We start from the raw sequence: 57,671 nt of genomic DNA, 5'->3' as shown, positions 1-57,671 counted from the left end.
ATCGTGGGGTCGATCACCAAGGCCACCGGTACGTCGACGCCGTACAGTTCGCCGAGCTGTTTCGACAGAGCTACAGCTGTGAGCGAATCACCGCCCATCTCCACGAAGCGGACGTCTCCTCGCAATGTTGCGGCCGGCGATCCGAGCAGAGCAGACGCGACACGACCGACGATCTCACGCACCGGCCGAAAACGGACTTGCGCTTGTATCGAACGCAAAGCTTGCCGCTCGGCGTGCTCGAGGTCGGCGTACATCTGCTGGAGCGAGGCGCCGTAGCGCCGAACCAGTTCGGGACGCAGTAATTTCCCCAGTCCAGACAGCAGTGCGTTGGCTACTGCGAACGGTTCGGTTTCGATCAAGACATCGCGTGGGATCTCGTACGGACGCAGGTCGGCGACGGCCGCGGCGGTACGCAACGACTTCGTCACGGCCTCCTTCAACTCGGCCGGATCGCAATATTCGCGCAGCGCCGACCCGGTCGGCACCACGACGGCGAGCAGGTAGGCACGCTCACTACTGCCGTATACGAAGATCTGCCGGACCCACCGCGCGGTCGCGAGTACCGCCTCGACCCGAGCGATCGTGACGAATTCCCCCTGAGACAGTTTCACCACATTGCTGCGCCGGTCGATGTAGGTCAACCGGTCCGGCCCGATCTGCGCCATCACATCGCCGGTGTGGTAATAGCCGTCGGAATCGATCATTGTGGCGCTGAGGTCCGGCCGCTTGAAGTACCCGGGGATCTGCGTGCTCGACTTCACCAGGAGCTCGCCACGTGGATAGGGCCGATCGGTCGAGAAGTAGCCGAGCTCCGGGACGTCCGCCAACATGTAATCGATCACCGGCGGGCGCTGAACCTGGTTGTCGAGCACGATCCCCCCACCCGCTTCGGTCGACCCGTAGCCGTCTCGCAGCGGTACCTCCAGGACGGATTCGATGAACGTGCGCATCTGTCCGGCCAGCGGCGCGCTGCCGAATCCAGCGATGAGCAATCTGCCGCCGAAGAACTTGTCGCGCAGGTTCTCACGGACTTCCGCTTCCAGGCGGGATACGTCGATCTCCTCGGCTGAACGGCGGTTCAGTTCGTTGTGATAGGTCTGTAGCGCCATATCGCACAGCCTCGGTACCAGAGTCAGCTCGGTGGGTCTCACCAGCGCGATGTCGTCGAAGATCTGTGACAGATCGCTCGCCGCAGTGAAGTAATTGGTCCCGCCCCGTGCCAGCACTCCGAACAGCGTCATCCGGCCGCCGATATGGCTCAGCGGCATGTAGTTCACCGTGATGGCCGCCCCGGCACCGGGCCCGACGAGCCAGGCACGTAAGCACAGCCGCTCCGTGTACAGCGCACCCTTGGGGCTCCCGGTGCTGCCCGAAGTGTAGATGAGCAATGCCAGCGGGTCGTCGCTGTCGGAGTGGGAAAACATCGCAGGCACCGGGTATCGGGCCCCACGTTCGACCACATCTTCAAGCGTGTCTAGGATTTTTCCGTTGTCCAGCATCGAGGCGGCGGATTCGATCCGCTCTCGCTCAGCATCGTCACCGGGACAGCGATCGAATACGATGAGCCGTACCGACTTCGAGAGCCCGTCGCCGATTGCCGCCACCGCTGTTTCCAGCAAGTCGGGTGTTACCGCCAGAATTCGCGGCTCTATCTCGGCGAGATAACCGCGAAGTTCTTCAGCTCCCGCGGTCGCCGGCAGCGGCGCCACGACGGCGCCCAGATAGATGCACGCCAGGTCCAAGGCCACGTAGTCACTGCTGGTAAAGCCGACGATCGCGACGAAATCGCCCGGCACCAATGCTATTTCCGGGTCGTGATGCCATGCGCCGGCGATCGCGCGGACGCGTTCCCAGAGTTCGCCGTAGGTAATGGTGTCGAAGCGAGGTAGTAAGTGTGCCGCACACCGGCCTGTCGCCGGGTCCACGGTGTACTCGAACGCCCGGCGACCGAGCGCAGGTCGCTCGGCGTAGCTGGACATCACCGTCTCTACGACCTCGGCCAGATGCAGCCCGGGCCGGCGGATCTCGGCACTGACCGACTCGACAGCCATCGCGGCCCGCACCTCGGGATCACCGGAGTAGACCTCCATCATCCGCCTCGCTACCGCATCTTCCCGAGGGTCGCTCGACATCAATCAATCTCCTACTTCACGTTTCGACTGTGTAGGCACGAGGCGCCGACTCTTATCCATACTCACGATTCCGATCCGAATTTCGACACCCGCTTCCGCTCTGCGGAATCGACCCTGGCCGACCGGATCCGGCGGCCTCTACCGTGAAAAAGCTTGACCCCCGAGGTGATCGGTGGACAGATCCGAAATGCATCTGATACACAAGAGCGAATTACTGGCAACAGCACTGGAAGCGGTCGATCTATCGCAGGTTCGCATGGTCGACACACGACGGTACAAGGCAACCTATCCGACATCTGAAGAGGCGAATACCGCAACGTGGCCGAAGCTGATGAAACTACTTCCGGTTCTTGCCACCACTCGAATTCCAGCGACCGAAATCAGCGCCGCAGTGGTCGCAAAATCCATTACGTGGAGCGATCAGGATGTCAATATCTACATCGGGGCAGAGGGGCGCACGCTCCGCTCATTTCTCGACCTCGACACAGCCGATTTCGAATCCGTATTCGATTGGCATATTCGCGTCGCGAGATCACTGGCCGACTCGAAAGGAGTGACGGTCCACGTATCCCACGGTTTCAACCCGTTCGACTCGATGCCGGGCCTCCACTCCATCCGGGATCAGCTGCACACCCACATCCACATACCGTGCGACGCGACCCGCCGCACGGTACCCCTGGACCAAATGACCTGCTACGAGCAGCTGGAATTGATCGAGCCATTCACAAAGGTGTTCGATGACCGAGCGCGGTACTACGCCACGGCCGGGCACCTGATCGGCCCGGTCGAGGCACGCACGGGTCACTTGCGCCTCCGGGGAGGGCCGGGCTCGCTCATCGGGATCCACGGGTTGCTCAGCGACCTGTACCAGGTGTACGAATCAGCGTCCCGTACCCTGACCGCCGGTGACACGGAGGCCGCCACCGGACATTCCCGATACATTCCACGTCCGCAGCCGGAACGCCTTGCGCGAATGGCTGCCTTCATCGACCGGAACTCGGCCTGGATTTCGACAGAATCGGTCGATCTATTGCGATATCTCGCGATCAACGTGGTCGATGCGGCACCGCGCACCGATCCGCGTTCCGCAGATTTCCGAAGCCCCGCGCAAGCCTGGCTGGCCAAAGGCCCCTGCGGTGCTTTCAACTTTGTTGTCGAGCCCGGATCGGATGATTTCTGGTTCGATTTCGCGCCCCGGGTGATAACCACCTCGCCAGCCACCAAGATATTGGGGCGAGGTCCGACTCTGATCACCAAGAACCAGGGTCTCGCCACCCCCAACGAAGAAGGCGTTATGGACACTTTTCAACACCAAGTAGTGTGCGCCGTCCACTCCGTCGCCCACCTTCGAGCCTACAAATTGTCGTAACTGCGAATAATTCGCACATCGAGAGCAGGGCCCACATCTATGACATCGATAACATTTCCGAGTTCGGACAACCGATCCCTCGATATCGACCCGGCATTCACGGGGTTGACCGGCGACCGGAAGATCGCCAAGGCTCAGTTCCCGTTCGGAAAGTCTTGCTGGGTCGTCGCCGACCATGCGGAGATCCGAAGGATCTATTCCAGTGACGCGTTCACTAGAAATATCCCGATCCCCGACGACGCACCACGCGTCACCCGTGCGGTCATCGCCCGGCCCGGATCGATCGGAGGTTCCGAGGGAGCAGCACACGGTCACGCTCGCCGCATCCTACGAAGAGTTCTGTCCCGAGAATTCAATGCCGCGATGGAGCCTGTGATCACCGGGCTGGTGTCCCAGGCCCTCGACGATATCGAGGCTGCCCCGCCTCCACATTTCGACTTCGTTTCGGCGCTCGGCGACCGGATTCCGATGGCCGTGCTGTGTCACATGCTCGGCGTACCCGGATCCGACGGCGAAACGCTACGGACGTCGGTGGCGAATGTATTCGCCGACTCCGGCGGGGTCGACGTGGCAGCCACGGAACGGGCCCTGGTCACGCTGGTGCGGTACGTGGCCGAGTTGATCGAAACCCGCCGGCGCGAGCCTGGCACCGACCTGATCTCACAATTGATCGCTATCTCCCAGGACGAGAACACCCCGCTCTCGGATTCCGATCTGTTGGTCCTCGGCATGAGCCTGGTCTTCGCGGGCTACGAGACCACTGCGGTCATATTGCCCAAAGTCGTTCTCTACTTGCTCGAATCACCGGAGCGACTGACGGGGGCTTACCTGGACGATGACCGCTACCTGGACGAACTACTCAGACTGATCTCACTCGGCGGAGGTGAGACGCTCCCCTGGCTGGTCCGCAGCGAGGTATCGGTCTGCGGACAAGTCCTGCAACCGGGTGAGTTCATCGTGCCGATCATCGGTGCGGCAAACCTGGACGACGACATCTTCGACGACCCCACCCGGTTCGACCCGAATCGCAAGAAATGCCCGCATCTTTCATTCGGCTATGCCGAACACTACTGCCTCGGATCGGATCTGGCCCGGATGGAGATCACCGCCGTCCTTTCCGGATTGCGCTCCAGATTTCCGGAAGTACGGATATCCGATGCCGAGAACGCGGTCGTGTGGCGTACCGGTCACGCGCTCTGGGGTCTGCAATCCCTACTGCTCACCACATCGTGATCACATCCGGCCGATCAATCAGACAAGCCTGCTATTAGGGGAAAAGAAGTGATCGACAAGGGAATCGGGGCCGGAAAGCGGCTCCACGAACTCAGAGGAGACATGCTCCTCCTGATCAAATGGGCGCTACGACACGGTGTCGCGCACCTGTATCTGCGACCGAAAGCCACCGAGGGCGACGCCCACGCCCAGCTGTGGTTCGATCCGCTCAGCGCGAAAGACCTTCCGGCTCTTCAGGAAGATATCCGGGCCAGGGGTGAGATCGTCCGGGGCCGCGGCGGCATCGTGATCACCTCACATGGCCTCGCCCGTCAGATCTTCGGTCGGCCGAGAGAATTCACCAGCCCCAATGCAGGTTTACTGATGCCCCCGTGGATGCAGCGGATCTACTCGTATGTGAACACCCATTCGTTCGCCGACCCTTTCGAACCACCGTCACTGGTCGGTTTCAACGGCCCCGAACTCACCCACGCGCGAGCGCTACTGCGAAACCGCCTGTCCCGCCAGGCAGCCGACGTTCTGAGGCCTGAGATCGAGGCGCGCGCCGAGACCTTCAGTGCAGAACTGGCCCACCGGCATGTCGACGGCCGGGTCGATATCGTGCAGCATTACGCCCGAAGACTCTCCCAGGAAATTCTGGCGCTCGCCTTCGAGATCGACTCCAGTGAGTTGTCGGAGGTTTGCGTCCATGCGGAGAAGGTCTCGCACCTGATCGACCTCGGCTTGACGCGTCGGAAATTCTTCGAGCTCGCTCGGTCGAGCGCGCACCTCGATCAATGGACCGATCGACACATCGAGCAGGTACGGCCGGGATCCGGGTCCGTGATCGCTTCCTCGGTCGAGGCCATGCGGGCCGGGACGATCAGCCGGGACCAGCTTCGCCGAACGGTCAATCTGCTGCTCGTCGCCGGATATTCGACGACGATTTCCACCCTGGTCTCCGGAATCAGCCTGTTGATCGAGAATCCGGATCAACTCGAAATACTCACGCACCAACCGGAATTGTGGCCGAATGCGACAGAGGAGGTGCTGCGGCTGGCGGGGCCGGTCATGCTGGTGCCGCGGTACTGCGAAGCCGGTGCCGAGGTGGAGGGCTTCCGGATCAAACCGCAACGACCGTTGTACATGACGGCGATGAACCGGGACCCCGAGCAGTACCGATGCCCCGATCGGATGGACGTTACGCGAGCGAACGCGTCCACCCACTTCGCATTCGGCGGCGGTCCGCATCGCTGTCTCGGCTCGGCCCTGGCACGGGTGGAAATCGAGATCGGGCTCCGAAGCTTCTTCTCCCGATGGGCCGGCGCGTCGATAACCGATGCCGAGCGCGGCACCGCGGTACTCGTGCGGAACTGGGACGAACTGACCGTCCAACTGCCCCACGCGGAGGTGTGACCGGCATGCATCCGAACCGTGAAATGCAGGTTCTGGTCGTGAGCCCGCCGAACTCCAACACGGTCCTGGACGGCGCCACCTGCACTGTGACCAAGCCGGAGGAGCACACAGACTGGTCCGATTTTCCGAATCTGGGGATTCTCACCCTGGCCTCCGCGATCCGTGACGTTCCGGGCGTGCGGCCGGTCTACCTCGATGCCACGGTGATGCCGTGGGACGAAGTGCTCGCATATCTCGAAGAGCATGCAGCGCAGGTACTCGCCCTGTGCATCAGCGCGCTCACCGCGACCTACGAGGCGGGTCTCGACCTGTGCGCGGCGGCCAAGCGGATCGACAGCCGGATCATCACCATCGTCGGCAATGATCACATGACCGCACTGAGCCACGAATGTATGTCCCGAAGGGCGGGCGTCATCGACTACGGCTTCGTCGGCAACGAAGTGATCGGCAGCTTCACCGCTCTGATCTCCGCACTGCGCCGCGGCGAATCCGTCCGGCCGGAGAGGTACCCCGGACTCGCCACACGTGCCGACGGTCGCGTAGCGATTCAACCGCAGGCGACGGAGCCGATTTTCACCGCACTGGACTACAGCCTCCTCGACGCCGCATTCGACCATACGAGCCGCTACGACCTCAACTTCCGCAAGCGCGTCGTACCCACGTTCGCGCGATTGACCGGGCGGCAGGTACGAGCCGGTATGCCGGTCGAAATCGGCCGCGGCTGCATCAAGTTCGCTCGAAACGACGCCTGCTCGTTCTGCTCCATCCAATTCGGCGGGATGTGGCGCAATGCCGTTCCCGATGCCGCCGCAGCGTGGCATCTGCTGCACACCGCGTACTCGGAAAACTACGACTATCTGTATCTCACCGCAGACGAGCTGCCACTGACGTTCGGCAGATTATTGCGCGAGATGCTGGATTCACCGCCGCGGTGGTGGCGTGATCTCGCTGACGACGAACGACCGGTGCTGGTGGGTTACGCACGCGCCGACGGCCTCTCCGACGAACGGCACACGACGATGCTCCGCTCGCTCGGGGTCCGGCAGCTGATGGTCGGCCTCGATGCCGGCACCGCGGCGTCGTTGCATGCCATGAACAAGCCACTCACGCCGGTCCGCGACCGCGACTCGGCGTTTCGCGCCGAGAAGATGTTCGATCACAATGTGCGGGCTCTGCGCGCTGCCGGTAACGCCGGGCTGCTGCTCAAGGTTGGTTTCGTGGTCGGTCACCTCGGGATGAACGAACACCTGCTGCAAGAGAATGTCGATTCGATGAAAGCCCTGCTCGACTCCGGCGCCGGGGCCATCGCATCGCTGGATGTCGAGGTGCTCTCGCCCGAGCCCGGGTCCGCGGACTTCACCATGCTGCTCGATCCGGCCCGGGCCCGGACTCGTGGCGAAGAGCTCGGCTTGCCGCTGCCGGAGATGCGGCTGCACGAGAGGCACGCTCGGAAGTGGCGCGGAATGGATGTCATCGACCGAGAGCAGGCCATGGCGGACTACGTCGAATCGGTGATGCCCGGACTCACACTGAATGATCTCGCGCAGGCGCGCAACGAAGTGCGCAAGTACGGCGAGAGCATCGGGTTGACGATCGGAGGCTGAGCGGAGAGGAGGCGAATCCTGCCGCTCAGCTCCAGGTGTCCTCGAGCATGCGGGGCTTGCACGCCTGCCAGGCGCCCACCAGCAGTACCAGCACCGCGACCGACAGCAGTGCGAAGGGAGCGCCCCAGCCCCCGAACGCGCTGTGCAGTACGCCGAACAGCAGCGGACCCACGCAGGCCACGGTGTAGCCGATGCCCTGGGTGAATCCGGACAGTGCCGCCGAACCGGCCTGGGTGCGGGTCCGCAGATTGATCAGCGTCAGCGCCATCGGGAAGGTACTCGGCCCGAAGCCCAGCAGCAGTACCCACAACCACGGCGCGCTCATCGGCGCCAGCAGCAGCCCGGCGAAGGCCACGAAGAACGACACCGCACAGACCACCACCACCGGGAACGGATTGCGGATCCGCGCGGTGAACGAGGGTGCGGTGAGCGCGGAGACCAGGCCGATCGCGGAGAAGAAGGCCACCATGGTGCCACCGAAGGCGGCATCGGCTCCGGCATCGGCGAGGATCTTGGGCAGCCAGGTGAACATCGCGTAGGTGTTGAGCGAGGTCATTCCGAACATCGCCGCCATCCCCCAGGCCAGCGGAGACCGGGTGATCCGGCCGGCGCGTGCCGGGATCTCGCCCGGAACGTCGGCCACCGCGGTGGTATCCACCCGGTCGCGGCCCTTGCGGCCGCGCAGTACACCGAACCACGGCACCGCGGCCGCGAAGCCGATCAGCGCCCACAGCCCGATCGACACCCGCCATCCGGCCGCATCGGCAACCGGCACCGCGATCAGCGCGGGAACGACGGTGCCGATCTGCACCATGGTGATGTACACCGAACTGAGCACCGCCAGGTGATCGGCGAAGTACCGTTTGACCAGCGGTGGAATAACAACGTTGCCGATGCCCATACCCGCCAGCGCCAGACCCGAGAAGCCCAGCAGTTCCCAGGTGTCGGGCACCACGGCGCGTACGAGCTGCCCCAGGCCGGCCATCAGCATCGCGACCAGTGCGGTGCGTTCCAGCCCGAGCCGGCGCACGAAGATCGGGGTGATCAGACCGGCCAGCGCGAACATGGCGGTCGGGATCATGCCGAAGACGCCGACGACCGCGGTCGAGTAACCGACATCGGCACCGATCCGCTCCGCCAGCGGCGTGAAGGCGGTGACGGCCACACGCAGGGTGAGCGCCGAGACCACGATGGCGGCCAGCACCAGGACCCGTCCTTCGGTCAGGGAACGGCGCTGGCGGCGCGCGGTACTCGTTTGCTGCTCGTTGGTGACAGTCACTCGGAAAATCATAGGATGATTGGATGAAAGTGGGCAACCAAATGTGAGGCGGAGTACTGTGTCGTCCGTGCAACCAGTCCGGCGCACCAGCCTCATCGCCCAGGTCACCGACCAGCTGCGCACTGAAATTCGTTCGGGGCGCTGGCCGATCGGCTCCCGCATCCCCACCGAACCGGAATTGACCGAATTAACGGGCACCGGTCGCAACACCGTACGCGAAGCGGTCCAAGCGCTGGTACACGCGGGGATGCTGGAGCGACGGCAGGGCTCGGGCACATATGTCATCGCCACCTCGGATCTGGGTGGCACGCTGACCAAATACTTCGCCGACGCCGTCGAACGCGATGTCCTGGAACTGCGGCAGGCCCTCGACGTGCAGGCCGCCCGGCTGGCCGCGTTACGCCGCGACGACGGCGATGTGCAGACCTTGCGCCAACTGCTCGAGCAACGGCGACAGGACTGGGACGACGGCAACCCGACGGCTATCGACACCGACGTGGCACTGCACCGGGCCATCGTGGCGGCCAGCCACAACGCGGTGTATCTCGAGTTCTACGATTCGCTGCTGCCGGTGATCGAGGATGTGATCCGCGCCCGCAACACCCGCTTCGGCGGCGACTACCACGACGAACACACCGAACTGGTGCAGGCGATCATCGACGGCGACGGTGACCGTGCCGCCCGCGCCGCACGGTGCTTCCTGAGCGCGTTGATCGCCGAGTACCCCGTACAGCCACACTGAGGTCCGCCGGCAGCCGAGCCGCGCAACTAGAGCATCAAACGGATCATATCCGCGGTATGCGCCAGTCCGGGGAACGCCTCGGCCGTCGACCGTGGATGCAGCGCATGCACGGCCAGCCGGAACATCACCGCACGCAGCAACATCTGTGGCCAGTCCGGCAGATCCGACCACCGGTCCAGCAGTCCCGGGTCCGCCCCGCCCCACGACAGCGCATCGACCACGATCACCCCGGCCGCCCAGGACGCCGGGCGCCAGTACGGGGTGATGTCGGTCAGGCCCGGAGACCGGCCGTCGGTGAACAACACGGTGCCGAACAAGTCACCGTGTACCAGCTGCGGGGGAACCTGCATCGGCTTACGCAGGGTGGCCAGCTGCGCGAGCATGTCGATGCTGCGACGGCCGTCGGGCGCGGCACCCGCGAGCATCCCGCCGGCCTTCAGCGTGCGCAGCGGGACCGACTCCCAGGCCGCGCGGTCGGCCGCGACGAAAACATCGACATCGACCCACGGCGCGATGGGCTGCTGGATCAGGAACCGCGGCCGCTCCAGGCTCGCGGTGGCGTGATGCAGCCGCATCGACACCGACACCACCTCGTCGTGGCGAGGCTCCGGGGTGCCGTCCAGATAGGTGTCGGCGCGCCAGCCGGAAACGACGTAGCGCCCGTCGGTGGCTCGTACCGGCCGCGCCAACCGCACCCCGTCCACCTGCAATGTCTCTCGCACCTTGGCCGACCACGCGGCGCGGGCATGATCGGCCACCGGGCTGAGCACCACATCTCCGCAACGCCATCCGCCGTCCCAGTCACCGAGGGCGACCGGCACCACTTCGCGCAGTCCGAAAGTGGAGCGCACATGCTCGGGAGGTTCGACAGATGTCACGGCCGTACCGTAACCCCACGAACTTGTCCACTCGAGTAACCACGCCGAGAACGACGCCGAGGTGAGACGGGGTCCCGATCAGTAGACAGGCAGACTCGGATCGACCTGATTGGCCCAGGCGACGATCCCGCCCTGCAGGTGGGTGGCATCGGCGAAGCCGGCACGCTTGACCGCGGCCAGCGCCTCCGCCGAGCGGATACCCGTCTTGCAGTGCAGCACGATCGGAGTGTTCTGCGGCAACTCGGCCAGCGCCTCACCGGACAGGATCCGATCCTTCGGAATCAGGGTCGCGCCCTCGATGCGGACGATATCCCACTCCACCGGCTCACGGACATCGATGATTGCGACGTCCTTACCCGCGTCGAGCATGTCCTTGAGCTCACGGGCGGTCACCGTCGAGCCGACTGCCGCGGTCTGCCCCTCCTCGGACACCACACCGCAGAACTCCTCGTAGTCGATGAGTTCGGTGATGGGCTCCCGCTCGGGATCGCGGCGCAGCTTGATGGTGCGGTAGTTCATGTCCAGTGCGTCGTAGATCATCAACCGGCCCAGCAGGGTTTCGCCGATACCGGTGATCAGCTTGATCGCCTCGGTAACCATGACCGAACCGATCGATGCGCACAGCACACCGAGCACGCCGCCCTCCGCGCAGGAGGGAACCATTCCCGGCGGTGGGGCCTCGGGGTACAGATCGCGGTAGTTCAGGCCGCGACCGTCGGGAGCGTCCTCCCAGAACACCGAGACCTGCCCCTCGAAGCGGTAGATCGAGCCCCAGACGTAGGGCTTGTGCGCCAGCACCGCCGCATCGTTGACCAGATAGCGGGTCGCGAAGTTGTCGGTGCCGTCGAGGATCAGGTCGTACTGTGAGAACAACTCGACGGCGTTCTCCGGCTCCAGCCGGAACTTGTGCAGCACCACCTCGACCCCGGAATTGATCTCCAGAATCGAGTCGCGCGCACTGTCGGCCTTGCTCCGGCCGATATCGGATTGGCCGTGGATCACCTGGCGTTGCAGGTTCGACGCGTCGACCTCGTCGAACTCCACGATGCCGAGTGTTCCGACACCGGCCGCCGCCAGATACAGCAGCGCCGGCGAGCCCAGGCCGCCCGCGCCGATCACGAGCACCTTGGCATTCTTCAAGCGTTTCTGACCGTCCATCCCGACGTCGGGAATGATCAGATGCCGGCTGTAGCGGGCGACCTCATCCCTGGTCAGCTCCGCGGCCGGTTCGACCAATGGCGGCAGGGACTGTGGTGATGACACGTCGCAGACTCCTCGAATCGAATTCGCCGTTAGGGCTGACGGGTGCAACGCCGCCGGCCGGGTCGTTCTTCCCGGGCCCGACTCTCAGGATGCCCCTGCTGCTCCACTCGGCACCACGGTGTCATCCGCGCGGGTAGGGCCAAGGATTGAAGCGGCACTTCTTGCCGTCCATGGGCACCACACCCTGCGGATCCAGCGTCGCGATGTCGTTGTTCCGGATACCGAAGGTCTGTTGCATCATGATCGGCGCCAGTCCCCCGTCGTTCTCGCACGGTTGATGTTCGTGGTAGCCGATGGCGTGGCCGACCTCGTGGTTGATCTGGTACTGCCGGTATGAGCCGATATCCCCCTCGAAGGCGGTGGCCCCGCGCACCCAGCGAACCTCCGAGAGCACCACCCGGCCCAGGTCGGAGTTGTAGCAGGAGGAATCGATCGGGATCTCGAATCCACACGAGGATTTCGTGGTCCGGCGCGAGGTCAGTGAAATGCGAAAATCCGGTTCACCCCGATCGACCCGGCGGAATCCGAACCGGTCGTCGTGGGTCCAGCTCTTGGGATTGGACAGGGTGGATTGGACCATGGTGGCGAGGGCCTTGTCACCACCGAACGAGGAGGTGTCGACCCCGTCCTCGACCTCGACGGTGTAGGTGAACAGGTGTTCGTGCGCGGCACCGATCTGTGGGGTCGTGCCCGCGACGACATGCCAGGTCCCGGCGCCGGCCTCGGTGAACGGGCCACCCTCGGGCAGTGCCCCCGACGACGGGTCACCCGCGAATTTGCCGTCCCCCTTGGGCGGTGCGCCGATGATGCCGGCCTTGTCGTTGTGCTGGCTCAGCCTTCCCATGGCCGGGATGTTGCTGCCGGAATTGTCGCCACCCCCCTTGACCGCGTCCACGAGCACCAGGACCGTGATGATCACCAGTATCGGAAGCGCGTAGGCGCGCCATCCGTAGGTCGAGACGAATCGGCCGATCGCGCTCTGTTTTTTGGTGTCCCGTTCCGGGCGGGGGCGATTACGGGAATCACCTCCGGTGGGATCCCATTTCGCTCGCAGCGGTTGATGCGAACCGGCCGGGGCCTCGTTCCGGGCCGGATCCGATTCGTTTCGACCGTTGCCGGAATACAAACCCAACGGGTCGTAGACGCCGGCGGGGCGGCGCGAATCAGGTCCGCCGGTCGATCTGCCCCGTTGGTCGCTCACCGGAACAGAGTCTCACAGCCCGCTCGAGCGCACCTACATCCCTGTCGTCGTGCCGTCCGGGTTGCGATGAATCTCACCACTGTGCGAGATTTCTCACGACGACCGGTTACTGACAGGTTGCCAATAAGTATGGGAAGTTGATCGAATATCACAAATGCAGGAACGGGATCGACTCGTATCCAAGTACACCGACCCGCAGCGCGGTGCATCACGAACGAGTATCGTTCGATGGATACCTCTGTACGTCCACGTTCCCTCCGGGAATCGATTGGGAGAACCGAAATGACTGAGCTCGTGGACCGGACGACGTCACGATCGTCGTCCGCGGCCATGGCACCGAGCAAGCGCGGAACCCGCCTACCCCGCGAGGCCCGCCGTGCCCAGCTGCTTGCCGCCGCCGGGGAGGTCTTCGTGCTACGCGGCTACCACGCGTCCGGCATGGACGAGATCTCGCAGTGCGCCGGCGTCTCCAAACCCGTTCTGTACCAGCACTTCTCGAGTAAGCTGGAGCTGTATCTCGCGGTGCTGCAGAACTACATCGACGCACTGGTCTCCAGTGTTCGCCAAGCGCTGCGGTCGACTACCGACAACCGGCAGCGCGTGCGCGCCGCCGTCGCCGCGTACTTCGACTTCGTGGATCACGAAACCCAGGGTTTCCGGCTGGTTTTCGAATCCGATCTCACCAGCGAACCGCAGGTCCAGCGTCGCGTCGAACAGGCCACCGAGGCGTGTGTGGACGCCGTATTCGATCTGGTCGCACACGACTCCGGCCTGGACCCCTACCGGGCTCGCATCCTCGCGGTCGGGCTGGTCGGCGCCAGCCAGATCACCGCGCGCTACTGGCTCGAGGCCGACCGGCCGATTCCGAAGGAGGAGGCCGTCGATACCACCGTCCAGCTGTGCTGGGGTGGCCTCTCGCGCATTCCGCTGTCCTCTTTCCGCTGACCCTCGGTCCGCGGGAAGCACGACGGTCCTGCACGACGAACGAAAGGCCCGGATCCGCAGTTGCGGATCCGGGCCTTTCACTGTCTGCTCGGCCGGGCGGCGAACCTGTGTTCCGGTCGGCGAACGGTGTCCTAGACCGCGGCGAAACCCACGCGGCCGCCGGAGGCGGTGCCGATCTCGACATAGGCGACCTTGTTCGCCTGGACCAGGTACTTGCGCCCCTTCTCGTCCTCCAGCGACAGCACACCACCCGAACCGTTCAGCGCGCCGGATACCAGCGCCTCGACCTCCTCCGGGGTCTGCGAGCTGGCGATGACCAGTTCCCGCGGGCTATCCGAAATGCCGATCTTGACCTCCACGGCCAACCTCCTAGAGTCCAGATGCTGTCGTGCTCAGGCTAATGCAGCGCACGCGATCGCGACGATGTGCCCGCCTGTGCTGTCAGCGAACATGCCACGGTCCGCAACGGGTGCCACGACCTAGCCCAGGCCGATCACGCGCATGCGCTCCGCGTGCGAATCCTGCATCCGTTCGAACAGGGCCGCAACGCCGTTCAGGTCGCCGGTCGCGGTGAGAACCAGTTCGGTCAGCTCGTCCCGCTGTGCCATCACATGCTGTGCCTGGGTGATCGCCTCGCCGAGCAGCCGGCGCCCCCACAGGGTGAGCCGGTCCCGCTCGGAACGGCTGTCGGTCACCGCCCGGCGCACCTCCTCGACGACGAACTCCGAATGGCGGGTCTCGGCGAGCACATCGCGCACCACCGCCGCCACCTCCGGCACCAGCGCATCGGAGAGAACGACGTAGAAGTCGGCGGCGAGCCCGTCACCTACGTAGAACTTCACCATCGATTCGAGCCAGGTCGAAGGATCGGTCGAGGCGTGATAGGCGTCCAGTGCCCGCACGAACGGGGCCATCGCATCGAATACGTCGACCCCGCGTTCCTGCAATGCCTGCTGCAGAGTTTCGAAATGTCCTATTTCGGCGGCGGCCATTTTGGCGGCCGCAACCTTTCCGCGCAGCGTCGGCGATAATTTCGCCTCCTCTGCCAACCGGTAGTACGCGGAGATCTCACCGTAGGCGAGGACCGCGAACAGATCGGTGACACCGAGATGGTCGGCGGGAATTCGAAGATCTGATTCGGTCGAAACACCCAGCGCGCCAGATGTGCTTGCACCCATGATCTCCAGACTAGTACCGACTCCCCGAACCGGTACCAGTGCGTCGACGTCTCACCGCGTCCGGCGACACCGCATCGGTGGTCGCGACCCGGGTGATTTCATCCCTGATCGGCGAGGAACTTCTCGATCTGCGCCCACGTGGTGTCGCGCGCGGTCAGGATCCCCAGGTGACTGCCCGGCGCGGTTTCGTAGCGCACCGCACGGGCACCGGTCAGGGTCCGCAACCCGTGCTGCACCGCCGCGGCCGGAGTGATCACGTCGGCGGTGCCACCGACGAGCAGCACCGGCGCAGTGACCTCGGCCAGTTCGACCGGCCGCGCCCCGATGTGCACGACGCCCTTGCCGATGTCGTTGGCCAGCACGAACCTGCTCCAGAGCTGGTTGTAGAAGCGGCCGGGATAGCCGGGCAGCGTCGCCTGGAACCGATCGACGGTCTCCATCCGCGCCAGCGTCGCCGCGTCGGTCAGATTGCTCGCCACGAACAGCGGGCGGCGTAGTTCACGTTCCCAAGCGGTGGCGCGGTAGGCGATGCGGGTCAGTGGGGCGGGGATACCGCCGCTCGCCCGGATCAGCGCCGAGACGGCACGTCCGCCGTCCAGCCGCGCCAGCGCCCGGGCCTGGGGCGCACCGTTGACCCGGCTGTAGTCCAGCGGAGCGCCGACCGCGGTGATCGAGCGAATCGGCAGTGCCGCGTCGGCGGCCGCGGTCAGCAGCGACAACACACCCCCGAGCGACCAGCCGATCAGATCCACCGGCGCCCCGTCACGATCGGCCGACACCCGCCGGACGGCCTCGGGCAGGATGTCGTCGAACCAGGTCTCGAAGCCCATGGCCCGGTCGGCGAAGCCGATCTCGCCGTAGTCGACCAGATACGGCCGACGCCCGATACCGAGCAGGAAGCGCGCCAGGCTCAGCTCGGGCCGCAGATCGAAGCAGCTCGCGGGGGCGGCCAGCGGTGGCACCAGCAGCACAGCGGCATCGTCGGCCGGTGCCGGCCCGGCGGGATCGACGTCGTAGCGCCGCAGCAGCCGGTGCGGTTCGTCCCACAGCACCGTCGACGGGGTGGTGACGGGAGCCTCGATTCCTGCACCGAAGGTCAGCGCCCATGCGTTGCGGGCCGCGATGCCCACGGTCTGTGCCAAGCTCACGCCGATCAACTTAACCTGTGACGACCGGTCTCAGATATGTGGGCCGAATAACTGTGGGCTGAATTACGCTGCGCCACAGCGCAGGACACGCGGGCGCGACGCGCCATACGACTGCGGGAATGAAGCGAAAAAGGTATCACGCTACAATATCCAGGAGCAACGGAAATTTTGGCTCGCACCGTCATATCGTGACCGGCATTTTCGACCGGCCGATCGAGGGCACGCGACAGGGGTTAACCGAAGCTCACAGAAAATGTGCGCGCACCGGATCCGCGACACCTTTTGCACCGCATCGGCAGCGTCTGCGATGACGAGAGTGCAGGTGGAACCCGCTGGATTTGCGACGGCCCGGAATTGCGGGGCCGATCACCCCTCGTGCGCGCGGGATGCGATTCACACGAGGAAGGCACGACGCTGAGTAAGCTCACCGTAGAACAAGAACCGGGATTGTCCGACACGCTGGTCACAGCGGAACTCGACGACACCCACACTCCCCCGACTTTCGCCGAATTGGGAGTGCGCGAGGAAATCGTGCGCGCATTGGGCGAGATGGGAATCGAACGTACATTCGCCATCCAGGAACTCACCCTTCCGCTCGCGCTGGCCGGCGACGACCTGATCGGCCAGGCCCGCACCGGCATGGGCAAGACCTTCGGATTCGGCGTTCCACTGCTGCATCGAATTTCCACCACCGATTCCGGCACCACCGCGCTGGACGGCACGCCGCGCGCATTGGTCATCGTGCCGACGCGCGAACTGTGCGTACAGGTCACCAAGGACCTCGAGAACGCCGGAAAGTATCTGAAGAACCAGCAGGGCCCGCTGCGCGTCACCTCGATCTACGGCGGCCGCCCCTACGACTCCCAGATCGCGGCGCTGCGCGAAGGCGTCGACGTGGTCGTCGGCACGCCGGGACGACTGCTCGACCTGGCCGAACAACAGCACCTGATCCTGGGCAAGGTGGGTGTGCTGGTACTCGACGAGGCCGATGAAATGCTCGATCTGGGCTTCCTGCCCGATATCGAGCGAGTGCTGGCAATGGTGCCGGAGAAGCGTCAGACCATGCTGTTCTCGGCGACCATGCCGGGGCCGATCATCACCCTGGCACGGACCTTCCTGCACAAGCCCACCCACATCCGGGCCGAAGAGCCGCACGATTCGGCGGTGCACGACCGCACTGCCCAGTTCGTCTATCGAGCCCACGCGCTGGACAAGAGCGAGATGGTGGCGCGGGTGCTGCAAGCCGAGGGGCGCGGCGCGACCATGATCTTCACTCGCACCAAGCGCACCGCACAGAAGGTGGCCGACGATCTGGCCGAGCGCGGTTTCGCGGTCGGCGCGGTGCACGGCGACCTGGGGCAGATCGCGCGCGAGAAGGCACTCGACAGGTTCCGCAAGGGCAAGATCGACGTACTGGTCGCCACCGATGTCGCCGCACGCGGTATCGATATCGACGATGTCACCCACGTCATCAACTACCAGTGCCCCGAGGACGAGAAGACCTATGTGCACCGGATCGGCCGCACCGGCCGCGCCGGACGCACGGGCGTCGCGGTCACTCTGGTCGACTGGGACGAGATGCACCGGTGGGCTTCCATCAACGCCGCCCTCGGTCTCGGCCTCGTGGAACCGGTGGAGACCTATTCCCGCTCCGAACACCTGCGTACCGATCTCGGTATTCCGGAGAACGCCACCGGCACCGTGCGGCGTACCCCTGCCGCGCGGGATGCCGACGCGGTCGTGGTCGAGCGCGAGCCGCGTGCACCGCGCAAACGCAACCGGCGGCGCACCCGCGGCGGCAAGGCGGTCGACGGTGACACCGCGGCGACGTCGGCCGATCCGGCCGCGACCGGCACCTCCGCCGACGACAAGGCAGAAACCGGTGCGGCACAGCATGTCGCAGCCGATCAGCCCGACGACGACAAGCCGGCCCGCCGGCGTCGGCGGCGGCGCCGCAAGCCCACCACCGAATCCGGCAACGATTCCGGTACCGCTGCCGCCGAGACGGATCGGACTGCCGCAACGGCCTGATCGGCCCATCGGTTAGTCTCGCTGACGTGCTCGCACCCGAGCGGCGGACGCGCGCCGACCTCTATGCCGCAGTCGCGATTGCCGTCGTCGTGGCGATCGTGGCTGCTGTCGTGTGGGTGAAAAGTGCTGCCCGCGGCACCGAGTCGCAACCGGCCGCCCACCCGGCCTCGGCCGTGTCCGCGGCCGACCGGCTACCGGACTCGCTCACCGAACGCTGGCATGCGCCCGACGGTGCCGCACTACGCGCGCTCACCGCGAGCGGTGTCGCGATCACCGGCGACGGCGGTACCGTGCGCGGGCTCGACCCGGTGGACGGGCACCAGCTGTGGCAGTACCGCCGAGATATTCCGCTGTGCGGTGTGGAGAGCCAGTTCGGCACCGTCGTCGCCACCTACCGCGACGATCGGGGCTGCAGTCAGACCACCATGCTCGGAGCCGGCGACGGCGCCCGGCGCACGGCCCGCAGCAGCTACATGGATTCGGAGCTGAGGCTGTCCACCGACGGCACCTACGTGCTGGCGCAGGGGCCGAAACGCCTGGAGATGTGGCGCTCGGATCTGGTGCGCACGCTCGAGTACGGCTACGTGGACGCACCGGTCAATCCGCACACCCAGCCCCGCACCGGCTGCGATCTGCTGTCCGCGACGGCGGGCGGCGGCAGGCTCGCGGTGCTGGAACGCTGCCCCGAGGAGACTGCCGCCCGATTGACGGTGCTGAATCCGGCACCCAAGGACGCCTCCACACCGGAGGAATACGGCTCGCACGTACTGACCGAGCCCGGTGCTACCGGCGCCGGTGCCCGTGTCATCGCGGTATCGGACAACCGGGTCGTGCTCTACCTTCCCGGAACCGGCGGCACGCCACCGGAATTCGCGGTCTACGACGCGTCGGCCAATCTGCTCACCACCCATCGGCTCACCGCGCCGATCGCCGACAACGCCATGGTGGTCCGGCTCGGATCGGCGTATTTCGTCTTCACCGGAAACAGCGTGATCGCGTTGAACGCCACCACTTTCGAACCGCAGTGGACAGCCGCGGACGCACTGGGCGCACCGGCGCTGGCGGCCGGAAGCATTCTGTTGCCGGTCGCCGACGGTATCGCAGCACTGGACCCCGCCACCGGAGCGGAGACGCGCCGAATCCCGCTGCAGCGCAGCGACTATAACGGTGAACCGATCTCGCTGGCAATGAGCGGCGACACCGTGCTGGAGCTGCGCGGCGGCCGCCTCTACGGCCTCGGCTGACCCGCCGCCCGGGCGTCGCGAGGCCGTTGCCGCACGCGCACGCCGCCCTGGCCGCAGACTGCCGTAGCGCAGCCGCCACAGCGCACGAGGGTGTCGCGCTGCCACAGCCGGAGCGGGCAGTGCCTGTCGGTGCGGCATGATCGAGAGCATGAGCGCATCCGACACCGACCACCGGCTGATCCTGCTACGGCACGGTGAGACCGAGTGGTCAGCGGCGCACAAGCACACCGGACGTACCGATATCGCACTCACCGAGGCCGGTGAGCGCCAAGCGTGCGCCGCCGCGGCGGTCCTGACGGGGCTCGATCTGCACGATCCGCTGGTCTGCACCAGCCCGCGTACCCGCGCCGTGCGGACCGCGGCCCTGGCCGGACTCCACGATCCGCGAATCGACGACGATCTGGCGGAGTGGGATTACGGCGACTACGAGGGACTGACCACACCACAGATCCGCGAGACGGCGCCGCAGTGGACCGTGTTCACCGGTGCGGTGCCCGGCGGCGAATCGCTCGCCCAGGTCGGCGCCCGAGCCGACCGGGTACTGGAGTCGGTGGCCGCACCGCTGCGTTCGCGCGACGTGGTGCTGGTCGGGCACGGGCATTTCTCGCGGGTACTGATCGCACGATGGGCCGGCTTCCCGGCCCGCGAAGGCCGGCGCTTCTTTCTGTCCACCGCGGCGATCAGTGTGCTCGGCCACGACCACCAGGACCACACCGTGCTGGCGCACAATATCGTCGCCGCGGACGTTGTCCCCGACCCCGCCGGAGCCACCCGATGATTCGCCGCGCCACCCCCGACGATCTCCCTGCCCTGGTCGAACTCGTCTACGGTCTGGCCGAATACGAGCGCGCCCCCGACCAGTGCGCGCTCACCGAGCACGATCTGCGCACCGCACTGTTCGGCCCGGCACCGGCGGTGTTCGCCCATGTGGCGACCACCGGCGACCGGGTCGCCGGATGTGCGATCTGGTTCCTGAACTACTCGACCTGGATCGGTAAGCACGGGATCCACCTCGAGGATCTGTTCGTCGCGCCCCGGGCGCGTGGGCGCGGGCTGGGCAAGGCCCTGCTGACCGCGTTGGCACAAGAGGCCGTCGCCCGTGGATACACCCGGGTGGAATGGTCGGTGCTGGACTGGAACACCCCCGCTATCGAGTTCTACCGTGCGCTGGGCGCCGTCGCCCAGGACGAATGGACCGGGTTCCGGCTGGACGGCACCGCTCTGACGCGACTGGGAACACCACCGCCGGACGTAGGCTGAGCCGATGGAGATCACCGTGCGCCCGGTCGTGGAATCGGCGGTACCGGAGCTGTCGCGGGTGCTGGCACGGGCCTTCGACGACGATCCGATGATCCAGTGGTGCATACCGAGCGAACGGGGCCGGCCCCGACGCGCGGCGCTGATGTTCGAGGCGCTGATCAACCATCTGTATCTGCCGCACGGCGCCGTGGACGCGGCATTCGACGAGTCCGGGCGGATCGTGGGCGGCGCGGTCTGGCTACCACCCGGCACCTGGGATCCGGGCGCCGGCGACTCACCGCGCATGCTGTGGTCGCTGGCCCGGGCGTTCCGGCTACGGCTGGTCGCCGCGGGCCGGATGTCGGTGCGGATGAACCAGGCGCATCCCGCCGAACCGCACTGGTATCTCGCCATTGTCGGCACCGAACCCGCGGTGCGCGGTCAGGGGTACGGACAGGCGCTCCTCCGGCCGCGGCTCGCGCATTGCGACGCCACCGGGGCACCGGCCTATCTGGAGTCCAGCAAGTTCAGCAATATCGCCTACTACGAACGCTATGGATTCGAGCGGCGCGGCGAACTCGACGCTACCGCCGGCGGGCCGCTGCTGTGGCCGATGTGGCGTCAGTCCGAGACATCGTCGTAGGCCTCGGCCATCCAGCGTACGGAGGGCGGGGAGAAGATCAGCCCGAGTGTGACCAGCGCCGCCAGACCCACGGGGATCGCCAGTTCCAGCCGATGTGAGCTGAGCATGTACCACGCGGCGGGCAACAGCAGGATCTGGGCGATCACGACGATGGCGCGACCCCAGCGCCGTCCGCGCAGCAGACCGATACCGGCCGCCAGCACCGCACCGGCCAGGATCACGAACCAGGCAGCGGTGCCGTAGGCCGTCTTGTCGTCGCCCTGCACGGCCAGCACGATCGCGATGATCACACCGATCAGTCCCTCGACCGTGGCCAGCGCACCCGCGGCGCGCACCGTGCCCGGAGTCGTATCGCCCGTACCGCCGCCGATACCGCCCGTGCTCTTGCTGTCCGCGTTCTGTTTCGCCACGCGTTCAGCCTAGAACCATCGCTCAGTAGGCTGCTCAGGGTGCGGACGCTGCTGATCGTGAACCCGAATGCCACCTCGACCACTCCGGCCACTCGGGACCTGCTCGCCCATGCGCTGGAGAGCCGCACCCAGCTCATCGTTGCGCATACCCAGCATCGCGGGCACGCCGCCGAACTGGCGCAGTGGGCGACCGAGGCCGAGATGGATCTCATCGTCGTGCACGGCGGCGACGGCACGGTCAACGAAACGATCAACGGGTTCCTCCCGTTGCCGGGCACCGGTGCCGAATCCGCTGCGGCGCAGGGGCCGCGGAACTGGAACCCGCGCCTCGGGGTCATCCCGGGTGGTTCGGCGAACGTGTTCGCGCGTTCGCTGGGAATCGAACCCGATCCGGTGGCCGCGACCAATCAGCTCATCGATCTGCTGTCACTCGACGCGGCACATGCGGGCGATCGCCGCATCGGCCTGATGGTGGCCGACGGGCGGTGGTGTGCGTTCAGCGCCGGGGTCGGGTTGGATGCCGATGTGTGCGAGGCCATCGACCGCAGCCGGGCCGCAGGTCGTGCCGCCACTCCCGCGCGCTATCTGCGCACAACGGTCCGGCAGTTCTTCCGGGCCAAACGTCGCGATCCCGTGATCACGCTCCGAGTGCCGGGCGGCGATCCGGTAGCGGGGGTCCATTACGCATTCATCACGAACACCAGTCCGTGGACCTATCTGGACAGCACTCCGGTGCGGACCAATCCGGGTACCACCTTCGAGGCGGGGCTCGGCGTGTTCGCGATGCGTAGCATGGGTGTCGTCTCGACGCTGTCGGTTGCCCGGCAACTTTTGGCGGCCAACGGGGACCCCAAGGGCCGCAATCTGTTTCGCGAGGACGACGTGCCGTCGGTGCGCATCGAGGCCGCCGCGGAGGTCGGGCTGCAAATCGATGGCGATTTTGTCGGCCGGCGCAACGTGGTGGATTTCACCTCCGTGCCCGATGTGCTCGAAGTAGTCGCGCCGGAGCCCGGATCCCGCCGACACAGCTGAGAAAACATCGCGGTTGTGCTGCGAAGACCGGTACAAGCGAGTACAAAGGACTCCGCGGGCCCGGCTTTTCAGGGCTTTAAAGCGTGAGCTTCCCCACGGTGCATCCGAAGGCTATTGACATCTACGGTGTTCGTGAAAGCATTCACAAGCAACCGTGCGGAAACATTCGAGTCGCACAAGTGAACTGACCACAAACCAGCGGCGCCTTCGGTGCGCCCATGCAAAGGAGCAGAGGAATGGACTGGCGCCACAAGGCCATCTGTCGCGACGAGGATCCCGAACTGTTCTTCCCGGTGGGTAACAGTGGTCCTGCGCTCGCACAGATTGCCGATGCCAAGCTGGTCTGCGCCCGCTGCCCCGTCACTGCCGACTGCCTGTCCTGGGCCCTGTCCTCCGGGCAGGATGCCGGCGTGTGGGGTGGTATGAGCGAAGATGAGCGTCGGGCGCTGAAGCGGCGTAACGCTCGCACCCGTACGCGTAGCGTCGTCTGACACGTCGCTACCCGCGTTACCGGCACGCATCACCCGCACAGCCCGCCGGTAACGCATTCGGACCCGGCACCTTTTACGGTGCCGGGTTTCACTGTTTCTGTGGCCGTACCGATATTTGCGCGGCATTTAGCAGGACGTATTTTCGGCATTTCCGATTACCGCGAGTGACGTTTTGCACGAGTTGTGATGTTCGACGCGTTTCAGCGCGCGGTACGCCTGCCGAGCGGGACTCGCAGTACCGCATCGGTACCGATATCCGGGCCGGGATGTATTCCGATCGATCCGCCGAGTTCCGCGGTCACCAGGGTGCGCACGATCTGCAGGCCGAGCCGGTCGGACCCCTCCAGACTGAAACCTTCCGGCAAGCCGCGCCCGTCATCGGAAATGATGACATCCAGCCACCGTGCCGACCGTTCGGAACGTATTGTGACAGTGCCGTTTTCACCGGCATCGAAGGCATGCTCGATCGCGTTCTGCACCAGTTCGGTGAGCACCATCACCAAGGGAGTCGCCCGTTCGGCGGAGAAGACGCCCAGCGATCCGTCGCGCCGGACCTTGATCCGCGCGGTGTGCACCGTGGCCACGTCGGCCATGATCGGCAGCAGCCGGTCCACCACCTCGTCGAGGTCGACCTCCTCGTCCACCGACATCGACAACATCTCGTGCACGGAGGCGATGGAGGTGACCCGGCGCACCGATTCGGTCAGTGCGACCCGCGCCTCCTCGTTCTCGGTGCGACGGGCCTGTAACCGCAGCAGGGCGGCCACGGTCTGCAGGTTGTTCTTGACCCGATGATGGATCTCCCGGATGGTCGCATCCTTGGAGAGCAGTGCGCGATCGCGGCGTTTGACTTCGGTGACGTCGCGCACCAGTACCGCGACCCCGGCCAGCTCGCCGTGCGGGCGCAGCACCAGCGTGCGCAGCAGCACCGTCGCGCCGCGTGCCTCCACCTCCATCCGGCGCCCCGACTTCCCCGCCAGGGCAGCCTGGATATCGGTGACGACTTCCTGCGCGTCGAACGGATCGGTGATCAGCGAACGAGTGGACTGCGCCAGATCCTGACCGGCCAGCTCGCTCTGCAACCCCATCCGGTGATAGGCCGACAGCGCGTTCGGGCTGGCATAGACGACCAGTCCCTCGGTGTCGAGGCGGATGAAACCGTCGCCGGCACGCGGGCTGGAATGCGACCCGGTGCGGTCCTCGAGGGTCGGGAAGGAGCCGTCGGCGATCATCTGGCACAGGTCGTCGGCACAGCTCATGTAGGCGTGCTCGAGACTGCCCCGCACCTTGGTGCGTTGCATGTCGGTATCGCGGACCAGCACGGCGATCACATCGTCGCCGCACCGCACCGGGATACCTTCCCGGACGACCCCGGGGGGCGCGGGGTGATAGCCCCCCAGCGATTCGCCGTCGCCGTCGACACGGACGATATGTCCCGACTCCAGGGCCTGGAAGATATGCGGATGGTCCTGCCGCGACGCGAGCGTCCCGACCAGATCGTCGGGCTGCACCGTCGGTGCGGTAGTGGGCCGGCATTGCGCCACGCAGACCACATCGGCCCCCTCCGGCACCGGGCCGGCTCCGACCCACAGCTGCAAATCACCGAAGGACAGATCGGCGAGTAACTGCCAGTCCCCCACCACCCGCTGCAGATGGTCGACGGCCGCACCGGGCAGGTCGGTGTGCTCGGCCAGCAGATCGCTGAGCGTCGACATCAGGAAATGACCGCGATCAAATCGCCCTTCTGCAACACATCGCCGGGCTTCACATTGATCGATGCGACGGTGCCGTCCCCCTCGGCCACCACCGGAATCTCCATCTTCATCGATTCCAGCAGCACCAGGGTGTCACCTTCATGCACCGCCGCACCTTCCTGCGCGACGATCTCGAAGACGGTCGAAACCATCTCCGCGAGCACTTCCTCCGCCATGACACCCTTCCCGATCGATCGGCGCGTAAACGCTGACGCTACAGCCAACCACATCCGGTATCGGATCAGCTGGTGAAGGGCTCGAATCCGAAACGTCCCCACGCCACGTGTGCCACAGGTTCGGTCCAGTCCCTACGCGCGAGGCGCTTACATCGATGCCGCCGGCGAGGGCGCGCACCTTCGCGACGGTGAGTCCGCGGTATCCCCGGCGCAGCCTGCTGCTGCTTCTCACTACCCGCGATCACCGATCTCGTAGAGCAGGGTGCGCCCGTCGCGCACGACCGTACGGACCGTTTGGCGATAGGTCAGATGTTGTCCACCCGGCCGGTATTCGTCGATGTCCACCTCGAACAACTCGGGTCCCGCGGGCCGGATGTGTACACAGTGCGTGGTACCGGGCGGGATCACGGTGTCGATGGCCTGCTGCAACCCTCGAGCCCCGGCCACATTCACCGTGTCCGGGGCCACGAACTCCTGCGCGCGCAGGCCGTCACGTTCGGTGTAGTACGCGTACTCGAAGCCCAGGACGGCGTTCGGCCCGGTATCGGTACCACCGGGCCCGTTGCCCACGATCACGTCCCCGGCCGCCGGCTCGCACGACACATCCGAGGGAGAATGCCCGGGGACCGGGACCACGGGGACGCCCGGCGGTTCCGGCGTACCGGGCGACACCGCACCCGACGAGACGGTCGTCGCCGCGGCAATCGCCGTCCCCGGCTCGCCGCGGGAACCCGCCGTGACCGCGACGGTGATACCGGCTCCGGCGGAGCCCGCGACCAGCACTGCGAACAGCACCGTCATCCACCGCCTGCGAGTTCCGCTGCGCGGTGCCACCGTGCGCCGGGTGGCGGTGCCGAGCGTGCGCTGAATGGCGTCGGGGTCGATCGCCCAGCCCGGCCCGCCGGGGCGCGCCGGACCGTGCCCGACAGGCAGGTGCGATGGGGGCCCCACCGGCGGCCCGAAGGGTTGCGGCGCAGCAACTCCCGGCCCCCGATCGAATTCGGAGCCGGTCGGATGCCGGCCGGTGTCAGATCCCATCACGTCCCTCGTGCCGCAGCTGTCCCGCGGGGGACGACACTGCCAGCGCGCCCTCCGACGAACAACACCCGCCACCCCCCAACGATGGGGAGTGCGCGAGTTGCGCCCCGCCGGTTACTCCCGCGTAGACATGCGACGGGCAATCGATCGGGGCCACTCCTCTTAATTCCGAGCCGAAATGTCATTAATAGTCGAAGCGCATTACCGATCGGCTATCCGTCATCGATGCATGATCCGTCTGCACGCCCGTCTGCACGCCGGGCTCCGCGGCCACTACTCCCCGGACAGCATTGCGGCAATTACCGAAAGACCTCATTTTCCGGGGCACAAATCCTCTTTCCAGGAGAACTGCCGCGGAACCATTCCTCCTTGTACACTCCGCCGCAGGAAATAATTGCCCGGGCAGGAGCAACCATGGCAACGAAAACGGCCCGCGGCGCGGGCAGCGGACTACACGTCACCGCGGAACAACTCACCGCGCGCGATGCGGTATTCGTCTACGACGAATTCGAGCGGCATCCGTCCAATATCGTCGCGGCCTATGTATTCGACGCTGCAGCCGCAGCGGCGGGCCCGGCCGACCCGGCCGACGTACGAGCCTGGATGCAGGCGCGACTGGGCCACTCCGCCCTGTTCCAGCGGCGCCTCGCCCGCGTACCGGGCGATGCCGATCTGCCGTACTGGGTGCCGGATGCGGGTTTCGACATCGACGAGCATGTGACGACCGAGGGGCCGCAGTCATGGCCGCAGGTCCGGGGGCGGATCTCCGAAATCGCCTCGGTACAGCTGGATCTCACCCGACCACCCTGGGAGCTACACGTCTTCACCGAGGTCGCGGGGTTCCCCGGAGCCGCGGCGCCGGTCACCATCGCGCTGCTGAAGTTCCATCACAGTGTGGGCGACGGGATGGCGACCCGGGAGCTGGAACTGAAGCTGTTCGCGCCCGACGCTGCTCCGGCACCGATTCCGGTCGCCACCGGCTCGTGGTCGGCACCCATCGCACTGCTGCGCGCGGCCGCCGTCGCCCCGTACCGGCTCGCCCGCTTCCTCTCCGGCCTGGCCCGCACCCGGGCGGCCGCGGCCACGGTCGCCGACCGCGTCGCGGAAGGCGGTCTGTGCGAACCGATTCCGCTGCGCCCGGCCACCCGGTTCAATCGGCGGATCACCCCCGATCTCACCTTCGACCTGGTCACCATTCCGATGGCCGAGGTGCGCGCGGCGAAACACGCCTGCCCGGACCGCACCACCCTCAACGACCTGATGCTGGCGGTCGTCTCCGGCGCATTGGCGGACTATCTCGCCGAATGCGGCGAGACCGCGCCCGGCGCGCTGGCCGCGATGGTGCCGATCTCGATGCGCGGTATCGCCCGATGGGATTCGGCGAATCAGCTGTGCCAGATGTCGGTCGACCTGCATACCGACCAGACCGATCCGCTCGAGCGGCTACGCGCGATCAGCCGGTCGGCCCGGCTGGAGAAACAACGCTGGTCCGACCCCGCGGTCATCGCCCGCGAGGCGCGCGTGCAGACCTCGCCCGCCTGGCTGCTGCGACTGGCCGGATGGGCCAGGGCCCAACGGGTATTCGACGATGTCGACACGGTCCCGCTGATGAACACCACGATCAGCAACGTGCCACCGGTCGCGGAGCACCTGGAGTTTCTCGGCGCTCCGATGATCGCCGCCTTCGGAGTACTCCCGATCATGGACGGTGACGGACTGCGGCATCTGGTCGTTTCCCAGGCCGACCGACTACTGATCGCCTTCAGCTCCGACACCGCCATGCTGCCCGACCCCACCCACTACGGTGAGCTGCTGATTCGTTCGTTCCGGCGCCTGGTCGCCGCTGTCGAAGCCGCGCGGTAGCCGCGGTCAGGACGGCTCGTCGACCCCCATCGCGGCGGCCATCATCGGCCACGACTTGTGCAGGTCGTCCTCCCAGTACCCCCAGGAGTGAGTCCCTTCGGGGTGGAAGTTGTAGGTGATGTCGGTGCGCCCCAGCGCCCGCGTGCGCTCGGCGAGTGCGACCGTGCAGTAGTTCGCCGCGGATTCGATTCCGCCACCGAGCAGCACCTGATTGGCCAGTACCCGGCCGTCGTCGTCGATCCCCGGATCGGCGAGCGTGTCGTGGCGGCCGGGCAGGCCGGAACCACTGGAGATGTACATGGGGATATGCGGCAGCCGGTCCGCATTCAGATACGGGTCGTGTTCCTTCCAGCCCGGGCCGCCGGTGGGACCCCACATGTTCTCGGCATCCCCCTTGCCGAGGCCGACCACCAGGGTGACGAACGACTGCCCGACCGGGTCGCTGGTCATGGCGCAGCCGCTGTAGGCGGAGACGCTGCGGTAGAGCTCCGGCGCGTGAATGGCCAGGTCCAGCACCGATGTTCCGGCCATCGAGATGCCGGCCAGGGCATTGGCGCCGGTGCTGTCGAAGGTCGAATCGATCACCGGCGGAAGTTCTTCGGTGAGGAAGGTGGCCCACATGTTCTTGCCGTTGTTGCCCAGCTTCGCCGCCAGTCCCTCGTCGGCGCGCTGCCAGTCGGTGTAGTAGCTGAACGCGCCTTCCTTCGGAATCACGACGTTGACCTGCTTGTCGGCGAAGAACTTCGCGGCATCGGTCTGTGCCAGCCAGGTCGCGGCGTCCTCACCACCGCCGGCACCGTTGAGCAGGTACAGCGTCGGCGCCGGGCGCGTCGGATCGGCGGCACGCAGCACCTGCAGCGCGATATCGCGATCCATCGACGGGGAATAGACGCTGATCTCGACTTGCCGGCCCTGTCCCGCGGTCTCGCTCACCAGGTGCGCCACGGCGGCGGTGCCGCCCGCGGGCGCAGCCGCCGCCTGTGGCGGGAGTACCGCCAGGGTCAGGGCTGTCGCCGAAGAGGCCGCCACACAGGCGATCACACGTACTCCACCGGACAACTTCACTCGCACCACCGTCTTCGCCCCTGCACCGCACAGTGGGGGCGCACTCGATGTACCGAGCGCGCCCCCACCGTCGATATCTTCGTTCTACTTGCCCGCGGCCGGCGTGCCGCCGCTGAGGCTGATGAGCGCGTTCACCAGGTTGGTGCCGAGCGGAGCGGCACTACCGACGGCGCCACCGAGAATATCGACGAGTGATCCCATAATTTACTCCTGAATCTTTCGGGCAGCGGTTTTCCACACAGAAAACCGACGGCTTTGTTCTGGTTCTGCGGTGACTTCTAGAGGATGTTTCCGAGCGAGCCGAGGAAGGTATCCCACAGACCGTCGCCGGCCACGGCGGAACCCAGCGCCGGAATGATCGCGGTAATAACGTCCGTCAAAGAACCCATTGGTGAATCTCCTTGTGCGCATGCTGCATCACCCTCAGTCGCCGGAATCGCGCCTGAGAGTTGATGGTCAGTTCCAGTAGGTAATAGTGACGGAGGCAACATATCAAGCGCCCAGTTTCCAAGCAAGGGATTCCTGTAAATTGACGACTCAGAAAGATCACGCCTCGACAGCGAATGTTGGGCAACATCCGACCGCGCCGCCCCGCACGGGAGTGGAGAGCCTGCCGTGACGGACCGGTGCCCGCGACACCGGCCCCGGTGTGCGATGATCGTGCCGAAGAGCCCGGCCGGTCACCGGACGCTCCAGCCCGGGGGCCAAATTCTTTCCAGCCGTAGGCTTTTCCGGTCAATCGACCGAGTGCAGATGCTTTCCGATCGAACGTCGAAAGGAATTTGGCACGTGAAATTTTCGTACGCTCCCCCGGCGGACTCCGCTGTCCCGTCGTCGGCGGGCGGGCACCGGTGACGGCCGCGGACCCGATCCTCGAACTGACCGACGACTTCTACCAGGACCCGCATGCGGTCTACCGCGAACTACGGGCGCGCGGGCCGATTCACCGCATCCGGCTCGACGGTGTGCTGGGCTGGCTTGTGGTGGATCACGAGGTCGCCAAACAGGCCTTCACCGAGCCCGGTATCAGCAAGAAGATCGGTTCCCCGCTAGGCCAGGAGGTCCTGGCCCGCAACGGAGCCGCAGACACCTTCAACGCCGCGATCAACGACAACATGCTCTTCTCCGACCCGCCGCAGCACACCCGGCTGCGCAAGCTGGTCACCAAGGCCTTCACCGGACGCGCCGTCCGGCAACTCGGTCCCCGCATCACCACCATCGCCGACGAACTGCTGGCCGAGCTGGCCACCCGTGAGCGCGCCGACCTGCTCGACAGCTACGCCTTCCCGCTGCCGATCGCGGTGATCTGCGAACTACTGGGGGTTCCCGACGACGACAAGGACGACTTCCGCGCCTGGACGGCAGTGGTCGTGAACGATTCCGCCTCCATCGAGGAACGCACCGCAGCCGGCATCAGCTTCTTCACCTATATGACGAAGCTGATCGAGGAGCGCACCGCCACTCCCGGCGAGGACCTGCTCTCGGAGCTGATCGTCGCCAAGGAGGACGGCGACCGGCTCGACCAGAGCGAACTGATCTCGATGTTGTTGCTGCTCCTGGCCGCCGGTCACGAGACCACGGTCAACCTGATCGGCAACGCGGTCTACGAGATGCTGCGTGAGCCCGCGCTCGCACGGCGGCTGCAGGCGGAACCGGAGACGGTGCCCGCGTTCGTCGAGGAGGTGCTGCGCAGCCACGGGTCGATCCACCTGGCTACGGCTCGCTACACCACCGAGCCGATCACACTCGGCGGTCAGGAGATCGGCGCGGGCGAGTTCATCATGATCTCCGTGGCAGCGGCCAACCGGGATCCGTCCCGGTTCAGCGAACCGGATCGGTTCGACACCGACCGAGCGGACAACCGGCACATCGCCTTCGGCCACGGTATCCATTTCTGCCTCGGCGCCGCACTGGCCCGGATGGAGGCCACGGTCGCGATCAACCGGCTGCTGGACCGGATCCCGCACCTGTCCCTGGATGTGGCGCCCGAAGAACTGAGCTGGCGCAAGAGCCTGCTGATCCGCGGACTCGCGGCACTCCCGGTGAGCACGGTTCCGGCCGACGAGCCGGAACGGGAGTTCTCCGGCGCACGAGTGTGAGCCGCGCGCTGCGCCGGGCGGTGACACCGCCCGGCGCAATCTGTTCCCAGCAGGTGCGATCCGTCAGCGCCGGCGCACCACGAGTACCGGACATTCCGCCGACTGCAGCAGCGCCTGGCCGGTGGATCCGAGCAACATCCCTGTGAATCCCCCGCGTCCGTGGCTGCCGATCACCACCAGTTGCGCGTGTTCGGATTCGGCGGTCAGCGCACGCGCCGGACGATCCGCCCAGACCACCGGCCGCACGTCGACATCCGGATACTGTTCGCGCCAACCGGCGAGACTTTCCGACAACGTGGCACGTTCGGATTCGCGCATGCTGTCCCAGCCCGCCACCGCCACCTCCGGCAGGCTGACATCGCTCCAGGTGTGCACGGCGATCAACGGGACGCGCCGGCGCGAGGCCTCGTCGAAGGCCACTCCGATCGCGGGCACGCTGTTCTCGGTGCCGTCCACACCGACCACCACCGGCTGCGCCGCGGTCACCACATCCGTCGCCGAATTACCGGGAATCACCGCGACCGGGCACTGCGCGCGATGCACGACCGCGGTGCTGACCGAGCCCAGCAGTGCCCGTTTGACCGCCCCACGACCGCGGCTGCCGACCACCAGCCGGTGCGCATGCTCGGAACGCTCGACCAGGGTGGGGATGATCGGATCGAATACCAGCTCGGCCTTGACCTCGAGCGGGCCGTTCACCAGCCGGGCGACCCGGGCGGCCTCGGCGAGAATGCGTTCGCCGTCCTCCCGCGCCCAGTCCGCCGACCCGGCCCATATCTCGGAGCCGAACCCCGTCGGCAGCACGGCGCCGACCACTATCTCGAGGCGGCGGCCGTGCAGCACCGCATCCACCGCGGCCCACACCACGGCCTGGTAGGAGATCTCGGAACCGTCGGCCGCGACCACGATCGGGGCGCCGGGGTCTTCCGTAGTGCGGACAGCGGATACATCTTCGGTCATCGCCAGGCTCCACTTCGTCTCGCCGGGTATCGTCCCCGCCGAGGCTACCGCGATCCGGTGGAAGTGGCTGCGGCTCGCTACCCGGAAGTATGCGCCGGCAGGGTTTCCCAGCCCCGCACGGTGGAGGTCGGCGACAGCCTGGCCCGGGTGAGGTCCACGTCCCATTCGGGGAACCGCTTCAGGATCTCCTCGATCGCGATCCGGCCCTCCAGCCGGGCCAGCGCCGACCCGAGACAGAAATGAGTACCCACACTGAACGCCAGATGCGGTTGTGCTGCGCGATGGATGTCGAAAACGTCGCCGTCGGGCGCGAACTGGCGGTGGTCACGGTTGGCGGCGCCGATCAGGAACATCATCGTCGAGCCCGCCGGCACCCGGTGTCCGTAGTACTCGACATCGTGGGTGACGTAGCGGCAGGCGTGCGGCGCCGGTGATTCGAAACGCAGCAACTCCTCCACGGCCTGCGGTATGAGGGCGGGGTTCTCGACCAGTGCCCGGCGCTGATCGGGATGTTCGGCGAGCACCTTGCCTGCCCATCCGATCAATCGGGTGGTGGTCTCGTTGCCCGCACCCGCGACGACGTTGACATACATCAGCAGTTCGTCCCGGGTCAGGCGGCGATCGGTGCCGGTCTCGTCGGTGAACTCCACCGTCAGCAGTTCGGTCATGATGTCGTCGGACGGATGTTCGGCGCGCCAATCGATATAAGGCCCGAAGATGTCCCCGGACACCATACCTTCGGAGGCGGCCTTCATCGGCTGCCCCTCCTCGGTGCGCATCTGCTCGTTCGCGAAGTCCCGGATCGCCTCCTGATCCTGTTCCGGGATGCCGAGCAGCATGCCGATGGTGCGCATCGGCATCTGCGCACCGAGATCGGCGATGAAGTCGAGGCGACCGGTTCCGACGAGCGGGTCCAGGCTGGCGGCACAGAAGCCGCGGATCTTGTCCTGCAGTGCCTGGATCTTGCGGGGAGTGAACATTCGCGACAGCAGCTTGCGATGGATCGTGTGCACCGGCGGGTCCTCGAAAAGCAGTACCCCGGGTGGGATTTCGATATTCGCCTTGATCAGCTCCAGGATCGCGCCGCGCCCGGAGATGAAGGTGTCCTTGTCGATCAGACCGGCGTTCACATCGGCGAATCGGCTCACCAGATAGAAGTCGTGCTGTTCGTTGTAATACAGCGGCTGCTCCTCGCGCAGGCGCCGGAACATGGGATACGGGTCGGCGTTGAGCTCGACGTCGTAGGGGTCGTAGTGGACGTCACTGGCCGCGCTGATGGTCACTGATTCACCTCTTGCGGAACGGATCCGGATGCGGCTCGGCCGCGGATACAACGGCGACAGGTGATCGCCCACCTCGCATCATGGCGCCTCCCTCCACCGTACGAGAAGGATATTCTTCATCTTTGCAAATGACAATCCCTTCTTCGTATGCAGATCCGGCAATACCAGCAGCGTTCCGTCGCAAACACAGTTAGAGTACTGTTCTCGAGAAGTGGAAATATTATTCTCATCGACTGCCCGGCCCGCAGCGACGAACGGAGCGACGCAGTGACATCCGGTCATGAACAAACACGGGCGGACCCCGTCGGCGACGACCTGCTACTGGCCGCCGAGGAGGCCGAAGCCGAGGCAGTAGCCGCCGAGGCCACCGCCGCGGCCGCCCGGGCCCGGGCCCGGGCAACCCAGTTGCGCCGCCGCGCCGGGAATCCCGTGAGCACCGCAAGCTCGCCCGAACCGCCGGCGACGACATCCGATCGCAGTACATCTGCACCCACCGTCCCGGAACCCTCAGCATCCGACGATGCCGACACCACGGCCGTTGCGTCGAACGCCGACACCGCCATCCCGGACGCTTCGACCCCGGAACCGGCCGATGCCTCGCCCCGTTCCGAACCACCGCCGGCACCGTCCGGGAGCGTCGCGGCGAACCGAGACACACCGCGCGCCGCCAAGGCCCGGCGTCTGCGCCGTGCACTTCGCCCCCCGCGTGTCTCGATCCCTCGGCCTCGGCGCGTCTCGGTCACCCGGCCCGGGCGCCGCACCATCGCCACGACGGTCGCCGTACTGGTGCTGTGCGCGGGCGTGGGCAGCACGGGCTACTTCGTGTGGCACCACCACACCGTCACCGGTGAGCAGCAGCGCAAGGCGGAGTTCGTTGCCGCCGCACGGCAGGGCGTCACCAGCTTGACCTCGCTGGATTTCACGCACGCCGCCGCGGATGTCAAACGGGTCCTCGACGACTCCACGGGCAGCTTCCGCAGCGATTTCCAGACCCGTGCCGACGATTTCACCAAGGTGATCGAGCAGTCCAAGGTCGCCACCGAAGGCAAGGTCAATTCCGCGGCGGTGCAGTCGATGACCGACGACTCCGCGGTGGTCCTGGTCGCCGCCTCCTCCAAGGTCACCAATTCCGCCGGTGCACAACAGGAACCCCGCGCCTGGCGGTTGAGTGTGACCGTGGAGCGCGTCGACGGCCTGCTGAAAATGTCGAAAGTGGAGTTCGTACCGTGAGCACAACCGCTGACACCCCAGACCTGAACCGAGCCGACGCCGATGCGGTCGCCACTGCCGAGTCCGACGATGCCACCGATCCCACCGGCACCGCGCCGGCCACAGCGGTAGCCGCCGAGCCATCCACCGCTGCCGATTCCACCGGCCCGGTCCGCACCGGGCGGCTGCGTGCGGCCCGCCTGTGGGTGGGCCGGCACCGCGCCCACCTCGGGACCGGGCTGGTCGCCGGACTGGCCGCGGCCTCGGTGGTCGCCGCCACCACGGTGTATTTCACGCAGTACCGTTCCGACCAGCAGACCGACGATGCGGCCGCCCACTCGGCCGTGACCGCGGCATCCGACGGATCGGTGGCGTTGCTGTCCTACGCACCCGATACGCTCGACCATGATCTCCAGGCCGCCAAATCCTTTCTGACGGGCGATTTCCTCACCTATTACAGTCAGTTCACCCAGCAGGTGGTGGCACCCACCGCCAAGCAGAAGGCGGTGAAGACGCAGGCCGCGGTGGTGCGGTCGGCCGTCGAGGAACTCGAACCGGATTCGGCGCAGGTCCTGGTCTTCATCAACCAGACCACCACCACCTCGGACAAGCCCGATCCGGCGATGACCTCCAGCAGTGTGAAGGTGTCGCTGTCACAGGTCGACGGGAAATGGAAGATCTCCGCCTTCGATCCGGTGTAGAGCGCCTGCGGCCGAGTCGTACGGAGAGGAGCGCCGGTGCCGACCATTCGGCACCGGCGCTCCCTTCGTTCCTATCCGGTTGTCCCGCAGCCTGTCCGACTACGCATGCCGCATCAGGTCCTTCCAACTGTCCGGCCGCGCCGTGGCCAGATCCTGCTGCCGGTACATGGTCCCGTCGGGCGACAGGTAGTTGCCCGTGTGCGGATCGTATCGAGCGACTCCGACGGAGGGCGCGGGCTTTCCGGTCGTACGCTCCGGCACCGCAGCGGGCGCTGCCGGAGCGGGCAGGCCCGGAATCGGAGGCAGTTGCGGAAGCGGCAACTGCGGCAGTTGCGGTAGCTGCGGCAACTGTGGGCCCGGCGCGGGCGGGGCGGGTGGCGGAGGCGCATCCCACCGCGAATCGGGCGCCACCCCCTGCGATTCCAGATTGGGGTCACGCGGGTAGGGGCCCACCACCGGCTGATCCGGGGCCAGCGGCACGAATTCCTCGTCGCTCTTGCACATCTCGGCCGTCGGTGCCCGCTTCCCCGGCACGGTCGCACACGGGAAGTTGCGGGCGCCACGTACCGCGACCGAGGAGTCCTGCGGCAGTTTGCAGTAGATGTCGTCGGGTGTGTCGATGGTGGTGGTGTCCGACGGGTCACGCCACGCCGACGGCGGCAGGAATCCGACCGTGCAGGGCGGCGGGGCGGAGGTGCCGCTGATGCGGAAGTCACCCAGACCCAGCCCCTGCGCGTTCTTGGTCGGCTGCACCGATTGCACGATCGACACTTCCGGTGGCAACAGCACCAGAATCTGTTCCAGCCCGGCGTGATACGTCACGCCCAGCTGCGCGATCGAGGTCAGGTTCGACAGCAGTACCGGAAGGGTGAGCTGCACCGAGTCGAGGAGTTTCGTCGCTTCCTGTGCGGCACCGGGCCCCTTGTCCAGCAGCGACCGCACCTGCTGGTCGTCGGCAGCGACCTGACCGGTGACGCCGGCGAGGCTGCGGGCCCAGATCCGGATGGCATCGGCGGACTGGTCCTGCGAATCCAGCAGGGGTCGCGCGCCTTCCAGCAGCGCGCGGGTCGTGTCGCCGGTCCGGTCGGCGTCCGCGGCGAGGGTGGAGGCCGAATCCAGCAGTGATCCCAGGTCGTAGCCGGCACCGTTCACACCGGTGAACATTTCACCGAGCATTCCGTGCAGCTTGTCCTTCGGGATACTCGCCACCATGCTGTCCAGGCTGTCGAGCATGGGACCGACGGGCTGCGGCACGGTGGCGTGGCGGACGTCGATCACCGAACCGTCGTGCAGATACGGCGGTTCATCGCTGCGCGGGCGCAGGTCGACGTACTGTTCACCGACGGCGGAGACGCTGCGGACCTGTGCCTGCAGATCGGCCGGGATCCGGCGGCTACCGTCGATGGACATCGTCGCCCGCACCCCGTCGTCGGTGAGGGCGACCGAGGTGACCTTGCCGATCTGCACGCCACGATAGGTCACGTTGCCGAAACGGTAGAGCCCGCCGGATTCCGGTAGCTGCAAGGTCACCTCGATCCGGCCGGCCCCGGCGAGGGTGGGCAGTTTCATGTACTGCACGCCCATCGCCACCAGGCCGATCACCGCGAGGATCGCGAAGATGACGAGCTGCGCTTTCACGAACCGGGTGAGAATCATCGACCGCCTCCGTTCGGTGCGGGTGGATCCAGTGGCGCGCCCAGCGGATCGTTGGTCTGCTTGCCGTATCCGGGATCCCCGACCATGGCCTGCACCACCGCGTTCGGATCGCCCCACGGAGTGCCGAGCAGCAGTTCACGTTTCAGGCGCGGCACAGTGAGGTCGATGGTGGCGAAGAGATTGATGTAGTCACCGCGGATGCCGTGGTCGATTCCGTACTGCCCGTAGGGGAACACCATCAGGAAATCCAGTGCGCTGCCGATCTTGGGTGCCACGTCGGCCAGCTGCTGCAGCGCCGGCTCCAGATTCCGCAGATCGGTGAGCAGATCCGATTGCACCTGCGTGATCACCCCGGTCGCGGTATCGCTGAAGGTGCGCAGCTTGTCCAGCGCAGTGGTGATCTTGGGGCGTTCGGTCAGCAGTACATCGAGCGCCGGACCGACCCGTTGCAGCGTCTCGCTCACGGTATCGCGCTGCTGCGCGAAGGTTTCCGCCATTCGGTTCAGCTGGGTGACGGTCGAGAGCAGATTCTCGCGCTGTTGGTCCAGCACGGTCATGAAGGTGTCCAGCCGGGGAATCAGATCGTGGATCGCCCCTTCACGCCCGGAGAAGGCGGCGTTCAGATTGTGAATGATGTCGTTGATCTGCCCCATACCGCCGCCGTTGAGCACCACCGACAACGAAGCGAGCGTCTGTTCGGTGGAGGGGTAGGTCGAGGTCTTGTTCAACGGCAGGGTCGCACCGGGCTGCAATCGTCCGGTGGGCTCGGTACCGGCCGGCACGTTCAAGGCCAGGTGGGTGGATCCGAGCAGACTCGTCTGTCCCACCGTCGCAACGACATTGGCGGGCACCGCGACATCCGGTTGGACGGATATCTCGACATCGGCGTGCCAGCCGTGCACCGTGACATCGCCGACGCTGCCGACCGTGACATCGTCGATCAGCACCGGTGCGTTGGACACCAACGTGCCGACATTCGCCAGCTCCACGTGATAGGTCGCGGCGTCGGGGCCACGGCCGGTAGCGCCGGGCAGCGGCAGTGCATCCACCCCGTGCCACCCACATCCGGTGGCGGTGAACAGCACACAGGCTGCCACGCCGAGTATCCGCCTGATCATGACGCTCACCTTCCCCACGGCTGGAGCAGATCACCGACGTTGTGCGCTGCCGGGAGGCCGGGCTCGTGCTCGGTGACCTTCGGCATCAGGCCGGGTTCGCTGTAGATGAGGTTGTCCGGATCCGGTGCCGGGCCGGTGACCGGATCGAACGGGAACGGTAGATAGTTGAAGGCGAGCAGCGGCAGAATCGGTCCGAGATATTTCCGGCACTTCTCCCCCGATTCGGCGGCCGTGGCATTCTCGATACTCGCCACCCCGGAGCAGATGAACTGCATCGGATTGGAGAAGTTGTTGAGCTCGAAAGCTCCGGCCTCGGTGCCGGTGTCGGGGTTGTAGATGTGATAGAAGTTCGCGATGCTGTTCGGCGCGATATGCAGCAGATTTTCCAGGTCACCGCGATGATCGACCAGATTCTGGGTGACGTTCGCCAGTCGTTGGACCTGCTCACTGGCCTTGTCACGGGTCCCGGCGACGAAGCGCTGGACCTCGCCAACGGCCACCGACAGGTTCTGCAGCGCGGCATCGAGATCGGATTTGCTGTCGTCGACCACGCTGGACAACGTCGCCAGCCGATCCTCGAATTGCACGATCTGGGCACCGCTGCCCTGGAGCGCGGCGACGAAGGTCTGCAGATTGCGCAGGATGTCGACGATATTTCCGCTGCCGTCGGCGAGCACGCGGCCCACACCGGACAACTGTGCCAGCATCCGGCGCAGCTTCTCACCGTTGCCGCCCAGGGCATCGGCGGTGCTGTCGATGAAGCGGCCCATGGAACTGCTCGACGCGCCGTCCTGCGGCCCCAAACTCGTTGCCAGTTTGGTCAACTGGGTTTTGATCTCATCCCATTCGACCGGTACCGCGGTGCGTTCCAGCGGGATCTCCGCGTCGTCGGCGAGAGTCGGCCCGCTGGTGCGATAGGCCGGGGTGAGTTGGACGTAGCGGGCGGCGATCAGGCTCTGGGCGACGATGACGGCCTTGGCATCGGCCGGAATCTGCACGTCGCGATCGACATCGAGCACCATCTTCGTGGTGGCGCCCTGCGGTTCGATCGAGGCGATCCGTCCCACCCGCACCCCTGCGACCCGGACGTCGTCACCGGGGTAGACCGCGGTGGCGGTGCTGAATACGGCGGTGAAGTGCTTGGGCCCGAACAGGGCTCGATAGCCCACCACACCGCCGGAGACGACCACGGCGACCACCACCAGTGCGGTGACTACTCGGACGATCCAGGTCTTGTTCATTGCAGGCTTGTTCATCGCGGCGGCTCCGGATGCGGTATCGGGAACGGGGCCGGCGGATTCACCCCGAAGGCACGGTCGATGAACGGCTGAATGTCCTGTCCGTCGATCAGATTCGCCACGTAGGCGTTGTAGAAGCGGCCACCGGATACCGCTTCGCCCTGGGTGAGCGCCACTTTCGCGTAGCCGGGGATGGCCTTGCCGATGTTGTCACGGTTCTTCTCCAGCAGCGCGGTGACCGAATTGAGCCGGTCCAGGGTGGGCCCCAGCTTCGCCTCGTTGTCGGCGACCAGTCCGGACAACTGCTGGGAGACCGCGGCGGTGTTGGCGAGCAGCTCCACGATCTCCTGGCGGCGCTGGGCCAGCACCTCCAGCAGCGAATTCGCGTTCAGGATCAGCGCATTCACCTGACTGCTGCGCTCGGAGAGCACCCCGGTGATGGTCTTGGCGCTGTCGAGCAGTTCCCGCAGGGACTGGTTGCGGCTGTTGATCGTCTGCGACAACTGGGTCAGACCGTCGAAGGCCGGACCGACCTGCGGAGCGATGCGATCGAGTGTCTGCGACAGCATGTCCAGCGACCGATTGAGCGCATCGGTATCCACCGCGGCGGTTGTGGTGGTCAGATCGCCGACCGCGTCGGTCAGCGAATACGGCGCCGAGGTGCGGGAGTCCGGGATGGTGTCCAGCGTTCTCATCCGGCCGGGACCGGCGGATTCCACGGTGATGTTCCGCTTGCCGAGCAGGGAGCTGGTTTTGATGTGCGCCGAACTCTCGGTGCCGAGCCGAACGGTCGAGTCCACCGAGAACGTGACCCGGGCATCGCCGTCGTCCAACTCGATCTTCTGCACATTTCCGACCTGTACGCCCGAGACGATCACATCGTCACCGACCGACAGTCCGGCCGCCTCGGCGAACAGCGCCTGGAAGCGCACCGTGGTGCCGAGCGCCAGAAACTTCTGCGCCTGCAGGCCGATCGCGATCAGGCAGACGATGACCACTATCCCGACCAGGCCGGGCCGTATCAGGTGAGCGCCGCGATAATGCAACATTTATGGTGCGCACCTTCCTGTCTCGGTCTTGATCCAGGGCAGCTGAACCACCTCCCCGTTCGGGTCGCTGACCCGGATGGTCAACCCACAGACGAAGTACTGGATGAAACTGCCGTAGGACCCGGTGCGGGCCATCTTGCGGAAGTTCTCCGGCGCTCGCTGCAGGGAGCTGTCGATCTTGTCGGAGTCCGCGTCGACGGCCGGCGCGATGGTCGACAGATGGTCGATCGTGGCGGCCAGCGGCGGACGGGCCTGAGTGAGCAGATCGGCGACCGTGGCCGTTCCGGCGTCGAGCGAGTCGATTGCCGCGCCGATCGGGTCCCGCTCCTGCGAGAGCTGGGTGACCAGCTGTTCGAGCTTGTCGATGGCGTCGGAGAACTGGGTTCCGCTGTCCGACAACGTCTTCATCACTTGGTTCAGGTTCTCGATCAGCTTGCCCACCACATCACTGGTCCCCGCCAGCCGGGAGGAAAACGACGCGGTCCTGGTCAACAGCGAGTCGATCGTCCCCTCCTGCCCCTGCACGATCTGCACCAGCGACCAGGTGAGCGAGTTGACGTCGTTCGGATTCAGTCCCTGCAGTACGGGTTTCAACCCGCCGAGCAGCTGATCCAGATCCAACGCCGGTGTCGTCTGCTGCAGTGGGATCTGTGCACCGGAGGACAGCACCCGGGTGGATCCGGGACCGTCGGCCAGTTCCAGGTAACGGTCACCGACCAGGTTCAGGTACCGGACGGCGGCCTTCGTGCCACCGGTGAGCACGATGCTGCGGTCGGCGTCGAAGTCGACGACGACCTTGTCGTCGTCGCGCAGGTGCACGCCGCGGACTTTGCCGACCTCGACGCCGGCCACCCGCACACTGTCACCGGTGTGTACTCCCGAGGAGTCTGCGAATACGGCCGAATAGCTGTTGGTGTCCCCGCTGCGGTACTGCCCGAAGACCAGGACCAGGAAGGCCGAGAGCAGCACCATGACCACCGCGAAAACGGTGAATTTGATCAGCGGCGCACTACGGGGGGTCATCGCGGAGCTCCGTTCGGTGCGGACGCGGCAGCCGGCACACCGCCGAAGAGCATGCTCTGCAGCAGCGGCACATTGAGGCGCAGGCCCCGGTTGGTATTCGGGAACGGCACCGCGCCGTCGTCGACGATCAGATATTTCGGATGGGTGTTGTACTCGACCGGAAGCACCGAACACTGCGGTCCGCCGGTCGCGGCGACCTTCGGCAGATCGCGCGGATACTGGTACGGCTCGGCACCCCACAGGAAGTTGACGGTCAGGCCCATGCCGGGTAACTGCACCGGCGGCACGTGGTCGAGATAGTCCAAGCCCTCGATCGAGCACTTCAGTCCGGGACCGTATTCGTTGAGCAGTTCGGCGGTCGGCACCAGCAGATGTGCCATCGAGATCAGCTGATTGCCGTTGTCGCCTACGACCCGGTTCCCCACCTCGCCCAGGCCGATCGCACTGACCAGCAGGGCGTCGAGGTTCTGCTGCTCGTCCACCAGGGTCCGGCTGATCTTGGTGGCGTTACCGGCCGTGGCTGTGATGTCCGGGGCGGCATCGGCGTAGGACGCCGCGACGTTCGGGGCGACGTCGAGCTCGTGGCTCAGATCCGGCAGTGCCGGTTGTACTTTGGCCAGGAACGAGTCGAGGTCGGTCAGCATCCGCCCGACCTGTTCCCCGCGGCCGTCGGTGGCGCTCGCGAGCGCGCCGAGGGTCTCGTTCAACTTCTCCGGTTCGACCTGCCCCAGCACCGCAGTCAGCCGTTCGAAGATGGTATTGATCTCGACCGTGACGTGATCGGAGTCGAAGATCTGCCCGGCGTGAATCGAGGCCGTCGAACGCTGCAGGGGCGGCAGGAATTCGATGAACTTGGCCCCGAATGCGGTGGAGGCAGCGATATCCACGGTCACATTCGACGGAATCCTGCGCACCTGATCGGAAGAGATGGCCAGCCCGATCTCGGCGGTACCGTCGGGCCGCTCGGTCACATCGGCCACCTTGCCGACGGTGACGCCACGCATCTTCACCTTCGCGTCGGGATACATCACCAGCCCGGCGCGTGGCGACCGGACCGTGACCCGCGTGGTATCGGCGAAGCCGTCGCGGAACATCACCGCCGCCAGCGCGATCACCGCCACCAGCGCGGCGATCGATATCAGGCCCACCAGCGGGCGAACAATACTGCGAACCATGCCGTTCCCCTCCCTAGCCCGACAGGTTGAAATTGCCGTTGGAGCCGTAGATCGCCAGGGAAACCAGCAGGGTCACCGAGACCACGGCGATCAGCGAGGTCCGTACCGCGTTGCCGACCGCGGTACCCACCCCGGACGGACCGCCGGCGGCGAAGAAGCCGAAATAGCTGTGTATCAGCAGAATCGTCAACGCCATCAGAATCGCCTGCACGAACGACCACACCAGGTCCAGTGGATTGAGGAAGGTCGCGAAGTAGTGGTCGTAGAGTCCCGAGGACTGCCCGAGCAGAAAGACCGTGGTGACCCTGCTGGCCAGGAAGGATCCGACCACCGCCAGCGAGTACAGCGGTGTGATGGCGAGCATCCCGGCGACCAGACGCGTCCCGACCAGATAGGCGATCGGTTCGATCGCAATCGATTCCAGCGCGTCGATCTCCTCGTTGATTCGCATCGCGCCGAGCTGAGCGGTGACACCGGCACCGAAGGTGGCTGCCAAGCCGATACCGGCCACCACCGGTGCGGTGATGCGGACATTGATGAACGCGGACAGGAATCCGGTCAGCGCCTCGATGCCGATATTGCCCAGTGAGCTGTAGCCCTGCACGGCCAGGGTGCCGCCGGTCGCCAGTGTCAGGAACGAGACGATCACCACGGTGCCACCGAAGACCGCCAGACTTCCCGAGCCCATGCTGAATTCGGCGATCAGGCGCACGGTTTCGCGCTTGTAGCGCCAGGCCGCCACCGGCGCGCCGAGCAGTGCCCGGATATAGAAAATGGTGTGATCACCGATGCGTCCCAGGCCCTCCACCGGGCGACGCACCCGGCGGACCGCACGCGGATACCGCGCTTGCACAACCACGGTCGTCTCCCCTCACCTGGTCGTCATCTGGATGCCGATCGCGGTGACCACGACATTGATGACGAACAACGCCACGAAGGCCAGCACCACGGTTTCGTTCACCGCGTTGCCCACCGCCTTGGCGCCACCGCTGACGATCAGCCCGCGATAGCAGGCGATGAGGCCGGCGACCAGTCCGAACAGCAGCGCCTTGACCGCGGAGATCACGACCTCGCTCAGCCCGGTGAGCAGGGTGATGCCGTTGGCGAAAGCACCGGGATTGACGTTCTGCACGAAGACCGAGAAAACGTAGCCGCCGACGATGCCGATGATGCAGACCAGGCTGTTGAGCAGCAGCGCCACCAGCCCGGAGGCCAGCATGCGCGGAGTGACCAACCGCTGTACCGGATTGATGCCGAGAACCTCCATCGCGGAGATCTCCTCGCGGATGGTGCGGGAGCCGAGGTCGGCGCACATCGCTGTCGCCCCCGAGCCGGCCACGATCAGTACCGTCACCATCGGCCCGACCTGGGTGACGGCGCCGAATGCGGCGCCGGCCCCGCTCAGGTCCGCCGCGCCCAGTTCGCGCAGCAGGATGTTGATGGTGAAGCTGACCAGCACCGTGAACGGGATGGCCACCAGCAGGGTCGGAACGAGCGACACCCGGGCGACGAACCAGGACTGCTCCAGGAATTCCCGGCCCTGAAACGGGCGCCGGAACGCGAAAGCGACCGCATCGGCCGACATGGCGAAGAAGCCGCCGACGAGCTGCAGTCCGCCCGCCGACCGTCGCGACATCTTCCGGGTCCAGCCCGGTTGTGTCATCGCCATACCGCCCCCAGGTGCGGACCTGCCCCGAATCGATCGGCGGCGTCGCGGTTCCCATGCATCATCGACCGTCCCCGCTCCCGTAGGCATTGCCATCAGTCACCGACCGTCGGCGTCGAACCCCCAGGTCTGCCCGGGTCTACTCCTCGACAACGGTGTCGGAAATCTCATTCTCGGTTTCGATAATGCTACATCCAGAGAACAAGAACGCAATAGCAATTGCGAGCAGGTGACGTTTCGGATGAGCGGCCGGTCACCAGCGGTTCCGAGCCTCCTCCGCCCAGCCGGTGAGCCCGTCCAGCACCACCCAATCACCTGCGTCGGTTCGGGCCCGGCCCGAAAAATGACCGAAACACTGATGGGTGTCGTTGGACAGCACCCCGAGTGCGGTACGCGACGCCCGCACGTGGAACGGGGTGAATTCGACCTCCACTCGTGGGCCGGCGATCCGCCACGGTCGCTGCCAGTCGGAGCGGTCGTAGTCCCAGTCGAGCTCGTCGCCGATCTTGTGCAGGCGTCCGTCGACGAACAGGGCGTTCTCGGTCGAGCCGGTGCCGTCGGTCCAGGTGCCGCCCAGCTGAATCGCAAGTCCCGCACCGCATCCGGCCGCCCAGTTCCACTCCGCCGAATACGGCCATTTACCCCGGCCGTGATCGAGGACCCCGAAGCCGCCCTCGAGGACATGTGCGACACCGTCGACCGTCACGGTGCCCGACACCGGCCGGCCCAGATCTTTCACGGTGTACTGGAAGCGATTCGCGCTCCACGGCACCACCACCCCCAGCGATTCGTGACCGGACGGCGCTTCGGCCCGCAGGTCGATATCGACCCGCTCGGTCGTCGCATGAATATCGGTACCACCCTCGTCGTTTCGCAGTTCGATCACGATTCCCGCAGCCCGCCCCGACGCGGTGCCCACACCGCTGCGGTCCGGCAGCGACACCCCGCGACCGAACGGTGTCACCACATCGGTGACGATCTCCTCGGCGCTGTGGCGGTCGAGAATGTAGATGCCCTGCAGCCCTGCATAATCCAGCGACGTGAGCACGATGCCGACGACGAGATCGTCGGTGACGATCCCCCAGTACTCCCAGCGCTTGCACCGCCCCCAGCCGCGCAGATTCGCCCGGTGCAGCGGGTGTCTGGTCCAGCCCACCGCCTCCGGATTCAAACGTCCTCGCGGCGTGCATAATTCGACTGCCTGAGTAATCTCGCGTTCCGCCGCGGCAGGCTCGGTCATCTGCTGTCTCCTTCATCGCTTTCTCGGTCGGGCCGGTGCCGGGAACCGGCCCCGGATGCGTTTACCATGAGTATGCTCACCAGCCGCAACCGCCGACGTCGCGACTCGGACGTTCGACCGAGACGGGTTCGGCTCGGGCACCGGACGACTGCGGCACCACCACCGGCAGAACGGAGCCGTTATGACCAGCATCCGCAAGGTAACCGTCCTCGGAACCGGAGTCCTCGGTTCCCAGATCGCCTTCCAGAGCGCGTTTCGCGGATTCGACGTGACCGCCTACGACATCAGCGACGAGGCCCTCGCCGCGGCCCGCGACCGCTTCGACGCACTGGCCGCCACCTACCGCGACCAGGTCGACGGCGCCGGCGACGGTAAAGCCGAGGCCACCGCGGCCGGTATCGCGCTGACCGCCGATCTCGCCACGGCCGCGCAGGCGGCCGATCTGGTCATCGAGGCGGTACCGGAGGTGCTGTCGATCAAACAGGACACCTACCGCAGGCTCGGCGAGCTGGCTCCCGAACACACCATCTTCGCCACCAATTCCTCCACCCTGCTGCCCAGCGATATCGTCGACTCCACCGGCCGGCCGGACCGCTTCCTGGCACTGCACTTCGCCAATCAGGTGTGGCATTTCAATACAGCCGAGGTCATGGGCACCGCACACACCGATCCGGCGGTGTACCGAACAGTGGTCGAGTTCGCCCGCGCGATCGGCATGGTGCCGATCGAACTGCATCGCGAGAAGTCCGGTTACGTGCTGAACTCCCTACTGGTCCCGCTGCTCAATGCCGCGATGGGCCTGGCAGCGGGCGGTTTCGCCGAGCCGGAGGCGGTGGATGCCACCTGGCGCATCGGTACCGGCGCCCCCGCCGGTCCGTTCCAGATTCTGGACATCGTCGGACTCACCACCCCGTACAACATCCTGGTCAACAGCGGTGCCGAGGGGGAGAAACTGGCGGCCTGGCTGAAGTCCGAGTACATCGACAAGGGCAAGCTCGGTCTCGCCAGTGGTGAGGGGTTCTACCGCTACCCGGCCTAGCCGGGCTCCGCTGCCCGGACAGCGGACGGGCTCAGTCGTCCTGCTCCTGCGCGAAGGTTGCCAGCAGTTCGCGAGCCTCGGCCCCACCGTCCAGCAGCCGACCGGTCCGGCGGGCGATGTGCCAGCCGTCGGCCTCGCGGCGCAGCTGCAACCGGTGCACACTCGCACGCAGCACCTGGAACCGGTCGCCGTCCCGCAACACCAGCAAGGATTCGAATACGGCCAGCGCGCTGTCACCGTCGATATCGACGCGGGCCGGGCCCTGGAAATGCGCGGAGCCACCGGTGATGAGCTTGCGATGAGCCGACGACTCGACCATCGCGCGGACCTCGTCGCGGCCGCGCATATTCCAGCCCTCGACCTCGTATTCACCATCGGCACACCACAATTGAGCGGTGGCATCGGCTGAACCGCTGTCCACCAGCGGGCCGTAGGAGGCGATCAGCCGGGTAATGGCGAGCTCGTCTTCGACGCGGCGCAGCCGGCTCAGGATCTCGTCGAGTGCGTCGGTTGCCATGCTGTGCTCCTCCGTCATCGGTTCAGCAGATCGACCAGGGCGGCCATCTGGTCGCAGTAGTGTTGCGCCGACCGGGCGGAGAATGCGCAACCGGCCAAGGTGGCGCCCGCATCGGCCAGCCCATCCATTCGGCGCCGCACCCGATCCGGCTCCCCCAGCGGATCCAGTGCCCCCGTCGGGAGCACCACCTCGAACTCTGGCGGTGCGTCGACCTGCGACAACATATTCTTCAGGTAGTCCCGGGAGAGCCCGAACGGCATCCAGCCGTCCCCGTGCCGCACCGCGCGCCGCAGTGACCGCATGGTGCGTCCGCCCACCCAGATCGGCACCCGCTCCTGGATGCCGGCCGGTTCGACGATCATCCCGGAGAAGTTGTAATGCGTTCCGGCATACGATGGTTCGCGTACCCCGAACGATGCCCGGAGCGCCGCGATGGCATCGTCGGTGCGATCGCCACGACCGTCCCAGGGCGCGCCCAGCAGCTCGAATTCTTCCTCGAGCGACCCCACCCCGACACCGAGCACCACCCGGCCTGCGCTGATCCGGTCCACCGTCCCGTAACGCTTGGCGATCTCCAGCGGGTGGTGGTACGGCAGTACCAGCACCGAGGTGGCCAGCCTGATCCGAGTGGTACGGGCGGCAAGGTAGGACAGCGTCGCCACCGGATCCCAATAGGTGGAGCCACGCATTTCCGCGCCCTGCACCGGGACCGCGGTGTGCTCGCTACAGGTCATGTGGTCGAACCCGAGTCGGTCGGCGGCCTCCGCGATGAGCGCGAGGTCCTCGATACCGGCGTCGATTTCCCAGTCCGAACGTTGCGCCGGCAGCTGCACCACGATCGGCGACGAGAGCGCCGGTCGCAGAGGCATGCTCACTTACTGCCCTCGAGCCCCAGCAGGCGCTGCATCCGGCGGTGTGAACCGAGCACGATCTTCGCGCGATCGGGACCACTGCTCAGTGTCGCGGCCTCGCCGTTACCGCCCGCCACGAAGACCGGGCCGTTGGCCAGGTTCTCCAGGCCCTCACGCGCCACATCCACGGGTTCGGCCACCCGCATCCCGGGCACATCGAAGTTCAACCCGACGCGCTCCATCGCCGGTGTGCGAGTGACCCCGAGTACCAGGTGCAGCACATCGACATTGTGCTCACGCAGCTCGAGCCACAGGCTTTCGGCGAAGATCCGCAGGTAGGCCTTGGATCCGCCGTAGACGGTATGGCGCATCGAACCGCTGTAGCCGGTCAGCGACCCCACCAGGACGATGCCACCGCGCCCCCGCTCGCGCATGCCCCGGCCGAAATGGTGGGCCAGTGCCAGCGGCGCGGAGACGTTGAGCGCGTTCATCCCGGCGAAGGCGTCCAGATCACCATCGAGGAATTCGGCACTGTGGGTATTGGCCCCGGCGTTGAAGATCAACAGACCCACCTCGATATCGGAGGTGGCCTCCGCTACTCGTGCGGGCGCGTCGGCGGCGGTGAGGTCGACCGCGACGGTACGAACCTGCACGCCTCGCGCGCGCACCCGATCGGCGGTCTCGGTCAGCGGGCCCTCACGGCGCGCCAGCAACACGATATTGATCCCGGACGCGGCGAGCTGGTCGGCGAACTCCGCACCGACCCCTTCGGAACCGCCGGCGATGACGGCCCAGGGCCCGTAGCGATGCGCATCGATGGTGGTGTTCGGTTCAGTCGCCATGCTCCGACCATAACGACCACAGGTTCTCTGTCAGGGACTACTCCCGCTCACCGGAAGCGCAGCTCGGCGGGGGCGGAGGGGGTGCGACACCGGGTCCGCGTTACCGGACTTCCCGGTAGCGGATTGCTATCGTCGATGACCGGCCCAGTCGTGCGTCAATCCAACCGAGAAGGGGCGTGATGTTCGGGCAGCTGCGTTCACGCAAACCCGTGGTGCCCGTACGAGCCCTGATTGCCGTTGCGGCAGTGGGGCTCTCCGTCACCGCCACCGCGCTGTTCGGTGGCCCACCGGATGCGCCGGGCCCCCACCTGGCCGGCCGTGAGGACCAGTGGACCGCGGTACACGACGGCCCGCAGCGATACCCCGAGGTGCATCTGGACTCCGGGGTGCCGATTCGGATGAGCGACGGCGTCGAACTGAAGGCCAATGTCTATCGTCCGGTGGACGCCGCGGGCGCGGTGGTCACCGAGCCGCTGCCGACGGTCGTGAACCTCACCCCCTACAACAAGCTGATGACCGATCTGATCGGTTCCGCGGTGGAGGATCCGCGACTACAGCCGCTGGTCATGTCCCTGGTCGGGCAGCTGAATCTGTCCGGCACCCCGATCAGCAGCTTCGGCGATCTGCTGCACGCCCTCGACGGCGGGACCGTCCCCACGGTCCTCGGCCTGGACCGTGACCTGATCCGCAGCGGCTACACCCTGGTCGTGGCCGATGTGCGCGGCACCGGGCAGTCCCAGGGCACCTGGCAGACCCTCGGCGACCGAGAGCAGCTCGACACCCGAGAAGTGATCGATTGGGCTGCCGCGCAACCGTTCTCCGATGGGAAAGTAGCGATGAGCGGCGGCTCCTACGCGGCCATCAATCAGTTGCGGGCCGCCGAGGACGCACCCCCGGCACTGCGCGCCATCTTCCCGGTGGTCCCCGGCAACGATCTGATGCGTGATGTCGTCGCACCCGGCGGTGGGGTCGGCACCACCTTCCTGCCGATGTGGCTGCAGACGGTCAACCAGCTCAAGCTGATTCCCGATCCGAAGTCGCTGTTCGACGGCACCTTCGACTGGAAATGGCTCAGTTCCCGGATGGAGGATCCGGCCACCAACGTCGACCTGCTGGCCCAGGCGCTGCTCTCGCCGTCGATGACCGATATGCCCCCGGCACTGTCCGACGCCCTGGACGACGGCAGCGATTTCCGCAAGGCCATCATGGGACATCCGGAGCGGGTGACGGTACCGGCCTTCGTCTACGGCGGATGGCACGACATCTTCGCCAACAGCGCGACCGAGATCTACCACAAGATGACACTGCCTCCCGGACAGAAACAACTCGTGGTGGGCGATACCTACCACGCCAACCCCGGCGCCGGCACCGGAAAGCCCGGTGCCCCGCCCCGGCTGGAGGTGCTGCAGCGGGCCTGGTTCGACAAGTGGCTCAAGGGAATCAACAACGGGATCGACGGCTACGGCCCGATCGTGGTGAAGGAGCAGGGCGGCGACTGGGTCACCCTGCCGCAGTTTCCGCAGCCCGGTGTCGAGCACCGTCGTGTCTATCTGAGCGCCGCGCCCAGTGGTACGACCGATTCCAGTGCACACGACGGATCACTGAGCGCGCAGCCGCCCGCCGACGTGGCCTCGTTGACCGTCGCCCCCGGACTGGCCACCGCGTGCTCGCGAGACTCGGCCCAGGCCTCGGCGGGTTCGGGCGCGATACTCGACGCCTGCGCCAAGGACTCGCGAATCGCCGAGCACGCGGCGCTGACCTTCACCGGCGCGCCGGTGACCGAGCCGACCGTGATCTCCGGGCCGATCGACATCCATCTGCAGACCGTCCTCGACGCCACCGACGGATTCTGGAGCGCCACGGTCAACGATGTGGCGCCCGACGGCACCTCCACCGCCCTGACCACCGGCCAGCTCACCGTTTCCATGCGTGCGGTCGACGAGGCGCGCAGCGAACGATCCGCCAACGGCGACTACACGGTGCCCTTCCACCCGATCACCGCCGCGTCACACCTGCCCGTCACTCCGGGTGAACCGGTCGGAGTGGATATCGCGGTGATCGCGACCCAGGCTCGGTTGCAGGCCGGTCACCGGCTACGGATCGATCTGTTCGCCGCCAATGCCCCCAAGGCCATGCCGTTTCGCCCGATGCTCAACGATTCCGAGCTGAAACCACAACATCTGCGCCTGGACCCGGCGGCACCGAGTTTCGTCAACCTCCCGACCGACCGGCCCCTCGGCTGAACGTCCGGCCTCAGTTCACCTGGCTGCGTCCGGCGCCCCAATACCGCTTGCGCAGTTCCCGTTTGAGGATCTTGCCCGCACCCGAGATCGGCATCGAATCGACCAGTTCGATGGTGCGCGGCGCCTTGTACCCTGCGATCAGGGTCTTGGTGTGGTCGCGGATCTCCGCGGCGGTGACACTGGCCCCGGCATGACACACGATGACCGCATGCACCCGCTCACCCCACTGCTCGTCCGGTACTCCGATAACGGCGCACGCGGCGACCGCGGGGTGCGCCGACACCGCATTCTCCACCTCGGCGGAGTACACGTTCTCACCACCGCTGACGATCATGTCCTTGACCCGGTCGACGATGAAGACGAATCCCGCCTCGTCCATGTAGCCGCCGTCACCGGTGTGCATCCAGCCGCCGCGCAGCGCCGCCGCGGTTTCCTCCGGCCGGTTCCAGTAACCGAGCATCATGTGCGCACCGCGCACCAGGATCTCGCCGACGGTGCCGCGCGGCAGTTCGTTGCCCTCGGCATCGGCGATGCGCACCTCGGAGTGCGGCGCCGCCCGGCCGGCCGAGCGCAAGGTGCGCTCGACATGGTCGTCCGGACCGAGAAGTGTTGCCACCGGGGATAGTTCGGTCATCCCGTAGGCCTGGGCGAACCGCGCCTGTGGGAAGGTCCGCAGCGCCCGTTCCAGTACCGACTGTGCGATCGGCGAGGCGCCGTAGATGATGCCCTGCACACTCCCCAGATCGAACTCCCCCACCCGCGGGTGGTCGACGACGGCCTGAACCATCACCGGCACCAGCAGCGTATCGGTGACCTTGTGGTCGGCGATCGCGGTCATCACCGCCACCGGCTCGAAGGCCGGAACCATCACCTGGGCCCCGCCCATGATGATCTGGGTGATGCAGCCGGCCAGGTCGGCCAGATGGAACATCGGCGCAGCATGCAGGTAGCGGGCACCTGGCTGGGCCAGGAATCCCGTGGACTGGCATCCCAGGGCCGACACCTGCAGGCCGGTGTGGCTGAGCACGACACCTTTGGGATGACCGGTGGTACCGCCGGTGTAGAAGATTCCGGCCGGCGCGTCACCACCGCGGCGCGCGTCCTCGATCGGATCCGAGGTGGCGATCAGGTCCTCGTAGGAGACCATGCCCTCCGGCGCCGGACCGTCACCGCAGTGCACGACCGTGCGCAGCACCGGTGCCGCCTCACGCAGCGCCGGGACCATCGGCGCGAAGGCATCGTCGACCAGCAGGACCGCGGTCCCGGAATCCACCAGCGAGTAGGCGATTTCGGCCGGACTCCAGCGAATGTTGACCGGATTCAGCATGGCGTCGGCCCACGGCACGGCCAGCAGGTATTCCAGATAGCGGTCGCTGTTGAGAGCCAGGATGCCCACCCGGTCGTCCGCGCCGACGCCCAACCCCCGCAGCCCCGCAGCGACCCGCGCGATCCGGTCTGCCGCCTCCGCGAAGGTGCGGATGCGGTCGGCGCAGATCGTCATGACGCCGTGCGGGTTCTGTTGGACTGCGCGGTGCAGGCCCTGGGTCAGATACATGCGAATCCTTCGGTACTCGGCTGATGCCCTGTAGCCGGGCGCCGATCACAGCGACTGTGACGCCGGCCACCACGGCGGACAGTGTCGAGTGTGCTCGGCCGTCGGGCCGGCGGCCATGGGTACGGTGCCGAAGTCCGGGTCTCCAGTTTTGTTGGTTTCTCCAAATCGGGCGACGTATCCTCGGCTCTGTCATGAGCCGCCCGCACTCCGAACCTCCCGCCCCCGGCCCGGTCACTGCCACCGCCCGGCAGCGAGTGCTGGCTCGGATGCGCCTGGAACGCGACGATCTGGCCGCTCGCATCGTCGAACGGGCCCGGACGGAGATTCCCGACTACCGCGACATCGATACCGCCGACCTGCTGCCCACCACCGCCGCGATCATGGACCGATTGTTCGCCGCGCTGGCGGACGAGCCGGGCGCCGAACTGCCGGAAGTGGCACAACTGACCGACTACGGCCGGCTCCGGGCGACCCAATCGGTATCGATCGAAGGGCTGCTGCGGTCGTGGCGCTTGGCCGAACGCCTGCACCTGGAAACACTCACCGCGGTGGCCGCCGACTGCGACGCGGATGATGCGGTGCTGCTGGAGATCACCCGCGATCTACTCGCCCTGGTGGACTGTGCCGCGGCGTCGTTCTCCGATGCCCATCGCCGAATTAGCCGCACGCGCGCCGAGCAGGACCGGGATCGCCGCGCGGAATTCACCCACGCCGTACTCACCGCCACCGTATCGGCGACCGAGCTGACACTGGGACTGCAGCGCTACGGATTGCGTGACGACCGAGAGTATCGCGCGTTTCGTGCCCGCGCGGATTCGCTGCCGCGACACGAATTCGACCGTCTGCTGCGACCGGGTGGCGGCCAGATCTTCGGCACGATCGTCGACGGCGACTTCGCCGGATTCACCGATCACATACCGCCGGCACCGGACACCGCGCTGATCGCATTCGGCCCCGCACGGGCACCGGCCGAACTGCCGCAGTCGTTCCGGCTGGCCGGGCGAGCGCTGGCCACCGCCTCCGCACTGGGCCGCACCGGTGCGTGCGATTTCGACGAGCTGGGACTACTCCCCGGGGTGAGCGCCGATCCCGAACTCGGCGCCGAACTGGTGCAGCGCTACCTGCGGCCGCTGGAGCGCAGCGGGTCGGCGACCGTACTGGTCGACACGCTGGCGGTATACCTCGACACCGGGATGCGCGTCGAGGCCACCGCACAGCGGCTCATCGTGCACCCCAACACGGTTCGCTACCGGATCGGGCGTTTCGAGGAGCTCACCGGCTGCGATCTGCGCCGCGCACATGTGGGCGCCCAGGTGTGGTGGGCGATCCACTACGAGCTGATGACACACACCGCAGCGAAGTCCGACCCTGCGAATCAGTGAAGTTTCGGCTGAAATGCCGTGCGGTTGCTCCACGTTGGCTTACGCTCGAACAGTCCCGGTTGCCCGGGGCTTGCAGGGCGGGTCGCCATGCCCACAGCGTCCCGCTGTCGCAACATCAGGTCAGATGGGGGCTGCGTCCCCGACAGCCCCCATCGCCCCTGGACAGAAGCCACGATACGGAACAGCGATAGATCGAGGACTGCATGCGCGGACACCACGCCCCCTCGCCCGCCGAGCGATTGCTGGCCGAGATCTACCAGGCCGGCTACTCCTCCGTCGACGATTTCATCGACAGGCTCCGGGTGCGCCCACGCAACCTTCCGCGAAACGCCGGTACACCGGTCGTCAGCGTGTCCGGCGGCGCCGGCGCGTCGTTCATCGACCCCACCGCGGACACCACCGAACTGTACTTCGGGGGCGTGGACTGGGACAGTGTCGATCCCTTCGCCGACACCACGGAATTTCCGGCCATCCAGCGCGTCTGGGTAATCCCCGAACGTCACGCCAGCTGACCGGCCCGGGTCCGCATCACATCTGCGGCAGCGAATCTCCTTGCACGAGCTCGATGTCGAGATCGATCTTGACTGTCGTGCCGATCGCGGCCACCCCGGCACGCACCATCGCGTTGTAATCGATCGCGAAATCATTGCGGTGCAACAAGGTTTCGGCGTGGAAGGCGGCGCGCACGCCACCCCACGGATCCGGGCCCGAGCCACCGTAGGTCAGGTCGAGCTCCACCGCGCGGCGTTGACCGTGCAGTTCCAGTTCGCCCGCCATCACCCAGGAGTCGGAGCCGGTACGGCGCAGGCCGGAACCGGAGAAGCCGATGACCGGATAGTTCTCGACGTCCAGGAATTCGCTGGAACGCAGGTGGTCGTCGCGCATACCGATACCGGTATCGATACTGGCCGCCTTGATCTCGGCGAACCCCGTGGTCTGCTCGAAGTTCCGAGCCACTTCGAGGCGGCCGCTGACTTCCGGGAACCGCGCCTTGATGCTCGCGATACCGAGGTGACGAGCGGTCGTGACGACGGTGGAATGCACCGGATCGATGGTCCAGATCCCGGGTGCCGGGGTACCGACGGAATCGGCCTCCGGCTGCAACGAGACGGCGCCCAGTTGCCCACTGCCGGAAGCGGATATGCGCGCAATCTGCGCGACCGGCTGATAGCCGGGCGCGGTCACGACCGCAGTGTGCATACCGGCGGGCAGCGACTCGGTGGCCGCCGCCCCCGTCTCGTCGGCGACCGCGCGAGCGAGTTGACGACCGTTCAGATCGGTCACGGTCAGCAGTGCGCCGGGCACCGGCCAGCCGTCCGGATTGCGAACCTGTGCGGACAAACCGCTCATGACAGCTCCGTGTTCTTGTCGAGACCACCGGGTTCGGCACCATTGTGCCGGATCCCGTTCTGTTCACCGTTCCGTACCGCGGCACCGTTGGTTGCGGCGGGAGCGGCAGAAATTTCGGCCGGCTCGTCGTAGCCCAGTCGCACGTCATGGGTGACCTCGCCACCCCCGACGGTGACCCGGCTCGACACCGGCGGATAACCACTGGCAACCACCGTGTATTCGCCCTCGGCGAGATCGGTCAGCACATACTGGCCGTGCTCGTCGGTACGTGTGGTTCCCAGCGGCTCTCCCGTACGGTCCAGCACCGTGACCTGCGCATCGAGCACCGCACTGCCGTCGGCGAGCACGGTTCCCGACAGCATCGCCATCGACGCCAGCTCGATGTCGTGGCTGAGCAGGCCACTGTCGGGGACCACCAGCGCGGTCGCGGTCGGGCGCATGTGCTCGGCCACCGCGACCAGCGTATAGGTGCCGGAGACCACGCCCTGGCACACATAGCTGCCGTTCTCGGTCGTGACGGCGGCGCCGACGACCTCACCCCGCAGATCGGTCAGTGTGACGGTCGCACCGGCCAGCGGCCGGCCACCGGCCCGTACCACGCCCGACAGTTCTCCGGAGCCCTGCAAGGTAACGTCCACCTGCTGGTCGCGTCCGTCGGCGGTGACATTGACCGCGGCGGGCTGATGGCCGTTGGCCGAGACGATCAGCACGAAGCTACCGCTGCCGGGCGGCGCGATCGAGTAGCGACCGGCGCTGTCGCCGGTGGCCCGCGAAACCTGGTGCCCGCGCTGATCGATCAGGGTCAGCGCCGCACCGGCAACGGGCCTGCCGTCGGCCCGGCTCACCTGGCCGCCGATGATGTGGTCACTGCCGTGGGAGTTGACCACAGGGGAATTGGACATCGCCGAAACCTCCGCAATTCGATCTGTTTCGTGACCGTCGGCTGTAGGCCGACCCGCCGCGGACCCGGCCGGATCCTCGGGCGCCGAGGTGGGCACCGGAGCATCCTGCAGCGGGATCTCTTTCATGAACAACATGACGATGCAGGCCAGCAGGGCCACACCCGCCGCGGCGTAGAACACCCCGTGCATCGAGTCGGTGAAACCGATCAGGATGGGATTCCTGATCTGCTCCGGCAGTGCGGCGATACCCGCGGTATTCGCCTGCAACTGATTCAGCTTGTCGGTGTCGAGTCCGGCAGGCAGGTGGCCACCGAACGCATCGGTGATCCGGTGTGGCAGCAGGTTGAACAGGATCGTCAGGAACACCGCCACGCCGAGCGTGCCGCCGACCTGACGGAAGAAGGTCGCCGACGCCGTCGACACACCCATATCCGAACGCGGACCGGCGTTCTGCGCCGCGATGATCAACGTCTGCATACAGCAGCCCAGTCCCAGGCCGACCAGCGCGCCGATCGCGAGTACCTGCCACATCGGGCTGTCGAACAGCAGTTGCGCGTAGAGCACCGCGCCGACCGTCACCAGAAACGTGCCCACGACCGGGAGAATCTTGTATCGGCCGGTGCGCTTGACGACCTGCGCGGAGATGACGGAACCGACCATGATGCCCAGTACCAGAGGCAGCATCAGCAGTCCGGCTTCGGTCGGTGAATAGCCGCGCACCACCTGCAGATACAACGGCACCATGCTGATCGCGCCGAACATCGCGATACCGACGATGAAGCCGCCGATCATCACGACCGAGAAGGTGGAGTTCTTGAACAGCCGCAACGGAATGAGCGCGGCGTCCTTCATCAGAAATTCCACACCGATGAACAGCACCAGGCCGACCGCGCCGATGCCGTAGCAGACCAGGGAGTTCGTCGAGCCCCAGCCCCAGCTGCGGCCCTGCTCGGCCACGATCAACAACGGCACCACACAGATCGCCAGCGCGATCGCACCCCACCAGTCCACCCTTACCTTCTGGCGCTGATGCGGAACGTTGAGCACCTTCGCCACGACGGCGAGGGCGATCACGCCGATCGGCACGTTCACCAGGAACACCCAGCGCCAACCGTCGATACCCCACAGCACGTCGTAGTCGGAGAACAGGCCACCGAGTACCGGTCCGAGCACGGTCGAGGTGCCGAAGACCATCATGAAATAGCCCTGGTAGCGGGCCC

General features: G+C 66.3%; 51 protein-coding genes (1 of these 51 running past the window's edge). 21 read left to right on the top strand and 30 right to left on the bottom strand.

The genetic code is table 11. From position 1 onward, the window contains the following. Positions 1 to 2,132, bottom strand: the 5' portion of a protein-coding gene (car, locus tag NV2_RS19115) for a carboxylic acid reductase (protein ID WP_067876059.1). 1,369 nt of this gene lie to the left of the window's left edge; 2,132 of the gene's 3,501 nt are visible here — the first part of the coding sequence; it begins with the start codon at positions 2,130 to 2,132; its stop codon lies off the left edge, out of view. Between the two features lie 172 nt (positions 2,133 to 2,304). On the opposite strand from car, the gene NV2_RS19110 reads away from it, so the two are divergent. The 4 genes from NV2_RS19110 (at position 2,305) to NV2_RS19095 (ending at position 7,733) form a co-directional block, all read left to right on the top strand. After that, positions 2,305 to 3,501: a hypothetical protein gene (locus NV2_RS19110; protein ID WP_157102971.1), complete on the top strand. Its 1,197-nt coding sequence runs from the start codon at positions 2,305 to 2,307 to the stop codon at positions 3,499 to 3,501. 39 nt (positions 3,502 to 3,540) lie between these two features. Next, positions 3,541 to 4,734, top strand: coding sequence for a cytochrome P450 (locus NV2_RS19105; RefSeq protein WP_067876054.1), 1,194 nt, complete (start codon positions 3,541 to 3,543; stop codon positions 4,732 to 4,734). A gap of 102 nt (positions 4,735 to 4,836) precedes the next feature. Continuing rightward, positions 4,837 to 6,129 (top strand): cytochrome P450, encoded by a 1,293-nt coding sequence (locus tag NV2_RS19100; RefSeq protein ID WP_157102970.1) that lies wholly within the window; start codon positions 4,837 to 4,839, stop codon positions 6,127 to 6,129. A gap of 5 nt (positions 6,130 to 6,134) precedes the next feature. Then, a complete protein-coding gene (locus tag NV2_RS19095; protein ID WP_168436142.1) occupies positions 6,135 to 7,733 on the top strand; it encodes a B12-binding domain-containing radical SAM protein in 1,599 nt (532 codons plus the stop codon). A 25-nt stretch (positions 7,734 to 7,758) separates the two neighbouring features. Here NV2_RS19095 and NV2_RS19090 read toward each other — a convergent pair whose 3' ends face one another. Next, positions 7,759 to 9,024, bottom strand: a complete 1,266-nt coding sequence (locus NV2_RS19090; RefSeq protein WP_084475061.1) for an MFS transporter — start codon at positions 9,022 to 9,024, stop codon at positions 7,759 to 7,761. A 55-nt stretch (positions 9,025 to 9,079) separates the two neighbouring features. On the opposite strand from NV2_RS19090, the gene NV2_RS19085 reads away from it, so the two are divergent. Then, entirely contained in the window at positions 9,080 to 9,754 is a 675-nt protein-coding gene (locus tag NV2_RS19085) for a FadR/GntR family transcriptional regulator (protein WP_067876295.1), read from the top strand. Between the two features lie 26 nt (positions 9,755 to 9,780). On the opposite strand, the gene NV2_RS19080 is transcribed toward NV2_RS19085, so the two are convergent. From NV2_RS19080 to NV2_RS19070, 3 genes are all read right to left on the bottom strand, one after another. Continuing rightward, complete coding sequence (locus NV2_RS19080) at positions 9,781 to 10,632, bottom strand: TIGR02569 family protein (RefSeq protein WP_067876045.1); 852 nt, start codon at positions 10,630 to 10,632, stop codon at positions 9,781 to 9,783. Positions 10,633 to 10,710: 78 nt separating this feature from the next. Continuing rightward, positions 10,711 to 11,895 carry an adenylyltransferase/sulfurtransferase MoeZ gene (gene moeZ, locus NV2_RS19075; protein ID WP_067876043.1) on the bottom strand — a complete coding sequence of 395 codons (1,185 nt, stop codon included), beginning with the start codon at positions 11,893 to 11,895 and terminating at the stop codon, positions 10,711 to 10,713. Between the two features lie 121 nt (positions 11,896 to 12,016). Beyond that, positions 12,017 to 13,096 (bottom strand): DUF3152 domain-containing protein, encoded by a 1,080-nt coding sequence (locus tag NV2_RS19070; protein WP_168436141.1) that lies wholly within the window; start codon positions 13,094 to 13,096, stop codon positions 12,017 to 12,019. Between the two features lie 282 nt (positions 13,097 to 13,378). Here NV2_RS19070 and fasR point away from each other — a divergent pair, with 282 nt between their 5' ends. After that, on the top strand, positions 13,379 to 14,041 hold the full coding sequence (fasR, locus tag NV2_RS19065; protein WP_067876040.1) for an HTH-type transcriptional activator FasR: 663 nt from the start codon (positions 13,379 to 13,381) through the stop codon (positions 14,039 to 14,041). 131 nt (positions 14,042 to 14,172) lie between these two features. On the opposite strand, the gene NV2_RS19060 is transcribed toward fasR, so the two are convergent. From NV2_RS19060 to NV2_RS19050, 3 genes are all read right to left on the bottom strand, one after another. Further along, positions 14,173 to 14,400, bottom strand: coding sequence for a DUF3107 domain-containing protein (locus NV2_RS19060; RefSeq protein ID WP_067876036.1), 228 nt, complete (start codon positions 14,398 to 14,400; stop codon positions 14,173 to 14,175). A gap of 120 nt (positions 14,401 to 14,520) precedes the next feature. Then, complete coding sequence (locus NV2_RS19055) at positions 14,521 to 15,219, bottom strand: ferritin-like fold-containing protein (RefSeq protein WP_067876033.1); 699 nt, start codon at positions 15,217 to 15,219, stop codon at positions 14,521 to 14,523. Positions 15,220 to 15,317: 98 nt separating this feature from the next. Then, entirely contained in the window at positions 15,318 to 16,367 is a 1,050-nt protein-coding gene (locus NV2_RS19050; protein WP_067876030.1) for a polyhydroxyalkanoate synthase family protein, read from the bottom strand. Between the two features lie 447 nt (positions 16,368 to 16,814). Here NV2_RS19050 and NV2_RS19045 point away from each other — a divergent pair, with 447 nt between their 5' ends. The 5 genes from NV2_RS19045 to NV2_RS19025 all read left to right on the top strand — a co-directional run bounded on the left by NV2_RS19045 (position 16,815) and on the right by NV2_RS19025 (position 21,524). Continuing rightward, positions 16,815 to 18,398 carry a DEAD/DEAH box helicase gene (locus tag NV2_RS19045; protein WP_084475093.1) on the top strand — a complete coding sequence of 528 codons (1,584 nt, stop codon included), beginning with the start codon at positions 16,815 to 16,817 and terminating at the stop codon, positions 18,396 to 18,398. Positions 18,399 to 18,424: 26 nt separating this feature from the next. Next, the gene (locus NV2_RS19040; RefSeq protein ID WP_067876027.1) at positions 18,425 to 19,642 is read left to right on the top strand and encodes an Rv3212 family protein; all 1,218 of its coding nucleotides are present in this window, start codon (positions 18,425 to 18,427) and stop codon (positions 19,640 to 19,642) included. A gap of 148 nt (positions 19,643 to 19,790) precedes the next feature. Continuing rightward, complete coding sequence (locus NV2_RS19035; RefSeq protein ID WP_245662672.1) at positions 19,791 to 20,420, top strand: acid phosphatase; 630 nt, start codon at positions 19,791 to 19,793, stop codon at positions 20,418 to 20,420. Next, entirely contained in the window at positions 20,417 to 20,902 is a 486-nt protein-coding gene (locus NV2_RS19030) for a GNAT family N-acetyltransferase (RefSeq protein WP_067876020.1), read from the top strand. The genes NV2_RS19035 and NV2_RS19030 overlap by 4 nt, the downstream gene beginning before the upstream one ends. A gap of 4 nt (positions 20,903 to 20,906) precedes the next feature. Next, positions 20,907 to 21,524 carry a GNAT family N-acetyltransferase gene (locus NV2_RS19025; RefSeq protein ID WP_067876017.1) on the top strand — a complete coding sequence of 206 codons (618 nt, stop codon included), beginning with the start codon at positions 20,907 to 20,909 and terminating at the stop codon, positions 21,522 to 21,524. Here the strand turns inward: NV2_RS19025 and NV2_RS19020 are convergent. Continuing rightward, positions 21,503 to 21,934, bottom strand: coding sequence for a hypothetical protein (locus NV2_RS19020; RefSeq protein WP_245662671.1), 432 nt, complete (start codon positions 21,932 to 21,934; stop codon positions 21,503 to 21,505). The genes NV2_RS19025 and NV2_RS19020 overlap by 22 nt on opposite strands. Positions 21,935 to 21,973: 39 nt before the next feature. Here NV2_RS19020 and NV2_RS19015 point away from each other — a divergent pair, with 39 nt between their 5' ends. Next, on the top strand, positions 21,974 to 22,966 hold the full coding sequence (locus NV2_RS19015; protein ID WP_067876014.1) for a diacylglycerol/lipid kinase family protein: 993 nt from the start codon (positions 21,974 to 21,976) through the stop codon (positions 22,964 to 22,966). Positions 22,967 to 23,202: 236 nt separating this feature from the next. Further along, complete coding sequence (locus NV2_RS19010; protein WP_030516005.1) at positions 23,203 to 23,457, top strand: WhiB family transcriptional regulator; 255 nt, start codon at positions 23,203 to 23,205, stop codon at positions 23,455 to 23,457. Positions 23,458 to 23,657: 200 nt separating this feature from the next. Here the strand turns inward: NV2_RS19010 and NV2_RS19005 are convergent, their stop codons facing one another. From NV2_RS19005 to NV2_RS18995, 3 genes are all read right to left on the bottom strand, one after another. Then, positions 23,658 to 25,172, bottom strand: a complete 1,515-nt coding sequence (locus NV2_RS19005) for a sensor histidine kinase (protein WP_067876011.1) — start codon at positions 25,170 to 25,172, stop codon at positions 23,658 to 23,660. Then, the gene (locus NV2_RS19000; RefSeq protein WP_067876000.1) at positions 25,172 to 25,387 is read right to left on the bottom strand and encodes a biotin/lipoyl-binding carrier protein; all 216 of its coding nucleotides are present in this window, start codon (positions 25,385 to 25,387) and stop codon (positions 25,172 to 25,174) included. Before NV2_RS19000 ends, NV2_RS19005 begins: the two co-directional genes overlap by 1 nt. A gap of 231 nt (positions 25,388 to 25,618) precedes the next feature. Continuing rightward, positions 25,619 to 26,425, bottom strand: a complete 807-nt coding sequence (locus tag NV2_RS18995) for a DUF8176 domain-containing protein (protein ID WP_067875997.1) — start codon at positions 26,423 to 26,425, stop codon at positions 25,619 to 25,621. Between the two features lie 414 nt (positions 26,426 to 26,839). Here NV2_RS18995 and NV2_RS18990 point away from each other — a divergent pair, with 414 nt between their 5' ends. Continuing rightward, the gene (locus NV2_RS18990) at positions 26,840 to 28,288 is read left to right on the top strand and encodes a wax ester/triacylglycerol synthase family O-acyltransferase (RefSeq protein WP_067875994.1); all 1,449 of its coding nucleotides are present in this window, start codon (positions 26,840 to 26,842) and stop codon (positions 28,286 to 28,288) included. Between the two features lie 6 nt (positions 28,289 to 28,294). On the opposite strand, the gene NV2_RS18985 is transcribed toward NV2_RS18990, so the two are convergent. Continuing rightward, positions 28,295 to 29,362, bottom strand: coding sequence for an alpha/beta hydrolase (locus tag NV2_RS18985; protein WP_373863586.1), 1,068 nt, complete (start codon positions 29,360 to 29,362; stop codon positions 28,295 to 28,297). Positions 29,363 to 30,204: 842 nt separating this feature from the next. On the opposite strand from NV2_RS18985, the gene NV2_RS18980 reads away from it, so the two are divergent. Further along, positions 30,205 to 31,452: a cytochrome P450 family protein gene (locus tag NV2_RS18980; RefSeq protein WP_067876279.1), complete on the top strand. Its 1,248-nt coding sequence runs from the start codon at positions 30,205 to 30,207 to the stop codon at positions 31,450 to 31,452. Positions 31,453 to 31,515: 63 nt separating this feature from the next. Here NV2_RS18980 and NV2_RS18975 read toward each other — a convergent pair whose 3' ends face one another. Together NV2_RS18975 and NV2_RS18970 are read right to left on the bottom strand one after the other, a co-directional pair. Then, positions 31,516 to 32,412, bottom strand: a complete 897-nt coding sequence (locus NV2_RS18975; protein ID WP_067875991.1) for a universal stress protein — start codon at positions 32,410 to 32,412, stop codon at positions 31,516 to 31,518. 77 nt (positions 32,413 to 32,489) lie between these two features. After that, positions 32,490 to 33,695: a cytochrome P450 gene (locus NV2_RS18970; RefSeq protein WP_067875989.1), complete on the bottom strand. Its 1,206-nt coding sequence runs from the start codon at positions 33,693 to 33,695 to the stop codon at positions 32,490 to 32,492. Between the two features lie 267 nt (positions 33,696 to 33,962). Between NV2_RS18970 and NV2_RS18965 the strand changes: the two genes are divergently transcribed. Further along, on the top strand, positions 33,963 to 34,925 hold the full coding sequence (locus NV2_RS18965) for an Rv1363c family protein (protein WP_067875986.1): 963 nt from the start codon (positions 33,963 to 33,965) through the stop codon (positions 34,923 to 34,925). After that, positions 34,922 to 35,605 carry an Rv1363c family protein gene (locus NV2_RS18960; RefSeq protein WP_067875983.1) on the top strand — a complete coding sequence of 228 codons (684 nt, stop codon included), beginning with the start codon at positions 34,922 to 34,924 and terminating at the stop codon, positions 35,603 to 35,605. Before NV2_RS18965 ends, NV2_RS18960 begins: the two co-directional genes overlap by 4 nt. A gap of 99 nt (positions 35,606 to 35,704) precedes the next feature. Here NV2_RS18960 and NV2_RS18955 read toward each other — a convergent pair whose 3' ends face one another. From NV2_RS18955 to NV2_RS18915, 9 genes are all read right to left on the bottom strand, one after another. Next, positions 35,705 to 37,258, bottom strand: coding sequence for an MCE family protein (locus NV2_RS18955; protein WP_067876276.1), 1,554 nt, complete (start codon positions 37,256 to 37,258; stop codon positions 35,705 to 35,707). Further along, on the bottom strand, positions 37,258 to 38,379 hold the full coding sequence (locus NV2_RS18950) for an MCE family protein (RefSeq protein ID WP_067876273.1): 1,122 nt from the start codon (positions 38,377 to 38,379) through the stop codon (positions 37,258 to 37,260). The genes NV2_RS18955 and NV2_RS18950 overlap by 1 nt, the downstream gene beginning before the upstream one ends. Before the next feature lie 5 nt (positions 38,380 to 38,384). Next, positions 38,385 to 39,635 (bottom strand): MCE family protein, encoded by a 1,251-nt coding sequence (locus NV2_RS18945; RefSeq protein WP_373863585.1) that lies wholly within the window; start codon positions 39,633 to 39,635, stop codon positions 38,385 to 38,387. Next, positions 39,632 to 40,666 carry an MCE family protein gene (locus NV2_RS18940; protein ID WP_067875977.1) on the bottom strand — a complete coding sequence of 345 codons (1,035 nt, stop codon included), beginning with the start codon at positions 40,664 to 40,666 and terminating at the stop codon, positions 39,632 to 39,634. Before NV2_RS18940 ends, NV2_RS18945 begins: the two co-directional genes overlap by 4 nt. After that, positions 40,667 to 41,689, bottom strand: coding sequence for an MCE family protein (locus tag NV2_RS18935; protein WP_067875973.1), 1,023 nt, complete (start codon positions 41,687 to 41,689; stop codon positions 40,667 to 40,669). After that, positions 41,686 to 42,864 carry an MCE family protein gene (locus NV2_RS18930; RefSeq protein WP_084475058.1) on the bottom strand — a complete coding sequence of 393 codons (1,179 nt, stop codon included), beginning with the start codon at positions 42,862 to 42,864 and terminating at the stop codon, positions 41,686 to 41,688. The genes NV2_RS18935 and NV2_RS18930 overlap by 4 nt, the downstream gene beginning before the upstream one ends. A 13-nt stretch (positions 42,865 to 42,877) precedes the next feature. Then, positions 42,878 to 43,723, bottom strand: coding sequence for an MlaE family ABC transporter permease (locus NV2_RS18925; RefSeq protein ID WP_067875967.1), 846 nt, complete (start codon positions 43,721 to 43,723; stop codon positions 42,878 to 42,880). A gap of 12 nt (positions 43,724 to 43,735) precedes the next feature. Continuing rightward, positions 43,736 to 44,533 (bottom strand): MlaE family ABC transporter permease, encoded by a 798-nt coding sequence (locus tag NV2_RS18920; RefSeq protein WP_067875964.1) that lies wholly within the window; start codon positions 44,531 to 44,533, stop codon positions 43,736 to 43,738. 250 nt (positions 44,534 to 44,783) lie between these two features. Beyond that, positions 44,784 to 45,770, bottom strand: coding sequence for a DUF2804 domain-containing protein (locus NV2_RS18915; RefSeq protein ID WP_067875961.1), 987 nt, complete (start codon positions 45,768 to 45,770; stop codon positions 44,784 to 44,786). A 181-nt stretch (positions 45,771 to 45,951) separates the two neighbouring features. Here NV2_RS18915 and NV2_RS18910 point away from each other — a divergent pair, with 181 nt between their 5' ends. Beyond that, positions 45,952 to 46,809, top strand: coding sequence for a 3-hydroxyacyl-CoA dehydrogenase (locus NV2_RS18910; protein ID WP_067875959.1), 858 nt, complete (start codon positions 45,952 to 45,954; stop codon positions 46,807 to 46,809). A 31-nt stretch (positions 46,810 to 46,840) separates the two neighbouring features. Here the strand turns inward: NV2_RS18910 and NV2_RS18905 are convergent, their stop codons facing one another. The 3 genes from NV2_RS18905 to NV2_RS18895 are packed head-to-tail and all read right to left on the bottom strand — an operon-like array spanning position 46,841 to position 49,019. Next, the gene (locus tag NV2_RS18905) at positions 46,841 to 47,326 is read right to left on the bottom strand and encodes a nuclear transport factor 2 family protein (protein ID WP_067876270.1); all 486 of its coding nucleotides are present in this window, start codon (positions 47,324 to 47,326) and stop codon (positions 46,841 to 46,843) included. A gap of 14 nt (positions 47,327 to 47,340) precedes the next feature. Further along, complete coding sequence (locus NV2_RS18900) at positions 47,341 to 48,189, bottom strand: TIGR03619 family F420-dependent LLM class oxidoreductase (protein ID WP_067876268.1); 849 nt, start codon at positions 48,187 to 48,189, stop codon at positions 47,341 to 47,343. Positions 48,190 to 48,197: 8 nt separating this feature from the next. Beyond that, positions 48,198 to 49,019 (bottom strand): SDR family NAD(P)-dependent oxidoreductase, encoded by an 822-nt coding sequence (locus NV2_RS18895; RefSeq protein WP_067875957.1) that lies wholly within the window; start codon positions 49,017 to 49,019, stop codon positions 48,198 to 48,200. A 179-nt stretch (positions 49,020 to 49,198) separates the two neighbouring features. Between NV2_RS18895 and NV2_RS18890 the strand changes: the two genes are divergently transcribed. Next, on the top strand, positions 49,199 to 51,262 hold the full coding sequence (locus NV2_RS18890) for a CocE/NonD family hydrolase (protein ID WP_067875954.1): 2,064 nt from the start codon (positions 49,199 to 49,201) through the stop codon (positions 51,260 to 51,262). 10 nt (positions 51,263 to 51,272) lie between these two features. Here the strand turns inward: NV2_RS18890 and NV2_RS18885 are convergent, their stop codons facing one another. Further along, positions 51,273 to 52,817, bottom strand: coding sequence for a long-chain-fatty-acid--CoA ligase (locus NV2_RS18885; RefSeq protein ID WP_067875951.1), 1,545 nt, complete (start codon positions 52,815 to 52,817; stop codon positions 51,273 to 51,275). A 191-nt stretch (positions 52,818 to 53,008) separates the two neighbouring features. Here NV2_RS18885 and NV2_RS18880 point away from each other — a divergent pair, with 191 nt between their 5' ends. Continuing rightward, positions 53,009 to 54,199 carry a PucR family transcriptional regulator gene (locus NV2_RS18880; protein ID WP_067875949.1) on the top strand — a complete coding sequence of 397 codons (1,191 nt, stop codon included), beginning with the start codon at positions 53,009 to 53,011 and terminating at the stop codon, positions 54,197 to 54,199. 203 nt (positions 54,200 to 54,402) lie between these two features. Then, the gene (locus tag NV2_RS18875; RefSeq protein ID WP_067875946.1) at positions 54,403 to 54,711 is read left to right on the top strand and encodes a hypothetical protein; all 309 of its coding nucleotides are present in this window, start codon (positions 54,403 to 54,405) and stop codon (positions 54,709 to 54,711) included. Positions 54,712 to 54,727: 16 nt separating this feature from the next. Here NV2_RS18875 and NV2_RS18870 read toward each other — a convergent pair whose 3' ends face one another. Together NV2_RS18870 and NV2_RS18865 are read right to left on the bottom strand one after the other, a co-directional pair. Further along, positions 54,728 to 55,549 (bottom strand): YceI family protein, encoded by an 822-nt coding sequence (locus tag NV2_RS18870; RefSeq protein ID WP_067875943.1) that lies wholly within the window; start codon positions 55,547 to 55,549, stop codon positions 54,728 to 54,730. Further along, the coding region (locus tag NV2_RS18865; RefSeq protein WP_067875941.1) for an MFS transporter at positions 55,546 to 57,671 on the bottom strand (2,126 nt) is incomplete at its 5' end. The genes NV2_RS18870 and NV2_RS18865, both read right to left, overlap by 4 nt.

Source organism: Nocardia vermiculata NBRC 100427 (assembly GCF_001613265.1).
Lineage (GTDB): Bacteria > Actinomycetota > Actinomycetes > Mycobacteriales > Mycobacteriaceae > Nocardia > Nocardia vermiculata.
This window is presented reverse-complemented; position numbering and strand designations above follow the sequence as displayed.

Coding starts and splice junctions, on each gene's coding strand:
- NV2_RS18940 (WP_067875977.1), bottom strand. CDS start 40,666: ATGTTGCATTATCGCGGCGCTCACCTGATACGGCCCGGCCTGGTCGGG.
- NV2_RS18995 (WP_067875997.1), bottom strand. CDS start 26,425: ATGGGATCTGACACCGGCCGGCATCCGACCGGCTCCGAATTCGATCGG.
- fasR (WP_067876040.1), top strand. CDS start 13,379: ATGACTGAGCTCGTGGACCGGACGACGTCACGATCGTCGTCCGCGGCC.
- NV2_RS18890 (WP_067875954.1), top strand. CDS start 49,199: ATGTTCGGGCAGCTGCGTTCACGCAAACCCGTGGTGCCCGTACGAGCC.
- NV2_RS19055 (WP_067876033.1), bottom strand. CDS start 15,219: ATGGGTGCAAGCACATCTGGCGCGCTGGGTGTTTCGACCGAATCAGAT.
- NV2_RS18945 (WP_373863585.1), bottom strand. CDS start 39,635: ATGAACAAGCCTGCAATGAACAAGACCTGGATCGTCCGAGTAGTCACC.
- NV2_RS18905 (WP_067876270.1), bottom strand. CDS start 47,326: ATGGCAACCGACGCACTCGACGAGATCCTGAGCCGGCTGCGCCGCGTC.
- NV2_RS19010 (WP_030516005.1), top strand. CDS start 23,203: ATGGACTGGCGCCACAAGGCCATCTGTCGCGACGAGGATCCCGAACTG.
- NV2_RS18880 (WP_067875949.1), top strand. CDS start 53,009: ATGAGCCGCCCGCACTCCGAACCTCCCGCCCCCGGCCCGGTCACTGCC.
- NV2_RS19030 (WP_067876020.1), top strand. CDS start 20,417: ATGATTCGCCGCGCCACCCCCGACGATCTCCCTGCCCTGGTCGAACTC.
- NV2_RS19090 (WP_084475061.1), bottom strand. CDS start 9,024: ATGATTTTCCGAGTGACTGTCACCAACGAGCAGCAAACGAGTACCGCG.
- NV2_RS18895 (WP_067875957.1), bottom strand. CDS start 49,019: ATGGCGACTGAACCGAACACCACCATCGATGCGCATCGCTACGGGCCC.
- NV2_RS19095 (WP_168436142.1), top strand. CDS start 6,135: ATGCATCCGAACCGTGAAATGCAGGTTCTGGTCGTGAGCCCGCCGAAC.
- NV2_RS18875 (WP_067875946.1), top strand. CDS start 54,403: ATGCGCGGACACCACGCCCCCTCGCCCGCCGAGCGATTGCTGGCCGAG.
- NV2_RS19100 (WP_157102970.1), top strand. CDS start 4,837: ATGCTCCTCCTGATCAAATGGGCGCTACGACACGGTGTCGCGCACCTG.
- NV2_RS18930 (WP_084475058.1), bottom strand. CDS start 42,864: ATGGTTCGCAGTATTGTTCGCCCGCTGGTGGGCCTGATATCGATCGCC.
- NV2_RS19025 (WP_067876017.1), top strand. CDS start 20,907: ATGGAGATCACCGTGCGCCCGGTCGTGGAATCGGCGGTACCGGAGCTG.
- NV2_RS18920 (WP_067875964.1), bottom strand. CDS start 44,533: ATGGCGATGACACAACCGGGCTGGACCCGGAAGATGTCGCGACGGTCG.
- NV2_RS18975 (WP_067875991.1), bottom strand. CDS start 32,412: ATGACCGAAGATGTATCCGCTGTCCGCACTACGGAAGACCCCGGCGCC.
- NV2_RS18910 (WP_067875959.1), top strand. CDS start 45,952: ATGACCAGCATCCGCAAGGTAACCGTCCTCGGAACCGGAGTCCTCGGT.
- NV2_RS18870 (WP_067875943.1), bottom strand. CDS start 55,549: ATGAGCGGTTTGTCCGCACAGGTTCGCAATCCGGACGGCTGGCCGGTG.
- NV2_RS19035 (WP_245662672.1), top strand. CDS start 19,791: ATGAGCGCATCCGACACCGACCACCGGCTGATCCTGCTACGGCACGGT.
- NV2_RS19000 (WP_067876000.1), bottom strand. CDS start 25,387: ATGGCGGAGGAAGTGCTCGCGGAGATGGTTTCGACCGTCTTCGAGATC.
- NV2_RS19105 (WP_067876054.1), top strand. CDS start 3,541: ATGACATCGATAACATTTCCGAGTTCGGACAACCGATCCCTCGATATC.
- NV2_RS18885 (WP_067875951.1), bottom strand. CDS start 52,817: ATGTATCTGACCCAGGGCCTGCACCGCGCAGTCCAACAGAACCCGCAC.
- NV2_RS18950 (WP_067876273.1), bottom strand. CDS start 38,379: ATGATCAGGCGGATACTCGGCGTGGCAGCCTGTGTGCTGTTCACCGCC.
- NV2_RS19005 (WP_067876011.1), bottom strand. CDS start 25,172: ATGTCGACGCTCAGCGATCTGCTGGCCGAGCACACCGACCTGCCCGGT.
- NV2_RS18915 (WP_067875961.1), bottom strand. CDS start 45,770: ATGACCGAGCCTGCCGCGGCGGAACGCGAGATTACTCAGGCAGTCGAA.
- NV2_RS18935 (WP_067875973.1), bottom strand. CDS start 41,689: ATGACCCCCCGTAGTGCGCCGCTGATCAAATTCACCGTTTTCGCGGTG.
- NV2_RS18990 (WP_067875994.1), top strand. CDS start 26,840: ATGGCAACGAAAACGGCCCGCGGCGCGGGCAGCGGACTACACGTCACC.